Origin of the sequence: Bacillus sp. JJ675, from assembly GCF_036963165.1 — a bacterium.
Taxonomy (GTDB): Bacteria; Bacillota; Bacilli; order Bacillales; family Bacillaceae; genus Bacillus; species Bacillus glycinifermentans.
Genome location: NZ_JBALMR010000021.1, coordinates 1 through 43,926 on the forward strand (window position 1 = coordinate 1; position 43,926 = coordinate 43,926).

Genomic DNA, 43,926 nt, shown 5'->3' on the forward strand with positions numbered 1-43,926 from the left:
TTCTTCACTTTTTTAAAGTACTCTTCAAGCGTCAGATTATGCTCTTTTATGACTTTGGCAGCCTTTTTGCCGACATAGCGGAGATGCCAAGGTTCATATTCATATTTCGTGATGCTTTCCTTCCCTTTAGGATAACGGATGATATAACCGTATTTATAGGCGTTTTCATCCACCCATTTGCCGTCTTTTGTGTTGATGAAATCTTGAGAGAGGGCATAGCCCATGCTCTTTGAGGAAATATCCATCGCAAGCCCGGTTTGGTGTTCGCTCTCTCCCGGATACGCCACGGCTTCTTTCGCCTTCTTCTCGCCCTTTAAGCTCACTTCGTTGTCATAGATCGTTTTTTGTCTGTCGTATGACCTGTATCCGGAAACGGCCGCAAGCTCATAGCCTTGTTTTTTTGCAGCGTTAAACAAATCTTCCAGCGCATCTGCCGCTTCTTTCCTAATATAGCGTTTTTCGATATCCTCCTTAAAGGAGAACTGAACGTTCGGCACCGTTAAATCCGCAGGTTTGTAATCTCCCGGGAGCGCGTATTCTTTATTGACAAGCGCCAGTATGTTTTCCGGATTTTGAATGGTCGGCAGACCGTTGACTTCTTTGAGTTGATTGAAATATTTGCTTTCAAGCACAAATTCCTGATCGCTGAGATCGCTTTTCGGGCTGTCCGTCTTTTGCTCTTTGTTCACGTTAGATACGTTTTTCGTATTCGTTGTATCCGGCTGCTTCTGTTCTGTCATCGAGCATCCTGTGCCCAGCAAAACCGCTGCGCTTAATAGAGATGCAATCGATGCGTATTTGTACTTTCTGTTCATTTCATATCCTTCCTTTTTCTCGCTGAAAATTATAAGGCGGTGTCCAATGCAAGCAGAATCATGTCATTAAATGTCGTCTGCCTTTCTTCAGCCGTCGTTTCTTCTCCTGTAATGACATGGTCGCTGACCGTTAAAATCGACAGGGCTTTCCGGCCGAATTTTGCCGCCAATGTGTAAAGCGCCGTCGTTTCCATTTCGACCGCCAGCACCCCGTGTCTGGCAAGCTTTTCGATTTGGCTGTCCTCATTATAAAATTGATCAGCCGTAAAAACGCTTCCCGCCGTCACCGGAATGTTCCGTTTTGTCGCAGCATCATAGGCCGCTTTTAAAAGTCCGAAATCAGCGCACGGAGCAAAGTCGATTTGTCCGAACGCCACCCTGTTGATTTGCGAATCAGTGGAAGAAGTCATCGCAAGGATCACGTCTCTTACATTGACATCTTTTCTGATTGCGCCGCATGATCCGACGCGAATTAAGTTTTTCACATCATAGCTGTTGATCAATTCATTTACATAAATCGAGATGGACGGAACACCCATGCCCGTTCCCTGTACGGAAACGCGCTTTCCTTTATAAGTTCCCGTAAAGCCGTACATGCCGCGCACTTCATTGTAGCACTCGACATTCTCTAAGTATGTATCTGCAATGTATTTTGCACGAAGCGGATCTCCGGGCAGCAGCACCGTTTCCGCGATTTGCCCTTTTTCCGCGCCAATATGTACGCTCATGATTATTCCTCCTGCCTTTTAAAGCTGACTGATAACTTATGGTGGAGCATCTGCTCGCATTATGTATTATAAACCAATACAACGGAAAAAGAAAATAAAGGCATGTGTCATGCTCTCTCCAATAACTGTCATGTTTAAAAAAGACAAGCATATCTTAAACAAGAATCATTCCGATTAAATTAAAGGGTGGGGAAAACCATGTTTCGTACAATCAACGGTTATATCATCGATTTTACCGGGATACTGGCAATCGGGGTATTCGTATGTCTTGCGGCAATCGGAGAATCGCTGGCGGAGAACCTTCCTTTTGAAGTGCCTTCGTCCATCGTGCAGCTGAACACGATCTTTATCAGCGTTTTAATTGAGGCGCTTCCTTTTGTTTTAATCGGGGTATTCATTGCCGGCTTTATTCAGATTTTTGTAACGGAAGACCACCTACGCGCCCTTATGCCGAAAAACAGGTTTTCAGCCGTCTTTGTCAGCTGTTTGTTAGGGGCGTGCTTTCCGGCTTGTGAATGCGGCATCGTACCGATCGTCCGGAGGCTTGTCGCCAAAGGCGTACCGATTTATGCCGGGGTCGGCTTTCTGTTGACAGGGCCGCTGATCAATCCGATCGTTATTTTATCGACCTATATGGCGTTTGGCAATGATGTACGAATGGCGGTCTTAAGAGTTGCCGCCGGTTTCGCCGCTGCGGTCTTGATCGCTCTTGTCATCAGTCTGATATTTCGATCCAGCCAGTTAAAGGAGAAAAGCAGCAAAGATGATCATGAACATGCCCTTCATCCCTCTCCTTTTTTGGAACGGCTTTATCATGTGCTGACACATGCGATTGACGAATTTTTTGATATGGGCAGATATTTGGTTGCCGGTGCTCTAGTCGCCGCTCTCGTTCAAACGTATCTGCCTTTAAAATCGCTGTTCATACACGGAGGCGGGGTGCTTGATGCGAGCCTCATCATGATGGCGCTGGCATACTTTTTGTCTCTCTGTTCGGAAGCTGACGCCTTTATCGGCGCATCTTTCAGGAGCCTGTTCCCCGAAACGGCCATCCTCGGGTTTTTGGTATACGGACCGATGCTTGATTTAAAAAACACGATCATGATGCTCAGCGTATTTAAACCAAAATTTGTATTGTGCTTAGCGGCGCTGATCACCCTGATTGTCTATATTTGTGTGAAGATCGCTGTCTTTTTATAGAAAAAGGGGGGGTTTGACATGGTTTTTCAAGCGCAGCAATTTTTGCGCGCCGTCATTTTGGCGGCCTTTTCAGGATATATTTTTAAAATCCATCATACAGGAGAGATCAGAAGGTTCATCAATCCGAAATACGAATATATGAGCCTGATTGCAGCCGGTGTATTTACTTTGCTGTTTCTCTTTCAACTGACACGGGTTTGGACGGTTCACAAGGAAAAGTGCGGGCTGTCCTCATGCGGGCATGACCACGGCAGATCGAAGCCTTTTTTGGTCAAAATGGTTCACTTCGGAGTGATTTCCCTGCCGCTCATCACCGGTTTTGCGTTTGCTCCTGCAGTTTTGAACTCATCTGTCGCAGCAAATAAAGGAACGATGCTCGCCAAAACAGATGCCTCAAACAGCGGGCATGTGACAACGCCCGGAATCGAAAAAGGCCTGGAGGAATCCGCCATTTCACAAACGGCATATGACCGGAAAATGACCAGGTTCAAGCACTCGAATCCGCTTGTGATGAAAGGCGATATGTTCGCCGAATATTACGGCGACATCAGTGAAAACCTTGATGATTACGAGGGAAAAGAGATCATCATCCAAGGCTTTGTCCATAAAGAAGGCTCCTTGAAAAAACAGCAGATCGTCTTATCCCGCTTTCTGATTACCCACTGTATCGCTGATGCAAGCCTGATCGGCTTTCTTGCCGAATGGGACGGAGCGCATCTTGCAGCACCGGATACATGGCTTGAAATAAAAGGAACGATCGGCAAGGCTTCGTTTAAAGGAAGCACCGTCCCGGTCATCAAGGTTCAAACACAGACCGCCATAAAAGAACCGGCACATCCGTACGTATATCCCGCGACAATTCAGATGACAGAATAACCCGGGATAAAACCGGCGCTGTTTAGTCATCCTATTGGTTAGGAAGGAGGTAATCGAGCAATGGGCAAAAAACAGCGCAACAGAGTAACCGGCCAGAAAAAAAACAACCACATCCCGACCAAGGATGTGATTGCAGCGGAGGAAGCGCACGAAAAAGACTTCAGCGCCAGAAAGCGAAAAAATACTACGTAAAAAAACTGCGGTTAACGCTTCCGCAGTTTTTGCTTTTTCAGGATGATTGCAGCAGAATGCGGTTGATTTTGCTCCAACCCGTTGGCAGCAGTTTATAATAGGTTTTTCCCTTTCTTCCCTCATCAATTAAAACGATATCGCCCGTTGCGAGAAACCTTGCCTTATAATCGTTCGGCACCGTGTCATATACATTAAAGGTCGAAAACGTACGCTCCAATACATCCTCATGGGTTCTGCCGTTTATTTCAGTCCTGTACACCATCTCATATCCCTTCTCTTCACCAAAGCGGGGTGTCTGAAAAATCGTCACATCGTAAGCTGTCAGCTTCTTTTTAAACAGTTGGAAATTTAACGGCAACACGATCCCTCCCTTTTTTTATTATATTGGCGTTTCGCTTTTCGATCCCTTTGACTACTTTTGTCGAACGAGCGGGAAGTTTTCGGCAATTTTCCCGAAGATGACAAACAGCGCAAAACCGAGGGAAACCCCGCCTATTACATCGGTTGTATAGTGGACGCCGAGATACATGCGGCTGAATCCGACCAGTGCGATCAGCACCCCTGTCCACACCATGACAGACGTCCGTCGCTTTTTGAAAAACGGCACATGCGTCAACAGGAGATAGGCGATGAATGGATACATGGCCGCTGCATTCATTGAATGACCGCTCGGAAAGCTGAAGGATGTCTCGGAAATCAGCGGGCTGAGTGACGGGCGCTCTCTTGAAATCCAATCTTTCAAGCCTTCATTGGCCATTCTTTCCGCAAAAAATAAAAGATACACATACAATGAAGCCCCCGCTTTCTTATAAACGGCAAGAATGGCCGTCAAAAGCAAAAGCAGGGGCAGGATGATCTTGCCTGATCCCAAATGGGTCACCATGTTGAACAGCTGTGTAAGAAACGGCTGCCTGATGCTTTCGACAGCCTGAAGAATGTTGACATCGACTGATTGAACGGCAGGAAAGCGGATGATGACGGCCGCTATGATAAATAGAACAGCCGAGATGATTGCTTTGTACATAAAACAGCTGCTGCCTCCTTGACCATTTTGTTAACATTGTACATCGGGCCTTGGTCAGCGGGCAACAAAGAAAGACCGCAGCCTGCGAGGCTGCGGTCTTTTCGTCTTAATCCTCTATATACTCATCTATCATGCATTTTTCAAGCAAATAATCAAAAGTGATATCGGCAATTTCGAACAGTTCGTCCTCGCTCGGTATGTAGCCTCTTCTCGTCAGCTCAAGATAAAAAAAATCAGCGATTTCTTCTGTATCTATCATAAGCTCAATTTCTTTCACTTTGATCGCCTCCTTATTCTGATGTATGAGCTGTCTTCCGGTTTTATAACCGGTTTGTCATAATGTTTGTCCCCTGTCATATACATGTTGTAACAAAAACAAAGCCAAGAGGGGGAAAGAAAAATGATACGGAAAGCCGTTGAAGCGCTTGACGGAGAGCATTTTGATCAAATCCTGGGGAAAGTCTTGCGCGTAATGTCCGGATTGATTTTGTTCGGCTGTTTTCCTTATTTTTTATTTTTGGTGTTTTTTAGCTGAAATATTCCTTCAGGCTTCCCAACACAAAATCCATCATATCTTTATATTCCTCATCCTGAAACATTTCATACAATACTTTATAGTCGTTGTAGATATCGAGCAGCTCATCCACTACAACAGAGGCTATTTTCCGCTCTTTTTCCTGCTCCTCGCTATCGCCCGCAAAAGGCAGGAACACCTTTTCTGTCAGCGGTTCATCGAGTTCCTGTCCCACTTCCCCCACATAATGGACAAAAAGAAGCTGATGAACAAACTGATCCATTTCGTATGTTCTGAGAACAAGGGTCAAATCCTCTTCCTCCGTCTCAAGCCATTCGCCGTCTTTCAGACGGATCAGTTCATATATAATGTCTTCCCAGCCGTCCTCTACATATCTCCATATTTCGGTTCTGTGGCCGGTGATCTTAAACAATTCTTTGCCGTAGTTTTTCACATACACGACATCCCCGATTAAAAATTCATATTCGATATCAAGCTTTTCCGTCTCGACGATGACTCCGTCGTAGTCTTTATAAAGCTGTAAAGAAGTCTCAAAATAAAGAACTTCATTATGATTAACTTCATACAGAAAGTGTTTGTCGATTTTATGAACCTTTGTAATCGTGCCGACGGTACCGTACATAACCACCACTACAACATCCCCGATTTTATATTTAGGCGCGTTTGACTTCATGCTGATTCCCCCCTGCCTGAAAGCTTCCGTCTTACGCTTATCGTATGCGCCAGGCTGTCAATTCGCATGGGCAGGGATACAGAGCGGCGACGAGTTTTCCAAAAAGCCCTCGCGGCGGCCTGAAACGACAAAAATGCCGCATGACTCTTGTCTGCGGCATTTTTATTGCTTTGTTTCCGTTATATATTTTTCCCAAGCTTCATCAAAGATCGTCATTGATGATAAATAATCCGCATTGAGCTCAAGATACGAACTGATTTCATCGTACCGATTTGATGTCTTGGGAAACCCGTGATCAAGGTAGGCGTGATTGGCGAAATCGCTGATATCGTCTTTCGGCTTTGGATGGCGGTATTTCATTAAATAATGGTAAAAAGATTTCACGGTTTCCCCTCCTGTCTCTTCTGTTGTTGTTCTATTATACAGCTCAAATGAAAAAATACAAACGATAAACCGTTCTCCGATATGTAAAAACCGGCTCAGAAAGCCGGCTTTACGAAGAAAAATCAAAGTAGTTCCGCTTTAAAATGCGCTCGGTTTTCATAAGCCCTTCAAACGACACCGTTGAAGGCAAAGTTTTTGTATCGATGAGAAACAGCTGGTTTTCGATATCTTTTATAATATCATCTTCCTGATACACCATCCCGCAGCTTTGGCATTTGACCGCGGGCGTCTCCGTAATTTCAACCGCTTTAGTTCCGTCAGGAAGTTCCCAGTAAACGGTCGTTTGACCATGTTCGGCCTTCGGTTCGCCGCACCAGTCGCAGCGCTTCATTGGGCATGCCCCTCAGCTTCCGCTTCTTTCTTTTGCTGGGCGAGAAATTTCTTTTCTTTTAATTCGTCCCGTTTCGCTCTGCGGCTTTTCAATGTTTCGTGGTCAGGCCTTTCCGCATAGCTTTCCCTTCTTTTTAAACGGTTCAATCCTTCAGGTGTATAGGAAAGGGTGCGATCCTCAAATATGGCGGAAATTCCGATGCGTTCTTTTTCCTTCAGCACTTCAGGATAAATTTCGCCGAAATATTCGTCCGCTCTTCCCGGCACATAGTTTTCAGGCTCCGGATATGAAGTAATGACCCCTTCAAAATTGCGGAGCACCACTTTATCAGGGCTTTGCGAAATGAGGTAGTTCGGCTGGATGGAGATCTTTCCGCCCCCGCCGGGTGCATCAATCACAAAGGTTGGAACGGCGTAGCCGCTCGTGTGTCCCCGCAGGCCTTCGATGATCTCAAGCCCTTTTGAGACCGGCGCCCTGAAGTGGCCGATTCCTTCAGACAAATCGCACTGATAAATATAATACGGACGGACCCTGATTTTCACCAGATCATGCATCAGTTTTTTCATAATGGAAACGCTGTCATTTATGCCCGCCAAAATAACGGCCTGGTTGCCGACCGGCACGCCGGAATTGACAAGCTTTTCGCATGCTTCCTTTGCTTCCTCCGTAATTTCGATGCTGGTATTAAAATGCGTATTCAGCCACACGGGATGATACTTTTTTAAAATGTCGCATAGCTTGTCGGTTATCCGCTGGGGAAACACGACAGGCGCCCGCGTCCCGATCCGGATAATTTCAACGTGCGGTATGGCGCGAAGGTTTTTCAAAATGTATTCCAGAATCTGATCGTTGATCAGCAGTCCGTCGCCGCCTGAAATGAGAACGTCCCTGACTTCAGGCGTGTCGCGGATATATCCGATCGCCTGGTCAAGCTGCTTTTTTGGCACGCCCATTCCGATTTGGCCCGAAAACCGCCGCCTTGTACAGTATCTGCAATACATCGAGCATTGATTTGTGACGAGAAACAGGACACGGTCGGGGTAGCGGTGGGTTAAACCGGGGACTGGCGAATCTTCGTCCTCCTCAAGGGGATCTTCAAGGTCATATTTTGTTTTATGCATTTCTTCGGAAAGCGGAACGGACTGCATCCTGATCGGACAGCGGGGGTCATCCGGATTCATGAGCGAGGCGTAATAAGGCGTAATGTTTAAGGGAATCGTTTTCGTGGACAGCCGCACCCCCTCCTCTTCTTCTTTTGTCAGGTTGACGACTTTTTTTAAATTGTCGAGGGTTCTGACCGTATTTGTCAGCTGCCATATCCAATCATTCCACTTTTCCTCCGGCACATCCTTCCAAAGTTCAATCTCCTTCCAGTGCCTTTTCGGCTTGAACAGACCGTTTGTCATCTTTCATCCCCCTATCAGCATTTTCCCTTTTACTTTCCAAGTTATGTGAGCGGCAGGGAAAGTGACTCTTCATTTTGAAAAACAATCCCGGCCGAATCTGAGCTTTCCGCCCGGATTTGTCATTTCAGGCGGACGGCTTAAATTTTTGCACCAGATGTTCATGTTCTCCAAGCTTTTATAAATGAAGCAATTGTTCGCCAGCCGGCCTCTGTATCGGTAGGATAAATGGCAAAGCGTGGCGTTCATACCCAAAGAAGCGGCTCTTGCAATCGAAAAAACATAAAAGACGCCCGCCTGCTTCAATTCGGCTTCAAGCGCTGTAATCAGGCGCTTTGTCAAAGAAAAACCGCGGTGTGAAGGAAGAACGGCACAGTCAGTCATTTCCGCATTCCTGAGCGTTTGGTTGACGTCAGCACAGGCCGCTGCGACAAGCTTCGTCTGATCAAAGGCGAGGTAGTATACGGCTCCTTGCGCCATCGTCTTTTTGACATATGCAGGGTCTGTAACCGGCGCCGGATAGACGGGGAATACGTCTTGATAAAGCTTTGCCAAAAGGGGTGCATCGCCGCTTTCGGCAGGCCGGATGAAAAACGGCGTCTGCTCTTTTTCCTGCGGAGCCGGGGAAAGAAACAGCTTCCTGAGCATATCATCCTGAGCGAGCCAATCGGCTGTGTTTCGCCTGTTTTGATTCAAATATTGGACAAGCACGGCTGCATCATGGCCGTTATAATATCCGTCAATCTGTCCTTCCGGCTCAAACAAATGCTCCAGCAAACCGGCCGTGTCGTTTTTTTTCGCAAAAATGATGATTTTCTCAATATCATGTTCTGTTGCCGTCTCCATCATATCGAGGAAAAAAGAACAGACATCCCCCTCATAATTGATGATTCTGATTCTTTTATTGAAAAGATCGAGATCAAGCTCAAGCCGGCAGGTTTCATTTTCCCATTTTTTGATCATGCTTTTCCCTCCGAAACAGCCGGTCTATATTCTTTCGATGCCGCACCACTTCATAATAAAAAGACTGATAATCTTCGCCGCTTTGATAAGGGCGCCTTTTTCGATATATTCATTGGCTTGGTGAGCCAGTTTCGTTTCACCGGGGCCGAATACGATGACGGGGGTGTTCCCCGCATGCGACAATATGCCGCCGTCTGTCGCCCATGGGGACGCTTCGACGACGGGCTGTTCGCCGGTGATTGTTTCATAGGCTGATTTGAGCGTCTTGGCCAGTTCGTCATCCTCGGTCAAATCGTTTGGAAGCCACATTGCGCCAAACCATTCAAGTTCGGCCGGATAATGTTTAAACCATTCGTCTTGATATTCCAGATCCTTCAGCCAGCTCTCCAGTTCAGATTGAACATCTTCGGGGGATTCGTTCGGGGCGATGCCGCACCTTCCCTCTATCATTACGGTGTCGGCTACCGATGAAGGCCATGTGCCTCCTTTGATCGTTCCGATGTTGATCGGAACCGGAATCGGAATATTTTCATATAATGGATCTGTTATTCTTTTATTCCTCACCTTTTCAAGCTGGCGGATGGATTCGATGACAATCATGCTCTTTTCGATTGCGCTGACCCCTTCATACCTTGTACCTCCGTGTGCTGAAAGCCCCTTTACCGCGATTCTGAACCACATCGATCCCTGCTGTTTGATAAACAATTTCATGTTCGTCGGCTCCGGAATCAGCGCACCGTCCGCGCGATAGCCCCTCGTGACGGCGGCCAGCGTTCCCGCTCCTCCGCATTCTTCGTCAACGACGCTTTGGAAGATGAGGTCTCCCTTCAGCCTGATGCCGCACTTTTCGAGTGCTTCCATCGCCATTAACAGAGCGGTGGTCCCCCCTTTCATATCTGTTGTTCCTCTGCCGTAGATCCTTCCTTGTTTGACAACAGGCTGAAACGGCTCGGTATCCCAATCCTTCTTGCTTCCTTCAGGCACAACATCGATGTGGCCGTTTAAAATGAGAGATTTTCCGCCTCCTGTGCCCCGTTTTCTGGCCGCGATGTTCGGGCTTTCTTTAAAGCTCGTTCTGTCGGACTTAAAAAGCGGATGCTGGCGCAACTGCTTAATGCTCGGTTCCCAGACGTCGATTTCGGCGTCAAACTGCCTCAGTTTTTCCAAAACGACCGCTTGCGCGTGAAATTCCTGCCCCATCGTGCTTTTTTCCCCGACGAGCTTTTTTAACAGACGAACCGCTTTGATTTCATGCGTATCAATCCAGTCGCACACTTTTTTCTCTATGTTCTCCATCCAATTCCTCCTCCCTGCGAAAACGGCAGATCGGTCTGGACGCGTCCATCCGTCAGCCGCAGCACGTCATCAAGAGACGCTTCATTCATCAGTTCCTTCAATACAAAGTGATTGTTTTCAATCGCAAATACCGCTTTATCAGTGATCACCATGTCAACGCAAGCCTTCGCCGTGAGCGGAAGGGTGCAGGCTTCGAGAAGCTTGGGCTCCCCGTTTTTATCCGTATGGCTCATGACGACGATCACTTTTTTTGCTTTTTGCGCAAGCTCCATCGCCCCTCCCATCCCCGGAACTTTTTTTCCCGGCACAATCCAGTTGGCAAGATCTCCGGATTGGCTGACCTGAAGGGAGCCAAGGATCGTCAAATCAATACAGCCCTTTCTGATCATTCCGAACGACACGGCGGAGTCAAAATAAGAGGCGCCTTTTACGACAGTGACCGGGTAGCCCGCCGCATTGCAAAGATTCTCATCCTCCATCCCTTTTTCAGGTGTCTCTCCGATGCCGAGCACACCGTTTTCGGATTGAATCATGACGGAAATCCCCGGACGCAGGAAGTTCGGGACGAGCGACGGGATGCCGATTCCCAAGTTGACGATCATTCCGTTTTTCACTTCTTGAGCCGCTCTTCTAGCGATCTCTTCCCTCTCTAATGCTCCCAAACCCATTTCCACATCACCCCCTTTGATTCGGCCACCCCATCGACGAAAATGCCGGGTGTCACGATTTCCTCTTCATGCAGTCCGCCTGCCGGGACGATTTGTTCAACCTCTGCATACGTTTTGTCTGCAGCCATCGCCATGAGCGGATTCATGTTGCGGGCTGTTTTGTCATAGGTGAGGTTGCCGAATTCATCAGCCGTTTTTCCGTAAATAAAGGCAATTTCCGCAGTCAGCGCTGTTTCTGCGATGAGCGTGCGGCCGTTTAGGGAGACGGTTTTCTTTTCTTCCAGCACCATCTCATTGTCGATTCCGACGTCTGTTAAAATGCCGCCAAGTCCGACGCCGCCCGCACGGATCCGTTCGGCCAGCGTTCCCTGAGGCGAAAATTTGACTTCGAGAAGGCCGTCGGTCATTTGTTTGCCGGCGACGGGGTTGGAGCCGATATGGGAGGCGATCAGCGTTTTGACGCGGTTGTTGACGATCAGAGGTCCGATGCCGATCCCGGGAAATCCTGCATCGTTACAAATTACGGTTAAGTTTTTTACGCCTTTTTCCAAAATCGCCCTGATGAGCGACGGCGGTGAGCCGACGCCGCCAAACCCTCCAAACATCAGGGTCGATCCATCCTTTACATCTGCTACCGCATCCTCGATTGACATCCGTTTATTCAAAAGGGCCATCTGCCTGTATCCCCTTTTCTACTTGTTTTTCAACTTCATGGACAGACTCTCTGAATATGTGAACGAGCTCCTCCATCTCCGCTTCTGATACCGTAAGCGGCGGCGCGACGATGACGGCGTCGCCTCCCCCTCCGTCGATGCCGGCTTGCGCCGGGTACAGGAGGAGTCCCCTCTTTTTCGCTTCCGCAATGATCCGCCCTGATACCGATAAGGAGTCGGGAAACGTCTTTTTGCTTTTTTGATCGGAGACGAACTCGACGCCCAAGAGCAGCCCTTTGCCGCGGATTTCGCCGATGATACCGGTTTGTTCCATAACGCTTATTAATTTCTCCTTCAGCATATCACCCTTTACCGCGGCTTTTCGGGGGAGATCGTTCTTGATGATATAGCGGAGAACCGCAAGTGCCGCAGCGGCTGAAAAAGGATTGGCGCTGTAGGTATGTCCGCTCATGATGACTCCTGATCCATTTTTGATCGTCTCCATCATGTCATCGGTTATAACGGCAGCAGCAATCGGAGAATAGCCTGCGCTCATTCCCTTGCCGAGAACGGCGATGTCCGGTGTGACGCCCCAATGTTCGATGGCAAGCATCCTTCCCGTCCTTCCCAAGCCGCTCATCACTTCATCCGCAATAAACAGAATATCGTTCGCTTCACAAATGTCCTTTATTTTTTTGTAATAGTCGCCGGGAGCCGTAATCGCGGCACCGGCCGCTCCGATCACAGGCTCCGCTACAAAGCCGGCGATAAACCGTTTGCCGATTCGTTTGATCGAAAGCTCCACTTCATTCGCGCATGCCGCACCGCAAGCTGAAGAATCAAGCTCATACGGACATCTGTAGCAGTTCGGTGCGGATGCGGCTGGGTATCTGTGAAGAAGATGGGTAAAACGGTAACGTCGCTCATAGAATCCCGACAGCGAAAGGGCTCCGTTCGTAATGCCGTGATAGCTGTTCCACCTGGAAAGAAACACCGTTTTATCGTGTTGTCCTTTCTCTTGCCAATATTGAACGGCAATCTTCATCGCGGTTTCCACCGCCTCAGACCCGCTGTTTACAAAAAAAGACCAATTCAAATCGCCCGGAAGCGCGTCTGCCAATAGCTCGGCAAGCTGTTCGGCCGGCTCGCTGGTAAACTGCGAACGATAGACAAAAGAAACTGCATCAAGCTGTTCTTTGAGCCGGGCGATAACCTCTGCTGCGCCATGGCCGAGATTGCAGGTAACGGCACCTGAGCAGCCATCGAGATATCGTTTTCCCGACTGGTCATAAATATAGCTTCCTTTTGCATGGTGAACGACCGGATAACTTCCGTGAAGATCCGGTTTAATCAAAAATGACATGCGGCATATCCCCCCTCCCAAGGAACAGGACTTTCTTTACATTGTATGAAACGGGAAATGGCCGCATTCTTTTTTCGAAAGCGTAAATGAAGACAGACATGCGGGCTGCATTTCGGATGCGAGAAACAGGCGACACACTGGCGCCTGCGGAAACCGAAACTTTCCGCGAGAAGCGGATGCCGGGAATCTACATGGGGATAAAAAAGAAACGGCAGACAAAAACGTTCCAGACCATCATTCCGGAAAGACCTCCTTTTACGTCCAAATCATGCTTCAATATGATTCTTCCTGTTGTGAAACTCACAACAGGTGCCCAAAACGCAGGATAAAAGCAATATCTTGTGCAGGTTGATGTTACATATTAAGGGGATATTTGACGATTCATTTTTGCAAAACAAAAACCTCCCGACGGATGGAAGGTTTTGTGAAGATGTTATAAACCGGTTTGATTCTATATTTTTTTAGTGGATAAAAGCAGCTCCGACGATAATCAGCAAAATAAAGAGTACGACGATTAATACGAACGTGCTTCTTCCGTAAAATCCATGGCCGTATCCATAGCCGCCGTAATCACAGCAATGATGGGGGTAATACACGGGACATTCATCCTTTCCTAAAAATTCGTTACACCCCAGCCTATGCGGGCCAAGTCACCATTGGTTTGTGCTTCTGCCTACATCGAGGAAAACAAATATTTAAAAATGGTTGTCAGACGATGCTCTCTCCGAAATCCGAGCTTTTCATAAAACCGTTTCGCCTGATCGCTTCCAGACGTGACCAGATAGCTCAGCTCCAGCCCTGACCGTTTCGATTCGGCAAGCATTTCATGGAGCAGTTCTGTTCCATAGCCTTTGCGCTGATACGGCTCTAAAATGGCGACTTCCTCGATTTTGGACACGTTTTCCCGGTAATCTGCGTAAAGCTCCGCACAGCCGATCGGCGTCCCATCGTCAGAGTAGCAGACAAACAGCTGAATAATGCCTTTTTCATAAAATGGATACTTGCGGCGCAGCTTCTCTTTGGCAAATGTCTCATTCACGCTCAGCGCATCATAGGTCTGCATCACATCACAGCCGTCCTGAAGCGATGTTGCCGTTCCCCATCTGATCCGGCCTGACGCGGAATTCCCCTGCCATTCCGCCAGGTCGATGCTGTAAAAAAGCTCCTCATCAAGAACATACCCGAGATCAAACAATGCTTTTTTCATAGAAAGCGGAACACTCTTGCCAAATGAACTTTTCACATGAATGTAATTTCGTTTTAAAATCCCCGGAACGCGAACGAGCAGCGAATATAAATCTTCCATCGGAAAATCGTCCCGCAGCTGTATAAAATGGTTGGCAAACATTTGCGGAATCTGATCATCTATAAAAACGTCATAAGACGCTTCGCTTTTTTTGCTGCATGTCAGCAGTAAATAGTTTTCTTCAGCTTGTGCAATTGATTTCATGACGGAAGCCTCTTTTCGGTTCGTATAAATGATATAAAAAAATGACCCTTTCATAAAAAGGATCATCTTTTGACGGGAGAATGTCAATTCTTTTCAGAGTCTTTTTTTCCTTTCTCAAATAAGCCGGCATACTTTCCGTAGCCATCCTTCTCAAGATCGCCCTTCGGAATAAAACGGAGCGCGGCTGAATTGATACAGTAGCGTAGACCGTTTGGACCCGGGCCGTCGGGAAACACGTGACCGAGATGCGAGTCAGCGGTCTTGCTTCTGACTTCCGTCCTGATCATGCCGTGGGACGTATCAAGGTTTTCCTCTATCTCACCTTCATCAATCGGCTTCGTAAAGCTCGGCCAGCCGCAGTGGGCATCAAATTTGTCGAGCGAGGAAAACAGCGGCTTCCCGGAAACGATATCAACATAGATTCCCTCTTCCCGGTGGTCCCAATATTCGTTTTGGAAAGGGGGTTCTGTCCCGTTGTTCTGCGTCACCTCGTACTGCATCCGATTGAGCTGTTTCAGCCGTTCTTCTTTATTATTGACGCCCATGTCCCAAGCCTCCCCAATGCTCTTTTAAAAATCCCTCTCGCCCGCTTCCAACACGGTACCTTTTATAGCGCTCAGGATGTTTTTTATAGTAATCCTGATGGTATTCCTCAGCAGGATAAAACGGGCCGGCTTCAAGAATCTCGGTTGCGATCGGATCTTTGAAGACGCCGCTTTCTTCTAGTTTTTTCTTTGATTCCAGAGCGAGCTTCCGCTGTCGGTCATGATGATAAAAAATCGCCGTCCGGTAGGATTCGCCGCGATCCGCAAACTGTCCCCCGCTGTCTGTGGGATCGATCTGCTGCCAATAAAGTTCAAGCAATTTTTCATATGGAAAGATATCGGGATCAAACGTGATCTGCACCGCTTCTCGATGTCCGGTCGTATCGCTGCAGACCTCTTCATATGTCGGGTTTTCTTTATGACCGCCCGTATAGCCTGAGACGACTTTCATAATGCCGGGCTGTTCGTCAAAAGGTTTGACCATGCACCAAAAACAGCCTCCCGCAAACGTAGCGAGTTCCCGTTTTTCAGCCATATGCGCTGCCTCCTTATCATAAAACGTGATGTGAACTATTATATCATAGCCTTTTGCTTTTCCATCTTCTTCTGCTCACGCTCATACATTATTCTAAAAAAACCCCAGGCATCCGACTTTCTCCTCTTGCAGAGAGATTTGTGACAATTATTTGTCTTTTCCATCACTCGCTTACTGCATAAACGGTCAATCCTCCCGCTGTTGCCGCTTTTGCCTTTGTCAATTGGCGGTCACATGAACTAAAAATCTGCTTAAACATTTACTTATCAGTCAAAAATTATGGTATCATAGTGATATCATGTTCATGAAAAGGAAAATTCATGCTGATTCGGTTATTCCTTTCTAAAGAAAGCGGAAATTTGCTAATTGTATGGAGGGGCGAAATTTGAAAGCTAGAGAACAAATGATGTACGATATGGAAGCCTTGCTTCGCACAGTATTTAAACAAATGCGCGATGAAATAAATGAGCTGCTCGAAAAAGAGATGTCTCGGAATGAATTTATGATCCTGCGCCTGCTGAGCGAGCAGGGGCCGAAAAAGGTGACGGAGTTCGCAACGATTTTGGGCGTTTCCGCCAGCCATATTACCGCGGTAACCGATGCATTGGTCGAAAAAGGATGGATCACGAGAGTCCGTTCAAAAGAAGACAGAAGGATCATCAAAATCCACCTGACAGATGCCGGCAAAGAAATTATCAGATATTTCGAAGAAAAGAAAACGGAATATTATTTTAAACGATTCAGCTGCTACACCGATGATGAGCTGAAAACGCTGATCGAACTGTTCAGCAAGCTTGACAAAAAAGGACAGCACTAAACCGGTGAACTTACATATATCTGCACGCTCATGAGCACATTAAGATCAAAAAGAGGTGCACACATATGGCAGCTCCCTACCTATGTCCAAACTGCAAAACGAACCGGACACGCTTCAATTTGATTGAACAGTCGCCGATCTCCGTCAAGCTTGACCCTTCAACAGGGGAAATTTTAGAAACGTATTCAACGGACGAACGCTCCCTTTTTCATCTTCCATACAACGGCCCCGTAATGAAAGTACAGTGCGGCGTCTGCGGGTTAATCGAAGATGAAAAAACGTTTATCAAGCTCGCCGAATATGATAAACGCTGAAAACGAACGACTTATAAAGCACACCCCTCTAAGAAGAAGGTGTGCTTTTTTCTTTCCCGAAAAGTACGAGATGCTTCCATTTTCCATAGCGGTAATACAGAAACGCGGTCAGGCTGCTTAACATAAAGCTCGTGCCGATGCCGTTTTCGCCGGTCCATTCAGAAAACATATATGAAAACGGGAAACGCAATACCCAAAAGGAGACCGCGTTCAGCACCAAAATCTGAAACATCGCGCCAGAAGCCCTTACCACACCGTTTAACACAAAATTAATACCGATAAACGGATAAAAGAAGGCAATCGTTTTCAAATATTGTTCTCCAAAGCCGGCCGCCTCAGGCTCTGAAATGAACAGCTTCACCGCATGGTATCCGGCGAAGAAAACGGCGGCGCTGATCGACAGCATGAACATGACCACGTAAAAAACGCCATAGTTTGCGATTTTCTTCGTTCGCTCCATGTCCCCGCCTCCGATCGTCTGACCGGCCATACTGTTGACGGCCGTTCCGATGGCCATCGCCGGCAGGATGAGAAGGCTGTCAATTCTCTGGACGGCTCCAAATCCGGAAACAACGCTTTCTCCAAATGAGTTGACAACGCTCATAATCGCCATCGAACCGCCTGAAATCACGACCATTTGCAAGCCGGCGGGAATCCCGAGCTTTAAAATAACAGAAGTCTCTTCAAGCGAAGGCAGCTTTGGAAGCGTAAAAGGCACGAGCCCTTTTTTCACCGTATGGACGATGCCGTAAATAAACGCGATCCCCTGGGAAAGAACGGTGGCGTAAGCCGCTCCTGAAATCCCCAAATCAAACCCCGATATAAACAGCGGATCCAAAAAGAGATTTAACATAACAGCAATCAGCACAAACTTGAGCGGTGTTTGACTGTCGCCGACAGCCCTCAATACGGTGCTGATAAAATTGTAGCCGACAAAAATATAATTCCGATAAAATGAATTCTTAAATAGCCGGATGCTAAATCCATCATTTGATTCGGCGTTTGCAGAAGGGAAAGCAAAGGATTTGTAAACATATAGCCGATTATGCCGAGCAAAAGGCTCATCACCGTCATGATCACAATAAATGCATTGACGTACGATGCAAGTCCCTCTTTGTCGCCCTTCCCTTTTTGCTGGGATAAAATCGTAAGCGCAGCATTATTGATCCCCAATACAAACGACAGGACCGTAAAGAAAACCGTTCCGGAGACAGCCGTCGCTCCAAGCGCTTTGGCGCCGAGCAAATTTCCGACCCACAAGCTGTCGATGAACTGGAAGGAAATCTGCAAAAGGTTGGCGAGAATAATGGGCCCGGAGAAAAAAATCAGCTGTGTCAAAACATTTCCGTATGTAAAATCCGTATTCATTTCCTTCTCCTTTTTTGCTTTGTCCCCGGCTGTGGCAGATGCCGGGAAAACCTCATATCATGAAAGAAAAACTAGAAAGGGGCGTGTGCAGATGGACAGCACAATATATGACGGCCGGCGGACTGAGTCGGTCTTTTATGCTCCGTATACAGAGAAGCAGGCGCTCGCTGCTTTTCGGGCCGGCAACGCCCAGGCGATGCTCAGGCTGCTTCACGCCGCTCCCGGCACGGACGATATCAACGTGCTCGTCAACGGATTTCCGCTGTTTCAAAACGCACCTTATAGAGAACTGTCCTCTTATGTGCCGATTATCGCCGGCATCTGCCGAATCGACGTTTTAAAGGCAGGGGCACTGCGCCCTCTGCTTCTTACCGTATATTATGACATCATGCCGGCTACCCATTATACAATCGCCATTACCGGCACCCTGTCAAAGCCGTTTCCTTTCGCGATGTCAGACCGGGTATCTATTCAAGATAGCAAACGCAGTATGAGGTTCGTTCATCTCTCCCCCGACGCCCCGGCTCTTGATCTTGCCGTCAGAAAGGGGCCCGTTCTTTTTGCAAACGTGTCCTTTGCAAACGCAAGCCACTATATCGCATGTCCCTTTGAAAAAACCGACTTGGAAATACGTGCAGCAGGAACAGAAACCGTCTTGCTGAATGTTCCGAAGGCCGAGCTTTCAAACGGCCAGCCGGTCACCTTCTATTGCCTCGGGTTTGTCAATGGATATCCGTCTCTTGAAATGAAAAAACATACTGACGGTGCCGATTGAAAAAAAGAGACGTGATGTCTCTTTTTTTACCGGTCCGTTTTTTTTCGTTTTTTCACATCAAGCGTAAATACCATAATGCTCAAAAATAAGGCGCAATAGCCGATGTTTAAATACATTTTGTCCATATCATCGTCGAAAAAGCTGAGGGCTGCGAGCGCCGCAAAATACAGTCCAAATAATGACGCCAATAAGCTGAAATATTTATTGATACGCTCCATACGGTCACCTCTACTATTCAAAAAGAAAATTCTTCCTTACCTATTAATATTTTATATTGTCCTGTATTTTAAACGTTTCGTCAACTTTCGGTTATGATGCCGGCTGATAATAGACAAATTCGATTTGGTCTTTTTTCAAATCGATGGTTTTCGCTTTTACGTACATTCCGTTTTTAAGCGGCATTTCCGATAAGCGGATTTGAATTTCTTTCGCATGTGCGCGGACATGGACAAAATCCGGGAGATCATAAAACTGATCCATGTAGTTTAAAACAAACGATATCGGGATGTTCAGCCTTCCTAAAGAAAATTTTGTTACATGAAGAACGACATCCCCGCTTTTTTCGACTGACGGCCGGAAGGACACCGCGCAATCGACCGTCGATGAAAAGGCGCGGATGGCGCCGATGACGTGAACTTCATCATCGATCTCAACCTTGTAGTCAAGGTCTGACGATGTTTCTTTTTGCAAATACGAATTGATGAATGCCGACAATGATTCCTTCGTGGCGGTCACATTCAGTTCATACTCGCTCGCTGGAGGCCCGGCCTGTTCCCTTTCGCCGCCGGGAAGGATCAGGAGATTCAAAACGCCGGCCAAAATGATGATATTCACTGCTAATAACGTTAAAAATAAACTTTTCCATTTCTTCATGTTTTTCACCTTATTCTTGCGGAAAGTCTTCTTTTGTCATTTGATCGTAAACACGCTCTGCTATTAGTGAATACCCGTAATGATTGGGATGAAACTCATCATCTGCAATCTTTTTTTCATCGCTGTATTCTTCAAAGATGTCAGCGATATCGGCCATTTTTGCATTGGGGATGTTTTTGAGCTCCCCCTTCGCTCCTTCATTCCATTCGCCGACAACCTGACCGACTTCCCTCAGTTCTGAAAGCGTAAATGTAAACGGGTTGTACATGCCGACATAAACGATCTCCGCACTGCCGTTTTGCTCTCTGATGTCCGTTAAAATGTCCCCAAGCCTTTCTTCAAATGCCTTTTGCCCGACTCTAAACGGCTGAAGCGTCAAATGTGCAAAGTTTTGGCGGACCACCTTCATCAGATCGTTCCCGCCGATTGTCAGCAAGATATAGTCGGCGTCCCTCAGCCCCTCCTGCACCTGTCGTTCTTCCAGCTTTTTCTTCAGCTGATCAGTCCGGTAGCCTTTCACCGCATAATTTTTGACCGTAACCGATTTTACATCGCTGCGGCTCTTCAGTTTTTCGGCCACCATTCCGACATAACCTTTTCCTTCCTGGTCGCCAACTCCCTTTGTCAGAGAGTCTCCTACTGCGGCGATGACGATGTTCCGCTTAGGAGTAACCGCCGTTTTTTCGGCTCCCGCATTGCCAATTGTACATGCTGAGAGCAGACAGACAAGAACGATCATGACTGGAAAAAACCGTTTGCTCAAATAGCGATGCCCCTTCCTTCTTTATCACCTAAAAGAAAGTGTAACACGTTTTGTTTCTTTTGAAAATCGCACGGCAAAAAGCCCGTTTTCCGGCGGGGAAAAACAGGCTTTAGCATACTATGTTCAGCGTTTTTCAAGAGTTTTAATATCTGCGATGATATCTTCATACGGCGTATCTTTAACACCGTCATAATCTTTGACGACTTTCCCTTCCTGGTCGATTAAATAAAATGAGGTTTGATGAATGACCTGATCATCGTCTTCCGGCTTTTTGACGATTGCCTTAAAGCTTTTCAGCGCAAACTTTTCGATGTCAGCCTGCGAGTATCCAGTCAAAAAATCCCAATTGTCCAAAGACAGCGGATAGTTCGCCGCGAATTTTTTCAGCTTTTCCGGCGTATCGTTTTCGGGATCGACGCTGAACGAGACGATCCGGGCTTGTACGTTTTCTTCTTTCATTTGCTTTTGCAGTTCTGTCATGTGCGCGGTCATCGGCGGACAAACGGTCTCACAGTTCGTAAAAATAAAGTCCGCGACCCACACTTTTCCTTTTAAGCTGTCGAGCGATACCGTTTTATGATCTTGATTTTGAAAAGAAAAAGACTGTACATCATAATTCAGCGGGTCTTCAATTTTACTGGTGCCACAGGCGGATAACAAAGCGATGACAATACCGGCAAACAGTGCGCCGAAAACGTTTTTCAATCCTTCCCCATCCCCTTTGTCAGTCGGTATAAAAGGTGAAACCGATCGCTCCTTTTCCTGTATGAACCGATATGATCGGTGTGGTGCATAAAATGTCGATGTCCATCCCCGGAACATGCTCAAGCAATGAAGCTTTCAGTCTATGCGCCAGCTCCAGCGCATCTGCATGGGCGATGCCGATCGCCTGAACGGTTTTTCCTTTTACGGCCGAAAGGAATTGGCCTGTTAAATATTTAATGAGCTGAGCGCTGCTGCGGACGTTTTTTTCAGGCGTGTAAATCCCGTCTTCAAGCCTCGCGATCGGCTTTACTTTCAGCAAGGAACCGATCAGCGCTTTCCCTCTGCCTGTGCGCCCCCCTTTGATCAAATTTTCAAGAGTGTCGATCGTCACATACAGAGAAGTGCGGTGTCTGAGCCGTTCAAGGTCCTCCGCTATGGCTGCAGCCGTCAATCCCTGCCCGGCAAGGACCGCTGCCCTCACTACCTGAAAACCTAAGCCTTTTGAAATATACATCGAGTCGATTACCGTAATCGATGCGTCAACCATTTTTGAAGCGCATACAGCCGTCTGATACGTTCCGCTTAGTTCACTTGAAAGGTGAATGCTGATCACTTCGCTCCCGTCTTCGGTCAGTTTTTCGTATAAGTCGATAAAAGCCCCCAAAGGCGGCTGGGAGCTTTTCGGAAGCTCAGCTGCTTTTCCCATCTTCTCAATAAATTCATCAGATTGTATATCAAGCTGATCCCTGTAAATCTTTCCGTCAATTGCTATGGAAAGCGGCAGTACGGAAATACCGTATTTGCGAAGCGTTTCCCTGCTCAGATCCGCAGTCGAATCCGTTACGATCTTAATGTTTGCCAATCCTTTTCACATCCTGTCGATTCCATGTGGCGCAAAAACCGCATGAAAAATTCTTTGCCGGCCATTGGCTTAGGCTGGCAAAGAATGTTTGCATGCTATGCATTATGTTTTAGTTCTTCCTGCTGATAAATCGCGAGGTAATCCCGCCATTTTAATGCCCGTTTTAAATATTCCCTGAAGGAGTAGACGCTTTTTGTCCGCCTCGAATCATACAGCTCTTTTAAATACGCTTCAAGCCTCAGCTTCGCCATAAAAAAGTGCGGGTCGTCCTCCTTTAACAATGGTATTTCCGTCACCTTCACCTGCTGTCCATCCGATCGTTTGAACTCTAGGCTTTTGAGTAACAAGGTATCAATCCTCTTTTATTGGATATTTTCTTTATTATATTATACATAATACCGGGAAGCTTTGTCCGGAAATGATGCGATGTATTCAAAAAAATGTCTTAAATCAGCAGGTTGAAGAGCCCTTCATCCTTGTTGACTTCAACGTAGCGGAATCCTTTTCGGTTCATTCTGTCGATGAGCGGTTCATAATCTTCGCGCTGTTTCAGCTCGATGCCGACGAGAGCCGGCCCGCTGCTTTTGTTGTTTTTCTTTGTATATTCAAACCGTGTAATGTCGTCGTTCGGCCCGAGTACTTCGTCCAAAAATTCGCGCAGCGCCCCGGCCCGCTGCGGAAAATTGACGATAAAATAATGCTGGAGGCCCTCGTACATCATCGACCTGTCCTTGATTTCCTGCATTCTGCCGATATCGTTATTTCCGCCGCTGACAATGCAGACGACATTTTTCCCTCTGATTTCATCCTTGTAAAGATCTAAAGCGGCAATCGGCAAAGCCCCGGCCGGTTCCGCGACAATCGCGCATTGGTTATACAAGTCGAGAATGGATGTGCAGACCTTGCCTTCCGGAACGAGCAAAATGTCATCGACGACGGCTTCGAGCGTTTTAAAGGTTTGGTCGCCGATTTTTTGTACGGCGGCTCCGTCTACGAATTTGTCGATTTTGGCGAGCATGACAACTTCGCCTTTTTTATTGGACTCAAACAGAGCAGGCGCTCCTTTCGGCTCGACCGCGATCAGCTTCGTCTCAGGGGACACATTTTTCATATAGGTTCCCACCCCTGAAAGAAGGCCACCTCCTCCGACGCTGGCAAACAAATAATGCGGCTCTGCTTCAATATCATTTAAGATTTCAACGGCAACCGTTCCCTGTCCGGCCATCACGTCAAGGTCGTCAAACGGATGGATGAATGCGCGTCCTTCTTCTTCACAGCATGATACAGCGCTTTGATAAGCATCATCGAACGTATCACCGGTCAGAATAATTTCGACATAATCTTTTCCAAAGAGCTCAACCTGGGATATTTTTTGTCTCGGCGTTGTAGACGGCATAAAAATTTTCCCGTGGATGCCGAGGTGCTTGCACGAAAATGCAACGCCCTGGGCATGGTTGCCGGCGCTTGCGCAGACGACGCCGTTTTTCGTCGTTTCTTTTGACAGCTGCTTCATTTTGTTATATGCGCCTCTCAGTTTGAATGAGCGGACAACCTGCAAATCCTCTCTTTTTAAATAAACGTTGCAATCGTACCTCTCAGACAGCCTCTCGTTTTTTTGAAGAGGGGTATGAATGACAACATCTTTTACGTTTTGGTGTGCTTTTAAAATGTCTTTGACTTGGATGAGAGAGTCTTCTTTAAGCAACGGTTTCATTTATAGGATCCTTTCTTTATAAAGCTTTATTTAATACGCCATTATATCATGAATATTCAAAATTTAAAGAGCAATTCTATTTTATTTGCAGACTTTTTTAACGATTCACCGCTTTATCCATATATACGACTGCAAGAACCGTTTCATTCAAAAAGATTGTTTTTGCAAAAAAAGCTTTATTTGTTTCAATTGGGTGTTATAATAGAACCAATTGAAACCAAAAGGAGTTTAACAATGATCCAATACACTTGTCCTTCGATCACTTTCGCTGACTTGATCGGTGAAGACGATTCTTTTGTACAGACAAAAAACAGAGCCAAACGATTTGCCGAATCCGTTCACCCGGTCTACATATCAGGGGAAACAGGGACGGGAAAAGGGCTGTTTGCAAAAGCCATCCACTATGAATCACCTTTTGCCGGCGGTCCGTTTCTGCAAGTGAACTGCAGCGCAGCATGTGAAGAAGAATTGGAAGACAAACTTTTTCACGATTCCGGGCTGGATCCCGGAACCCTGTTTCTCGATGAGGTGTGGGGCCTCTCTTTATCCCTTCAGGGAAAGCTTTTGGCCGCCATTGAACAAGGGACCGGCCCGAGGATTATTTCATCCTCGAGCGTCCCGCTCAGAGAACGCGTTGAAAACGATGAGTTCCGCATGGATCTGTATTACAGACTAAACGTGCTGGACCTGCCGCTGCCTCCTCTTCGTGAGCGTAAAAGCGACATTCCCCTTCTCGTTCATCATTTCCTGAAGAGCGGAGACCATGACATCTATGTCGAACCTGTCGTTTGGAAGGCTTTGGAGCAATACGAGTTTCAAGGAAACGTAAGAGAGCTGAAAAATATGGCCGATTATATGAAAACCGTCTCAGACCAAACAACCGTTCAGCTTTATGACATTCCGCCCGCCTTGCGGGAGCAGGTTGATAAGAAGAAAACAAAAGACAAAAAAAACGCGCCGGCATCCTTGACGATGATGGAAAAAGAGGAATTTGCGTTTTTGCTCGAAACGATCAAACAACTGAATGAAAAAGGAGAGCCTGCAAGCAGGAGAATCCTTTCAGAAAAAAGCAAAAACGGAAAGTCTGAGCTTACTCCGCAGCAGGTCCGCAATAGACTCGACTACCTCGAAAAACGGGAATACGTCACAAAAGGCCGCGGAAGAGCCGGAACGAAAATAACGCTTGAGGGGCTGCGTTTTTTAAGCTCATTAAAAAATCATATCATTCAGGATTAGAAAGGGTGTATGTTGATGTACACAATTAAAGAAGAAATCGCCAATGCCGTAACACACGGACTCGGCGTCCTGCTGTCCATCCCTGCGATCGTATTTTTGGTGATTTTCGCGGTGCGCTACGGCAATCCGCTTGATGTCGTCAGCTTTTCGATTTTCGGAGCCTCCATGCTGTTTCTGTATCTAAGTTCAACCCTCTTGCACAGCATACAGCATCCGAAAACGAAAGATATATTGGAAATTATCGACCACTCAGCCATTTATGTATTGATCGCGGGCACTTACACACCGTTGGTTCTCGGCCCTCTAAAAGGCCCTCTCGGCTATACGATGCTTGCGGTCGTCTGGAGCCTTGCCGTATGCGGGATCGTTTTTAAAATCTTTTTCGTCAAGCGCTTTATCGTCGTAAGCACCTTGATGTATCTTTTGATGGGCTGGATGGCGATCATTGCGATCAAACCGCTTTATGAGGCATTAACCGGCAAAGGCTTTGCGCTCCTCCTTTTAGGAGGAATCCTGTACTCCGTCGGAACGATCTTTTATTTATGGCAGAAAATTCCTTACCACCATGCCATTTGGCATACGTTTGTCCTCGGGGGAAGCGCGTCTATGTTTTTCTGCGTGCTCTTCTACGTTGCAAATGTACCTTTTGTATAACATAAAAAAACACCGGGCTTATAATGTGCCCGGTGTTTTTGCGCTTCCTAAGCGTTATGCCCGAAGCTGCTTTTTTTCAGAAATAGCGTAAGCCTGATGAATCGTCAGATCGATATCCGCAGGTCTCAGCCGTTTAAAAAACGACCCTTTTTGCATGTCCCCGACACCTGCCGTCTCAACCGGTACAACAAGGATGCCGAGCCTGCCTGCCAAAGCTTCATAATCAATCCCGTCATCCTCGGAAAGGATGAAGCTTTGACCTTTGCGAACGATGTCTTCTATTTTTTCAGCGGCTTCGTTTGGGTCTCCGGTTTTTTTAATAGCGGCCATTTTGTTCAGCCATTGCCCGATAAGCGGGTATCGAAATGCACGAGGTTCCGCGAAAAAAGAAGGCGTTTTATCCAGGTGGCCGAGCAGAATAGCCAGATCTGCAAGCGTAAGCTTCGGATGAACATACAGCACAGGACCTGCCGGAGTCTTGCCGGACTGGTGAATGGAGACGGTTGATCCAGTTAACCCGACACACCCGCGCATGAAAGATTTCGGCTTGTCATACACAGCCCGCATCTGATTGGCATAAGAAATCCGCGGATCGAGCGTCTGAAGCTCATACAGCAATCTGATGTGCTTTAACAGCATATAGGTTACATAGATCGCCAAAAAACAAGAGCGAAACACCAAATTCCCTCCTCTCTATCCTTTTCTCTGATAAACGAGGAATTCGTAGTTATAAGGGTTTTCTTCATCTTTTACACCCTTTTGTCTCGAAACGATTTCCCACTCGTCTTCGCTGAATTCCGGGAAATAACGGTCTCCCTCAAACGCTTCATCAATTTTCGTCATATACAGCTTATCGGCATAAGGAAGCAGTTCTGTATACAGCGTTGAACCGCCGATCACAAAACATTCTTCTCCGCTTTCTTTGGCAAAACGCACAGCTTCGTCTGCCGAATGCAGCATTTCGCAGCCCGGCAGATCGAGCTCCCCATTTGTTGTCACGACAACGTTTCTTCGGTTCGGGAGCGGCTTTCCGATCGATTCAAACGTTTTTCTTCCCATGATGACGGTATGTCCGCTTGTTACGTCTTTAAAATATTTTAAGTCCCGCGGCAGATGCCAAGGTAGATCATTGTCTTTACCGATCAGACGGTTCCGGTCCATCGCAAAAATAAATGAAATCATGCGTATGACAGCCTCCTTTATGAATAATTCAGGTTTCTTTACGGATGATCAAGATTGCTATGTATAGCGGTTTTGGCGTAAAGAGGCATCTCTTTCCGGGGTTTAGCATCGTAGCAGGCGGCTGATGAAGCTTGTATTCCCCGTCCTTTCCGTTCCTAAACATATGACGGTATACATCTGATTTCGTTTCACTTTTTTCATCCTTTTGTAGTGTATCTTGTTTGGCCTTTGGCAACAAGACATTTTTCAGAAAAGGTGAACAAAATAAATAAACCGCCTTTCGGCGGTTTATCGACTCCCGTGCACGCTCGGATGTCCGGCTTTCTCTTCCTGCTCTTCGTCCTGGAGCTTTTGATGAGTGTGGGCGATCCGGCTTGCCGCCGCAGCCGCCAGCGCAGCCACGATATCGTCAAGAAATGTGTGGACCTCACCGTCCGGACAATCATCCAGCTCTTTAATGATCCCGAATTTTTCTTTGTCCAGATATCCAAAGTTGGTAAGTCCGATCGATCCGTAAACATTGACGATTGACAGAGGAATGATTTCGTCTATTCCGAAAAGCGGTTCATCCGTTTCCACTAAATATTGAAGCGGTTCTGGCAAAAGCTTCTTTTCCGCAAGCTGATCAAGCGCTATACCCGTTAAAACGGCATGGATGATTTCCCGTTTATTCAAAACCTTTTCGACATTTTCAATACAAACGCTCAAAGGCAGGTCAGGATGGTATTTTTCCTGCAGTTTTTGAACGATGAGCGCGATGTCTTCAATGGTGACGCCGCGTTCATTCAGCATGTTTTTTGTAAGGTGCACCATTTCATTCATCGTATATTTTTTCATCTGTCATGCATCTCCTTTAATGACTCATCCAATTTGGCGGCGTATTGCGGTCCCAGTAAATGCTTCCGAGGTCATGGTGTTTTTGAAAGCCGTCCTCTGCGCTGTGATAATGAAAATTAAACCAGTAGCCTTGCTGGGGCGGCTGATCCCTTCTGACGTGAAACCTTAAAACATCCTCCCCTGTTTTGCGGTTATACACGTGAAAGATTTTTTCCGATTTTCCCGGTGTCGGCTTTTTTGAAATCACAAGATCCTGGTATGCCTCATCGTCTTTCAGCGTCATCAGATGGCTGACGATCACTTCTTCGATCTTTGGAAGGACTTCTTCTCTGTACTCATCTTCAATCTTTTGCGATATCTTGTCCCCGAACTTCGCAAAAGATTGATCTTCGGCATCATTCAGCAGCCCAGTCATATAGGAGTCAAACGGAGGCTTTTGTTCCTGCTCCCCGTCAGACAGGGAACCTTCCCTGTTTTCATATACGGCCGTATATCCCGTCTGCTGCTTGATGTTCTGATGCTCTGACGGCTTGTCCGCCATCAGAGCGGCAGGAGGTGATACAAGGCCGAACGTCGCAATTGTAAATAAGGCTACAAGAGCTTTTCTCATCCACATCTTCATCGCCGATTAGTTCCCTTCTGACCACATTCGTTTTCTCTTATTCTATCATATGTTGAATTTTCAGTCAGCTAAAACGGTTATCCCGAAAGACCGTTTACCCGTACAATTTCTCCTTCCGCGAGCTTCAAAAACTCATCCGGCGTCAGGCTGAAGCAGGGCCTTCGATTGTCCAGATCTCCCCATATTAAAGGAGGTTTTCACCTGAAACACACAAGCCAAACGGCCGCTACACCTCCGGTTGGCCTGCGTGTTTCTCGACTGCTCCTGCGTCTTTTCGGCCTTTTCCCGGCGGATTTCTCTTTTTAGCTTTATCAATCCGGTTTGTCCGCTTCCAATCACAAGCACTGCTTTATCGGCTTCCGTCCCGTATCCGACCGTGCTTCATCTCATTTAAAAACCCCAGTTCTAACAATTGCGCTGTACTTTTTCGATAACCTTCCCGTTGATTCATTTCACCTGAAGCAAGCGATCGACCACGATATGATTGATTGCATGAATGTAAGCTAAAGCGCTCGCTTTCATAATATCGGTATCCGTTGCTTTGGCTGAGTAAGTTTCCCCTTTATATTCAGCTTGAATGCTGACTTTCCCCAAGGCATCTTTTCCCCTTGATACGCTCGTGATCTTGTATTCAATCAATTTAATATCGAAATCCGCGATTTCTGTGATAGCGGCGTACAATGCCTCGATCGGGCCTGAACCGACAGCGCTCGATTGGAAGATTTGCTCATTCTGTTTTATTTTCACACTGGCAGACGGAAAATGAAAATTGCTGATGACCTGCAAATCGATAAGCTCATAAAAATGCCTGCTGTGCCCTGTTTTGTCTTGATCATGGGAATGATGTTTTGCGAAATAGTTCTCTGCGATGACATATAAATCGTGTTGGTAGACTTCTTTTTTTGTATCGGCCAGTTTGAGAAACGCTTCAAATATTTCTTCAAATTGCTGATCGGTTAACTGATGCAACCCCATTTTCCCGAGCGCGTTTTTCACCGCGTGGCGGCCGGAGCGGGCTGTTAATACGAGTTCCATATCATCGAGGCCGACCTCAACCGGGTTCATAATTTCATATGCATCCCTGGATTTCAGCAAACCGTCCTGGTGGATGCCTGACGAGTGAGCGAAAGCATTTTCCCCGGTTATGGCTTTATTCACTTGTACATCAAGCCCCATCAAGCTGCTGACAAGCCTGGATGTATTCATAATTTCTTTTGTGTTGATATTCGTGAACGCCTGATACAATGTCCGACGTATGTTCACCGCCATCACAACTTCTTCCAAAGCAGCGTTTCCGGCCCGTTCGCCAATTCCATTGATCGTGCACTCCACTTTATCTGCACCGTTTTTAATGGCAGCTAACGTATTGGCAGTTGCCATGCCAAGATCATTGTGGCAATGGACGCTGAGAAGCACCCGGTCATTTACGTTTTTCAAGCGGTCGTTTATTTTGAAAATCAATTCGCCAAACTCTTCCGGATCTGCATAGCCGACCGTATCAGGGATATTGATCATCGTTGCTCCCGCCTTTACAACAGCCTCAATTGTCGACCATAAATATTCAAAGTCGGAGCGTGAAGCGTCTTCTGTCGAGTACTGCACATCCGGCATAAGCGTTTTGGCGTATTTTACTGCATCTACACCGATATTCATGATTTCGCTTTTTGATTTTCCGAATTTCTTTTCAATATGAATGTCAGAAGTGCCCAGCACGATGTGGATCAACGGATGTTCGGCGTATTTCACACTGTGATAAACCGCATCTATATCAGCTTTTACTGCCCTCGCCAGCCCTGTGATGATCACATCGTCAGCCTTCCCTACCTTTTTCGCGATTTCTTTCACAGCATTGAAATCGCCGGCCGATGATGAAGGAAAACCTGCTTCGATGATATCGACCCGGAGCTTTTTTAATTGATTGGCAACTTCCAGCTTTTCATAAAGGTTGAGCTTCGCACCAGGAACCTGCTCTCCGTCTCTAAGCGTTGTATCGAACACCCAAATTTTTCTTGTCATCTCAAAACCACTCCTTTGTCATATTGGTGTATAAAAAAAGCCCCGTCTCTATTTATAGAGACGAGGCTTTGCTCGCGGTACCACTCTAATTGATTAATCAATCCGTCATTAATCCACTCTGTTTCGGCGGCTATCACCGCCTATCTGTATAACGGCAGAATTCCGGCTCCCCCTACTTAGCCAATCGGTGTTCAGGGTGCAGCTCTTGGATGAGTTCAAAGGAAATAAGTGCCGATTCTCACCACCCATCAGCTCTCTGAAAGCTTATTGTCCTTCTACTATTTCCAATCTTCGCTTGTTATGATTGAATTTATATGCAATCATAAGCCAGCACATCTGCATTGTCAACATTAAAATCAGAATGTTTTATCAATTCTGTCGTTTAATAAGAGAAAAAGCACCTTTTCTTTTATCAATAAAACGTTTACAATCAAAGAAGAACATTCCAAAATTGGGAGTGATCCTTAATGGTTGAAGGACTTTTCATTACAGCTTCGCTTATTACCCTCGCTTATTTTATCGTCATGGAAATCGCGGACTAACAAACCCAAGGGCTTTTACCCTTGGGTTTGTTCAAGTTCCAAAACGCCGTAATGAAAAAGCGCGGTTTTCCGCCTTTTTACGTCAAAGCCGCAAGCCTCAAAACGCGGGCTCTTCCAATGGTCTTTTAGGACAACTCTTTTTCTGGCAACGCGAAGAGCCTCCTCTACACATCCCGAAAGATTAAAATCGGCGTGTGCCAGCTTCCTTAAGGGAGCAATGCCGTCAGATGCCGCTATACCTTCATCGAACATGGGATCAAAGTAAACGACATCTGCTGAATCATCAGCGAGCCGGCGAAGGTATTCCAGGTTGTCGCCCGATGTAACGCGGATTCTTTTCATCGCCTGATTCAAAACGGAAAGGTCGGTCTCCCATGTCTGAAGTCCGCTCTCTACAAGAAATGCAAGAAGCGGGCTTTTTTCCACTCCGAAAACCGTACCTTCTTTCCCGACGGCCAAGCTTGCGATGATCGCGTCAGAAGCAAGGCCGAGCGTGCAATCGATCACCTTGTCACCGGGCGTAAGTTGAGCGGCTTCGACAAACGGATCCGTCTCCCCTTTCAAAAGCCGCTTGGCGCGAAACATGGCCGAGTTTGGATGGAAGAAAAACTTTTCACCGTCTGAGTGATAAAGCTCAAAGCGCTCTTTTCCAACCACAAGGACGTCATCCTGCTCCGTTTCCCTGATTTGATAGATCGGCCGTTTTCTCCGCTCGGAAAATCGGGCATTGAGCGTTCCGCTGATTTTTTTTGCCGTTAATATCGTGTCTTCTGCCGGTCTGTAGCTTGTCGTAACAATCATCTTTTTCTCCGTAAAAAATGCCCTTGAAAAAAGGGCATTCTAGCAATGTTTTTCAAAAGCATCTGTAATGTTTTTCATAATCTCTGTCATCTCGCGGCCTTCGATTTCTTCACGCGGAATAAAGTGAACGACCTCTTTTCCTTTTAAAAGCGCCATGGAAGGGGAAGAAGGCTCAAACCCTTTAAAATACTCCCTCATTTTTGCAGTTGCTTCACGATCCTGACCGGCAAACACGGTTACGGTCTGATCGGGCCCGCGGTCGCTTCCGGAAACGGCTTGAACGGCTGCTGGTCTTGCCAGTCCGGCGGCGCATCCGCAAACCGAATTGACGACGACAAACGTTGTGCCCTCGGCAGCTTCCATGAAATTCTCGACTTCCTCTTCGTTCGTTAACTCTTTAAAGCCGGCCTGCACCAGTTCCTGACGCATCGGAGCAACGAGCTGGCGCATGTATTCTTCGTATGCTGTTGACATATAAAAGCCCCCTCTATTTACCTTACACTACTGATGTAAAGGATACTACAGAGGTGGATGAATTTCAAACTTCCGAACGAAAAACCGCTAGATCTTCATGATGCCGCCCGTATTTGCAGACGTCACAAGCTTCGAATAACGGGCCAGGTAGCCTGTTTTGACCTTCGGCTCAAAGCCCGGCCAATTCGCTTTTCTTCTCTCCCATTCTTCATCGGAAATCTCGATGTTCAATATCCGTTTTTCGATATCAACGACAATATGGTCGCCGTTTTCTACAAATGCAAGCGGTCCGCCCTCGGCAGCTTCCGGTGACACATGGCCGATTGAAAGCCCGCGCGACGCTCCGGAAAAACGGCCGTCTGTGATCAGCGCGACCTTCGGGCCGAGACCCATTCCGACGATCTGGGAAGTCGGCGCAAGCATTTCAGGCATTCCAGGTCCGCCTTTAGGACCTTCATAGCGGATGATGACGACGTCTCCCGCTTTTACTTTTCTGTTTATGATGCCGTCAAGCGCTTCTTCCTGCGAATCAAAGACGACCGCCGGGCCTTCGTGGCGGGTAATGCCGTTCTGAACGCCTCCGGTTTTGATAATTGCCCCGTCAGGCGCCAGGTTGCCGAACAGCACGGCAAGCCCGCCCTGTTCTGAAAACGGCTGATCGATCGGATGAATGACTTCGTAGTCCTTGACCTCGCATCCTTCAATATTATCGCCGAGCGTTTCTCCCGTTACCGTCATCGTATCCAGGTGAAGGGCGCCTTCTTTTTTGGACAGCTCGTTTAAGACCGCGGAGACGCCTCCTGCTTCATGCAAATCTTCAATGAACACATCAGATGCGGGAGCAAGCTTTGATAAATGAGGAACTCTTGCTGCAACCTCATTAATCCGTTCAAGCGAATATTCAATGCCTGCTTCGTTTGCGATCGCCAGCGTATGAAGGATCGTATTGGTCGACCCGCCGAGCGCCATGTCTAAGGCAAACGCATTGTCGATCGCTTTTTCGGTGACGATGTCACGCGGTTTTAAATCTTTTTTGATCAGCTCCATCAGCTGGCGCGCTGATTGCTTCGCAAATTCTTTCCTTTCCGGTGCCGTTGCCAAAATGGTGCCGTTTCCTGGCAGCGCGAGTCCAAGGGCTTCCGACAGGCAGTTCATCGAGTTGGCCGTGAACATGCCTGAACACGATCCGCAAGTCGGACAGCCGAACTGTTCGAGCTCCTCCAGGCCCTTTTCGTCTATTTTGCCGGATTGATAAGCCCCTACGCCTTCAAATACAGAAGAAAGCGAGATTTTCCGTCCGTCGCTCGTTCTTCCGGCAGCCATCGGCCCTCCGCTGACAAAAACGGTCGGAATATTGATCCGCATCGCCGCCATAAGCATGCCCGGCGTAATTTTGTCACAGTTCGGAATACAAATCATCCCGTCAAACCAGTGGGCCGAAACGACCGTTTCGACGGAGTCGGCGATGATTTCGCGGCTAGGAAGGGAATACCTCCCTCATTCCGATATGCCCCATCGCGATGCCGTCATCGACGCCGATCGTATTAAATTCAAACGGAACACCGCCCGCTTCCCTGATCGCCTCTTTGACGATTTTTCCAAACTCCTGCAAATGGACATGACCGGGCACGATGTCAATATATGAGTTGCAAACGGCAATAAACGGTTTGCCGAAGTCCTCTTCCTTTACCCCGGCCGCTCTCAGCAGACTGCGATGCGGCGCTCTGTCGATCCCTTTTTTAATCATGTCACTGCGTAAACCTGTCATGATGATCCTCCTAAACTTTCTTTGTATATTCCGAATATTCAGTTTTATCAGTCTGTCTAAAGCTTCTTTTTATGGATTTTCAAGCTGATGGCTGATTTTGTTTTTCAATCTGATAACCGCTCCCCATTTATCAGACCTCAAACATTCGGATATGATTGCTACCTACTATATATATTTTCAGAGTTTTTTTCAACAATATTCGAAATATTTTTATAGAAAAAGTGATATTTTCTAACAGGACGCTTGTCTTTATCATAGTTCTGCACCGGCCGGAATAAGCGCCTTTTTTCGGTCAAAATAAAAAGACGCTGCTCTCAGCGCCTTTTTACCGGTTTTCTTTTTTGCGGCTTTCCGTCATTTGCTTCCAGACGGAACCTTTTGCCTCTTCTCCGTGCTCGATCCGTTCGATCGCCATTTTAATTTGCAGGCTGACTTCGAATTCCGGATCGTTTTCAGCCTCTTTGAGCGCAGCAAGCGCGCTTTCGTCGCCGACCTCGTACAAAAACATCGCTGCCCTCCAGCGGACGAGCTTGCTCGGGTCTTTCAGCGCCTTTACCATCGCCGGAATGGCATCCGGGTTTCCGATATCTGAGAGGCAGTCGCCGGCAGTTCTTCTCACCGTGATCGTTTTATCCTCAAGCGCTTGATATAACAGCGGGAGAACGTCCGGCGTTTCGATCATGCCTAAATACACGACGGCAAGCCTTCTGATGGATGTTTTCGGGTCATTGAGCGCTTTCTCAAGCACCGGGATGTCCTCTTCCTTCGGATCCATCTGCTCCAGATGCGCATAGCGCTTTTGCCAATCTTCATCATCCAGCATGTCAAGCGTCACCTTGTACGATTTTCTTTGCACGGCTTGCTTTTCGGTTTCTTTATTGTGTGATGCGGCCGCTTCCGTTAATTTCTGAAGACGCTCTTCATCATAAGCCGCTTGAAGCTCTTCCGTCACGTCACGGCCGATTTCTGAAAAATCTCCGAACCTGACGCCCTGCTCCTTCCACGACCGCTCAAGGACGACATTGGAAGACGCGGTTTTCAGCTTAAAGATCGCTTCCTGAAACCGTTCAGGAAGGCCAAACCGTTCTTCGCGTTCACCGTCCGTCAGTTTGACCTGCATCGGGATGCCGCTGAACATCTGCACAAATACTTTGACCTCGCCAAACGACTCTTTTTCCTCCGAAGCTCCGCCGTTTTCATCCGTTTCAGCCATTCCAAAGGCTGAACGGACAGCCGGGAGAATATCTTTCCAGTCAAACCTGGCATTCCGTTCAACCGCTAAAAAGTCTGCCACATGGTAGACTCCCTTTACCCCGTCTATGTTTAAAACCTTCTGAATAACAGGCGGAGCGCCTTCTGCCTGGCCTTTTTTATAATTGTTGCTTTTCCCGCCCGGCAGCTCTTCGGTTAATATAACCTTCATTGTATTCGGACTCGGTGTCGGTTCTATCGATTTAATCTTCATGGTTGTCCCCCTCTGTATCAAGATCCGGGTCTTATTCTACCATAACCGTGATTCCTGATCTATCAAGGCGGTTTCTTCGCCGTATCCTCACTCGTTTTTAAGTTCATGAAGGAAACCGGCCATCACCTCATGCCGATGCTCGGCCAGCTTTCTTCCTGTTTCGGTGTTCATCAGATCCTTCAGAAGAAGAAGCTTTTCATAAAAATGCCCCACAGCCGACGGAACGCCTTTGTCCCGGGCGCCTTCCCTGTACATCGCATGCCCCTTTGCACCGGCATACATGAAGGTTCGGGCGATTCCGACGGCGCCTATTGCATCAAGGCGGTCGGCATCCTGTACGGCCATCCCTTCTGCCGAAAGCTTTTCACCTTTATATGTTTCCCTGTCTCTGAAAGACATTTTCGTAATAATACCGATGATTTCTTCTGCTGTTTTATTGTCGATTCCCCAGCCTGAAAATTGGCGGCGCAGTTCCCGAAGCGGTATTTTGTACTGCGGGGATAATTTTTCGTCGATCAGGTCGTGCACAAGGGCGGCCGCTTCTGTGATAAACAGGTCAGCGCCTTCTGCTTCCGCGATCAAAAGGCTCAGGCGCCGCACCCTTGTGATATGCAGCCAGTCATGGCCTGTCCCTTCATCTTCGAGCTTTTCTTTCACCCAATCGGCAATCATTTTGAGCTGCTCTTTTTTTCGCTGTTTCATCCGAGCCATTTTTGAATCGTCTCTTCTATTTCTTTTGGGTTTGTCTGCGGCGAAAACCGCTGGACGGTTTCACCTGTTTGATCGACGAGAAATTTTGTGAAATTCCACTTGACCGCTTTTGTGCCGAGCATCCCTTTTGCCTGGCTCGTCAGGTGCATATACAGCGGATGGATATGCTCACCCTTCACGTCCACTTTGGCAAACATCGGGAACGTCACCCCGTAATTCAGACTGCAGAATTCCTCGATGCTTTTTTCATCGCCGGGTTCCTGATTCATGAACTGATTGCACGGAAACCCAAGAACGACAAACCCCTTGTCCTTATATGCATCATAAAGCTCCTGAAGCTGTTTATACTGCGGGGTAAATCCGCATTTGCTGGCTGTATTGACGATGAGAAACACCTTTCCTTCATACGGCTTCAATGTCGTTTCCTCGCCCTTAATCGTTTTTACGCTGATATCATAAATGGACATGTTCATCGCTCCTTTTAGAATAGCCCTTTTGCCCGGCCGTTCTCATCAACGTCCATGGAAAGCGCGGCTGGACGCTTCGGCAAGCCCGGCATCGTTAAAATGCTGCCGGTCAGAGCGACGAGGAAGCCGGCGCCTGCTGACGGCTTCAGTTCGCGGACTGTAATGAAAAATCCTTCCGGCCTTCCGCTCTTCTCCGGATCGTCTGAAAGGGAATACTGGGTTTTCGCTACGCAAACGGGCAAATGACCTAAACCGTTCTTTTCCAATTCGGCAAGCTGTTTTTTCGCCTTATCCGTGAATTTTACGCCTTTTGCTCCGTAGACGACCCGCGAGATTTTTGACAGCTTTTCCTCAATCGAATCAGATAATTCGTACAGATAAGAAAATCGGTTTTCTTTTTCATGCAGCACACTGACGACCTTACGGGCCAGCTCAATACCGCCTTTGCCCCCCTCTTCCCACACATTGCACACCGAAGCAGGATGGCCCTCTTCCCGGCACCAGTCAAGCACCGTTTCGAGCTCGGCTTCCGAATCCTGAACAAACCGGTTCACGCCAACGACATACGGAAGGCCGAAGGCCCTGATCGTTTCAATGTGTTTGGCAAGGTTTGCAATTCCCCTTTTGACGGCTCCTGGATCGCTGGTCTTCAAGTCTTGTAGCGCGACGCCTCCGTGCATCTTCAGCGCCCTTACCGTGGCGACGATTACGACTGCGCCAGGAGTAAACCGGCCCGCTCTCGTTTTAATATGCAGAAACTTTTCGGCCCCTAAATCAGCGCCGAATCCTGCTTCTGTCACGACGTAATCAGCAAGCTTCATTGCCATCTTAGTCGCAATCAGACTGTTTGAGCCATGGGCGATGTTGGCGAACGGCCCCCCGTGGACAAGCGCAGGCGTCCCCTCGACGGTTTGCACGAGGTTCGGCTTCAATGCGTCTTTCAGGAGAAGGGTGAGCGCTCCTTCCACTCCGAGCATTTTGACTGTCACCGGTTTTTGGTCAGCGGTGTAGGCGACGATCATTGATGCAAGCCTTCTCTTCAAATCTTGCAAATCTGTTGCAAGGCATAAAACGGCCATGATTTCAGATGCGACCGTAATGTCAAAACCGTCTTCCCGCGGAAAACCGTTCGCTTTGCCTCCCAGCCCGACCACGGTTTCCCTCAGGGCTCTGTCATTGAGATCGAGCGCCCGTTTCCAAACCACTCTTCTGATATCAATGTTTAATTCATTTCCATGATGAATATGATTGTCTATAAAGGCTGCCAATGCATTATTTGCGCTTGTTATCGCATGCATGTCCCCGGTAAAATGCAGATTAATGTCTTCCATCGGGAGAACCTGCGAGTATCCGCCTCCTGCGGCGCCGCCTTTTAAGCCCATTGTCGGTCCGAGAGACGGCTCTCTGAGCGCAACGATCGAACGTTTCCCATCCTGCCAGAGCGCCTGGCTCAAGCCCACGGTGACCGTTGACTTGCCTTCGCCGGCCGGCGTCGGGTTGATGGAAGTTACCAAAATCACCTTTCCGTCGGGTTTATCCGCTAATCGATCAAAAATATTTAAGGAAATTTTCGCTTTAGTGAAACCAAAGCACTCTATTTCTTCGTCATCTATACTGAGTTTCCGTGCAATTTCCGTTATCGGTTTTAATTTGGTGCTTTGAGCGATTTCAATGTCTGTTAAATGGGTTTTCATAAGCGAGAGGAGCCTCCTTCTGGTTCATCAGATGATGGTTTCCATATTTTTCACACACTTCTTTCATTGTAACACAATTCACGCATTGAAATATCGCCAAAAAGTTCCTATAATGAAGAAAAATCAGCGGAGAAAACCGGAGGTGGCGTGTTGCCTATCAACATTCCTATCGATTTACCAGCAAAGCAGATTCTTGAAAGTGAAAATATTTTCGTCATGGATGAAAAGCGGGCGTTCCATCAGGATATCCGGCCTTTAAACATTGTGATTCTCAATTTGATGCCGCAGAAAATCAAAACGGAGACACAGCTGCTGAGGATGCTCGGAAATTCTCCTTTACAGGTATATTTCACTTTTTTAATACCGTCTACCCATACACCAAAAAATACAGCAAGGCAGCATTTAGAGCAATTTTATACAACCTTTTCTTCGATAAGGGACAGAAAATTTGACGGCATGATCATTACGGGGGCGCCGATCGAACATCTGGCATTTGAAGATGTCTCGTATTGGAACGAGCTCCGGGAGATATTCGACTGGAGCAGAACGAACGTCACGTCAACGCTCCACATCTGCTGGGGGGCTCAAGCCGGGCTGTATCACCATTACGGCATACGCAAAATAATGCTGCCGAAAAAGACGTTCGGCGTGTTTGAACACAGAATATTAGAGAAAACTGAAAGATTGGTCAGGGGATTTGAAGAATTCTACTATGTCCCGCATTCCAGGCATACAGATATAAACATGGACGATCTAAAATCGGTCCCAGATTTAAAGGTGCTCAGCGTATCGGATGAAGCAGGCGTCTGTTTAATTGCTTCAAAAGATGAAAAACAGGTTTTTTTAACTGGACATCCTGAGTATGATACCGATACTCTTAAAGAGGAGTATGAAAGAGATTTGGCCAAAAATATGGAAATTGATCCCCCGGTGAACTATTTTAAAGATGGACCGGACGGCTCGGTTCCTGTAAACCGCTGGAAAGCCCATGCCACTCTATTGTTTATGAATTGGCTGAATTATTACGTTTACCAGGAAACGCCATATGAATGGAAATGAAATTCTCATGCTCTGGTCTGATGCAAGACGCGTAAAATATGATAAAATACAGTTGGGTTTGTCTTCCATAAAAAAAGAAGTTTGGTCCGGTGTTTTCAGCTGTCAGGAAAGCGCAGGAAACCAACGCTTTCCTGCGAATCCAAACTTTAAAAATACCTTAATTTTTGTTCTTCATTTATAATTAAACTAATATTTTATGGTATGGTATGTGTGGACATTAACTCCTGTTTTTATTATCATTTAGCTCTTGTTGTTTGAATTAATTGAGGTGAATATGTTTGAATACCAACAAAAATATATTAATTTTGACTGCAAATTATGGAAATGGCCATGTTCAAGTAGCCAAAACGCTTCATCAAGAATGTGAAAGACTAGGCTTTAAGAATGTAACTGTTTCGAATTTGTATCAAGAATCGAATCCGATTGTATCTGAAATCACGCAATATCTTTATCTGAAAAGCTTTTCAATCGGCAAACAGTTTTATCGCCTTTTTTACTATGGGGTCGATAAAATTTACAATAAAAGAAAGTTTAATATTTATTTTAAGATGGGAAACAAACGGCTTGATCAGCTTGTTAAAAAGCATGAGCCTGATATTATCATCAACACGTTTCCGATGATCGTCGTTCCTGAATACAGGCGGAGAATGGGAAAAGTGATCCCGACATTTAACGTGATGACGGATTTCTGCCTTCACAAAATCTGGGTTCACGAACACATTGATAAATATTATGTAGCGACCGATTATGTGAAGGAAAAGCTGCTCGAAATCGGCACTCATCCAAACAATGTCAAAATTACAGGCATTCCGATCCGCCGTCAATTTGAAGAAGAAATGGACAAAGATCAAATTTACGCCAAGTATCAGCTGTCTCCCGATAAAAAGATTCTGCTGATCATGGCCGGCGCCCACGGGGTTCTCAAAAACGTGAAAGAGCTGTGCGAATCCCTGATGGTGAAAGAAGACGTCCAAGTTGTCGTCGTTTGCGGGAAAAACACGTTATTGAAAAGCTCGCTCGAAGAAATTGAAGCACTGTATCCGGATAAGCTGAAAACGTTCGGCTATATCGAAAGAATTGACGAGCTGTTCCGCGTGGCTGACTGCATGATCACGAAACCGGGCGGGATCACCCTCACGGAAGCCACCGCCATCGGCGTTCCGGTTATCCTCTACAAACCGGTGCCTGGACAGGAAAAAGAGAATGCTCTGTTCTTCGAAGACAAAGGCGCTGCCATCGTCGTAAACCGGCATGAGGAAATTCTCGAATCCGTGTCTTCCCTTTTGGCGGATGAACAAAAATTAAACGAAATGAAACGCAACATCAAAGCTTTGCACTTATCCAATTCTTCAGAAGTCATTCTGACCGACATCGTGAAACAGTCAGAGATCATCATGAATAAACAGCAAGCTGTCAGAGCCCTGTCATAGCAGGACACAGGCAGCCCTAAAAAAACACTTGTGAAAACAAGTGTTTTTTTCTTATGATTCGGTATAGTATGCTTCTTCAAACGGCTGAACGACGACAAACCCGTGTCCGGCAAATTTCATTTGAATGGATTCCCCGCTCCCTCTGCCGATAAACGTTTTAAAAGAGACGTCTGTGACAAATTCAGGCTCAAGATTCCCTGACCAGGCTACGGTCGCATTCGGATCGGTGTATACGGGGCTTTCCGGAGAAACGAGCAGGGTAAGCGGTTCATAGTGACTCGTGATCGCCGCCATTCCGGTCCCTTCGAGCTTTACGTTGAAAAGCCCGCCTGCAAGCATCCCCGAAATTCTTTTCATGAGCTTAATATCCCACTTCATGCCGGACTCAAACGCCAGCAGGTCATTTCCGTTTACAAAAATGGAATCATCGTCCAAATTTAAAATCGATATCTTTTTCCCCTGATCGGCAAGATACAGCTTTCCCTTTCCTTCGGCTTTCATGAGTGAAGTGCCTTCACCGCTCAATACCTTTTTCATCATCCGCCCGAGTCCGTGTTCAAACACGCCTTCCCGCTCAAACTTGATTTGTCCTCTGTAAGAAATCATCGAGCCGGCCTTTGCCCATACTTTCCCGTCCAGATTCACTTCAAGGAGACGCGAAGTCTCAAGCTCAAACATCCCCTCCCCTTTATCCTCCTGCTGCGTTTTTTCCACAAATTCATCAATCGAATAACGATTCATCTTAGCAACACTCCTCATCTATGTATGGTTTCCTTATATACGTAGCTCCCGGTGAAACGTTTCATTTTCTTTGCTCCGTCAACGCTTAAAAAACCATATTTTGAAAGCGATTGCAATAAAATTCCTTAAAAAAGCATAAAAGTTCATTTTTTTCTCTTGACAGCTTGACGAAGCCTCTAGAGATGGTGTATAGTGAAACCATCATTTAGCAGAACATCGTTAGATGATGAAAATTTTTTTTAGCACACTGTGCTACAGTACTAGGAGGATTAAGCAATATGCAAAACGGTAAAGTAAAATGGTTTAACAATGAAAAAGGCTTCGGCTTCATCGAAGTTGAAGGCGGAGACGATGTATTCGTTCATTTCACTGCAATCGAAGGTGAAGGATACAAGTCTCTAGAAGAAGGACAAGAAGTTTCTTTCGAAATCGTTGAAGGTAATCGTGGACCTCAAGCATCTAACGTTGTGAAGCTGTAACTTTAACAGAATGAAGAACAAATGAAACTTCAAATAGAGGAGAGGCATCTTAGCCTCTCCTATTTAATTTTCAGCTGAATTTCGATGGCTAAAATGTTTTGTTTCAGCCTTTGTTCGATTTCCTCAATATTTTTCTCCAAGGACGGCCGTCCTTTTTTTGCGATATCCACCAGCTGTTCCAAATCTTTATATACCTCGACAAATGTCTTGTGCAGAACGGTTTGCAATTCATTGCTTTCCACTGTCACAGGCCCCTTTTCTATAAGATACCCAAATTAGTAATATAGACTTATATTTTTTAGGTTCAATAGTTATATCGGATTAATTTTATTATATTTTTTCTTTTTTTGCACATAAATATCATTGTTTTAAGGAAAAAATAAATCGCGGAGGTGTTGATCATGAATCAGGAACATCATGATGCGATCGAAACAGGGTACAATCAGCGGAAGCAGCTTGAATTAGCCGTAGAAACCGCTCAAAAAACGACAGGGATGGCCACGAGGCAAAAAAGTTCAACATTAATGAAATCGGCGTACCGGTCGATCGAAGATGCGAGACAGCTGTCGCAAACCGAAGAATTATCCGTTTTGGACGGAGATTTTTTAAGGCAGCAGCTCGACATCTTGAACGAATGCGAACATCAGCTTGATGAGGCACAGCGCTAACAAAAAAACCGCTTCATGCGGTTTTTTCAATGATGCCCGACACCCGGGGCGGCGCGGGCGTCAGTTTTTGTTTGTGAGCACTTCTCCATAGGCGCGGAGCTTTTCCCCGACCGTGCATTTTGTAATGCAAAATGCATGGGCATACGTTTTTCCGTATTCCTTTCTGAAATGTTTTTTGATAAAACACCCTTCGCAGTAGGTGTCCTGCAGATCTGTCAGTTCTTTTAAGATCTCCTTCTTATCCAAGGCTTTCATCTCCGTTATTTGTCTAGTTTCGTGCGGCTTTCCACAATGGTATGCTCAAGCATTTTTTTCGCAAGCTGATCCGCTTCTTTATTGTCTTTGCGGCTGATTTGAACGTAGGTCGGCGAGAGCTTTAATTTTTTAAGCTGCTTTTCGATTTTATCGAGCCATTTCGAATGGACCGGATCATAGCACGGCCAGTTTCCATCAAGCTGGTTTAGCACGACAAGCGAGTCTCCTTTAATGACGACGGAATTCCGGCTTGCCCCGAGATCCCTGAGCTCGTTTACGGCTTCATAGAGGGCGGCATATTCCGCTTCATTATTCGTCGTCAGCCGGAAGCTTTTGTTTTTTCTCAACCGGTATCTTTCCCCTCCGAGGGAATAATAAATCACGATTCCGAGGCCTGCCAGCTGGCTGACCTTGTCATAGCTTCCGTCAAAAAACACCGTGATTTCATCCGGTTCATGCGCCAGTTCTTCCTTTAATTTTTCAAGCTCCTTCAGCGTCCAAAAAGCTCCCTTTTCATCCTCAAATTCAAGGCTGCCTACATACGGATTCTGCGCGAGCCGGCGGCCGATTGCCACCGCATCTTTGACTTCAATCCAGTCGTCGGCGGTAAACGGGACGGAAAAAGATCCGTTCAGTTGAATGTCCATGCTTGCTCTTAGTTTCACAAAATCACCTTTATTCAAATGATGTCTTGTTATGCTATAATCAAAACGGTCTTATTACAGCTTATTTAGAAAGGAAGTACCTGTTCTTGTTTAACGAGATTTTGTGGATCGGTTTTGCGATCATTAGCTTTATCATTGTTCTTTTCTTTTACAAACGGTTTGGCAAAACCGGCTTGTTTGTCTGGATCGGATTTGCCACAGTCGCCGCCAATATCGAGGTCGCCAAAACAGTCGAGCTTTTCGGGCTGACCTCGACGCTCGGCAATATCATGTAC

At 46.7% G+C, this 43,926-nt stretch carries 53 protein-coding genes, 4 pseudogenes and 1 other annotated feature; of the genes and pseudogenes, 15 read left to right on the top strand and 42 right to left on the bottom strand.

Going from position 1 to position 43,926, the window contains the following annotated elements; genetic code table 11:
* Positions 1-815, bottom strand: an 815-nt coding sequence (locus V7126_RS05855; RefSeq protein ID WP_335497205.1) for a M15 family metallopeptidase, incomplete at its 3' end; no start/stop codon positions are given.
* A gap of 29 nt (positions 816-844) precedes the next feature.
* On the bottom strand, positions 845-1,543 hold the full coding sequence (gene deoD / locus V7126_RS05860) for a purine-nucleoside phosphorylase (RefSeq protein ID WP_046129579.1): 699 nt from the start codon (positions 1,541-1,543) through the stop codon (positions 845-847).
* Between the two features lie 198 nt (positions 1,544-1,741).
* Between deoD and V7126_RS05865 the strand changes: the two genes are divergently transcribed.
* Genes V7126_RS05865 through V7126_RS05875 form a run of 3 tightly spaced genes read left to right on the top strand, consistent with a single transcriptional unit; the run spans position 1,742 to position 3,811 of the window.
* The gene (locus V7126_RS05865) at positions 1,742-2,743 is read left to right on the top strand and encodes a permease (protein WP_335497207.1); all 1,002 of its coding nucleotides are present in this window, start codon (positions 1,742-1,744) and stop codon (positions 2,741-2,743) included.
* A gap of 18 nt (positions 2,744-2,761) precedes the next feature.
* Positions 2,762-3,619, top strand: a complete 858-nt coding sequence (locus tag V7126_RS05870; RefSeq protein WP_335497210.1) for a TIGR03943 family putative permease subunit — start codon at positions 2,762-2,764, stop codon at positions 3,617-3,619.
* Positions 3,620-3,679: 60 nt separating this feature from the next.
* Positions 3,680-3,811: a hypothetical protein gene (locus V7126_RS05875; RefSeq protein ID WP_096891842.1), complete on the top strand. Its 132-nt coding sequence runs from the start codon at positions 3,680-3,682 to the stop codon at positions 3,809-3,811.
* A gap of 37 nt (positions 3,812-3,848) precedes the next feature.
* Here the strand turns inward: V7126_RS05875 and V7126_RS05880 are convergent, their stop codons facing one another.
* The 3 genes from V7126_RS05880 to V7126_RS05890 all read right to left on the bottom strand — a co-directional run bounded on the left by V7126_RS05880 (position 3,849) and on the right by V7126_RS05890 (position 5,112).
* A complete protein-coding gene (locus tag V7126_RS05880) occupies positions 3,849-4,169 on the bottom strand; it encodes a YodL domain-containing protein (protein WP_046129582.1) in 321 nt (106 codons plus the stop codon).
* Between the two features lie 54 nt (positions 4,170-4,223).
* On the bottom strand, positions 4,224-4,835 hold the full coding sequence (locus tag V7126_RS05885; protein WP_335497213.1) for a phosphatase PAP2 family protein: 612 nt from the start codon (positions 4,833-4,835) through the stop codon (positions 4,224-4,226).
* A gap of 106 nt (positions 4,836-4,941) precedes the next feature.
* Positions 4,942-5,112: a YozD family protein gene (locus V7126_RS05890; RefSeq protein ID WP_082142419.1), complete on the bottom strand. Its 171-nt coding sequence runs from the start codon at positions 5,110-5,112 to the stop codon at positions 4,942-4,944.
* A gap of 123 nt (positions 5,113-5,235) precedes the next feature.
* On the opposite strand from V7126_RS05890, the gene V7126_RS05895 reads away from it, so the two are divergent.
* The gene (locus V7126_RS05895) at positions 5,236-5,370 is read left to right on the top strand and encodes a hypothetical protein (RefSeq protein ID WP_046129584.1); all 135 of its coding nucleotides are present in this window, start codon (positions 5,236-5,238) and stop codon (positions 5,368-5,370) included.
* On the opposite strand, the gene V7126_RS05900 is transcribed toward V7126_RS05895, so the two are convergent.
* The 13 genes from V7126_RS05900 to msrA all read right to left on the bottom strand — a co-directional run bounded on the left by V7126_RS05900 (position 5,363) and on the right by msrA (position 15,694).
* The gene (locus V7126_RS05900) at positions 5,363-6,043 is read right to left on the bottom strand and encodes a hypothetical protein (protein ID WP_046129585.1); all 681 of its coding nucleotides are present in this window, start codon (positions 6,041-6,043) and stop codon (positions 5,363-5,365) included. The two genes, V7126_RS05895 and V7126_RS05900, sit on opposite strands and share 8 nt — an antisense overlap.
* Before the next feature lie 162 nt (positions 6,044-6,205).
* Positions 6,206-6,427: a YozE family protein gene (locus V7126_RS05905; protein WP_335497216.1), complete on the bottom strand. Its 222-nt coding sequence runs from the start codon at positions 6,425-6,427 to the stop codon at positions 6,206-6,208.
* Between the two features lie 109 nt (positions 6,428-6,536).
* The gene (locus V7126_RS05910; protein WP_046129586.1) at positions 6,537-6,818 is read right to left on the bottom strand and encodes a YokU family protein; all 282 of its coding nucleotides are present in this window, start codon (positions 6,816-6,818) and stop codon (positions 6,537-6,539) included.
* The gene (gene ablA, locus V7126_RS05915) at positions 6,815-8,224 is read right to left on the bottom strand and encodes a lysine 2,3-aminomutase (protein WP_335497220.1); all 1,410 of its coding nucleotides are present in this window, start codon (positions 8,222-8,224) and stop codon (positions 6,815-6,817) included. The genes V7126_RS05910 and ablA overlap by 4 nt, the downstream gene beginning before the upstream one ends.
* 69 nt (positions 8,225-8,293) lie before the next feature.
* Positions 8,294-9,184 carry a putative beta-lysine N-acetyltransferase gene (gene ablB, locus V7126_RS05920; protein ID WP_335497223.1) on the bottom strand — a complete coding sequence of 297 codons (891 nt, stop codon included), beginning with the start codon at positions 9,182-9,184 and terminating at the stop codon, positions 8,294-8,296.
* Between the two features lie 24 nt (positions 9,185-9,208).
* Positions 9,209-10,480, bottom strand: coding sequence for a peptidase (locus V7126_RS05925; protein WP_335497226.1), 1,272 nt, complete (start codon positions 10,478-10,480; stop codon positions 9,209-9,211).
* Entirely contained in the window at positions 10,468-11,148 is a 681-nt protein-coding gene (locus V7126_RS05930; protein ID WP_175075050.1) for a 3-oxoacid CoA-transferase subunit B, read from the bottom strand. Before V7126_RS05930 ends, V7126_RS05925 begins: the two co-directional genes overlap by 13 nt.
* Positions 11,130-11,822 (bottom strand): CoA transferase subunit A, encoded by a 693-nt coding sequence (locus V7126_RS05935; RefSeq protein WP_046129590.1) that lies wholly within the window; start codon positions 11,820-11,822, stop codon positions 11,130-11,132. Before V7126_RS05935 ends, V7126_RS05930 begins: the two co-directional genes overlap by 19 nt.
* Complete coding sequence (locus V7126_RS05940; protein ID WP_335497230.1) at positions 11,806-13,164, bottom strand: aspartate aminotransferase family protein; 1,359 nt, start codon at positions 13,162-13,164, stop codon at positions 11,806-11,808. Before V7126_RS05940 ends, V7126_RS05935 begins: the two co-directional genes overlap by 17 nt.
* 461 nt (positions 13,165-13,625) lie before the next feature.
* A complete protein-coding gene (locus tag V7126_RS05945; protein ID WP_046129593.1) occupies positions 13,626-13,760 on the bottom strand; it encodes a YjcZ family sporulation protein in 135 nt (44 codons plus the stop codon).
* Between the two features lie 77 nt (positions 13,761-13,837).
* On the bottom strand, positions 13,838-14,614 hold the full coding sequence (locus V7126_RS05950) for a GNAT family N-acetyltransferase (RefSeq protein ID WP_046129639.1): 777 nt from the start codon (positions 14,612-14,614) through the stop codon (positions 13,838-13,840).
* An 83-nt stretch (positions 14,615-14,697) separates the two neighbouring features.
* On the bottom strand, positions 14,698-15,159 hold the full coding sequence (msrB, locus tag V7126_RS05955) for a peptide-methionine (R)-S-oxide reductase MsrB (RefSeq protein WP_046129594.1): 462 nt from the start codon (positions 15,157-15,159) through the stop codon (positions 14,698-14,700).
* Positions 15,146-15,694, bottom strand: coding sequence for a peptide-methionine (S)-S-oxide reductase MsrA (msrA, locus tag V7126_RS05960; RefSeq protein WP_046129595.1), 549 nt, complete (start codon positions 15,692-15,694; stop codon positions 15,146-15,148). The genes msrB and msrA overlap by 14 nt, the downstream gene beginning before the upstream one ends.
* Positions 15,695-16,079: 385 nt before the next feature.
* Here msrA and V7126_RS05965 point away from each other — a divergent pair, with 385 nt between their 5' ends.
* Both V7126_RS05965 and V7126_RS05970 read left to right on the top strand, forming a co-directional pair.
* Entirely contained in the window at positions 16,080-16,511 is a 432-nt protein-coding gene (locus tag V7126_RS05965) for a MarR family transcriptional regulator (RefSeq protein ID WP_046129596.1), read from the top strand.
* A 65-nt stretch (positions 16,512-16,576) separates the two neighbouring features.
* Positions 16,577-16,825, top strand: coding sequence for a hypothetical protein (locus V7126_RS05970; protein ID WP_046129597.1), 249 nt, complete (start codon positions 16,577-16,579; stop codon positions 16,823-16,825).
* Between the two features lie 28 nt (positions 16,826-16,853).
* On the opposite strand, the pseudogene V7126_RS05975 reads toward V7126_RS05970, so the two are convergent.
* Positions 16,854-18,193 (bottom strand): annotated as a pseudogene (locus tag V7126_RS05975) (MATE family efflux transporter).
* A gap of 91 nt (positions 18,194-18,284) precedes the next feature.
* Here V7126_RS05975 and V7126_RS05980 point away from each other — a divergent pair.
* Positions 18,285-18,968 carry a DUF4397 domain-containing protein gene (locus V7126_RS05980; protein WP_175075048.1) on the top strand — a complete coding sequence of 228 codons (684 nt, stop codon included), beginning with the start codon at positions 18,285-18,287 and terminating at the stop codon, positions 18,966-18,968.
* A 26-nt stretch (positions 18,969-18,994) separates the two neighbouring features.
* On the opposite strand, the gene ypmT is transcribed toward V7126_RS05980, so the two are convergent.
* The 7 genes from ypmT to ilvA all read right to left on the bottom strand — a co-directional run bounded on the left by ypmT (position 18,995) and on the right by ilvA (position 23,885).
* Entirely contained in the window at positions 18,995-19,186 is a 192-nt protein-coding gene (ypmT, locus tag V7126_RS05985) for a protein YpmT (RefSeq protein WP_046129599.1), read from the bottom strand.
* A 91-nt stretch (positions 19,187-19,277) separates the two neighbouring features.
* Positions 19,278-19,841, bottom strand: coding sequence for a YpmS family protein (locus V7126_RS05990; protein WP_175075047.1), 564 nt, complete (start codon positions 19,839-19,841; stop codon positions 19,278-19,280).
* 10 nt (positions 19,842-19,851) lie between these two features.
* Entirely contained in the window at positions 19,852-20,604 is a 753-nt protein-coding gene (locus V7126_RS05995) for an SGNH/GDSL hydrolase family protein (protein WP_065894557.1), read from the bottom strand.
* Positions 20,605-20,727: 123 nt separating this feature from the next.
* Entirely contained in the window at positions 20,728-21,309 is a 582-nt protein-coding gene (locus tag V7126_RS06000; RefSeq protein ID WP_236809474.1) for an SCO family protein, read from the bottom strand.
* 19 nt (positions 21,310-21,328) lie between these two features.
* Entirely contained in the window at positions 21,329-22,171 is an 843-nt protein-coding gene (locus tag V7126_RS06005) for a DegV family protein (protein WP_335497240.1), read from the bottom strand.
* A gap of 95 nt (positions 22,172-22,266) precedes the next feature.
* Positions 22,267-22,518 carry a YpmP family protein gene (locus tag V7126_RS06010; protein WP_046129604.1) on the bottom strand — a complete coding sequence of 84 codons (252 nt, stop codon included), beginning with the start codon at positions 22,516-22,518 and terminating at the stop codon, positions 22,267-22,269.
* A 98-nt stretch (positions 22,519-22,616) separates the two neighbouring features.
* Complete coding sequence (ilvA, locus tag V7126_RS06015) at positions 22,617-23,885, bottom strand: threonine ammonia-lyase IlvA (RefSeq protein ID WP_175075046.1); 1,269 nt, start codon at positions 23,883-23,885, stop codon at positions 22,617-22,619.
* A 234-nt stretch (positions 23,886-24,119) separates the two neighbouring features.
* On the opposite strand from ilvA, the gene V7126_RS06020 reads away from it, so the two are divergent.
* Positions 24,120-25,121 (top strand): sigma 54-interacting transcriptional regulator, encoded by a 1,002-nt coding sequence (locus tag V7126_RS06020; RefSeq protein WP_046129606.1) that lies wholly within the window; start codon positions 24,120-24,122, stop codon positions 25,119-25,121.
* A 15-nt stretch (positions 25,122-25,136) separates the two neighbouring features.
* Entirely contained in the window at positions 25,137-25,775 is a 639-nt protein-coding gene (gene trhA, locus V7126_RS06025; RefSeq protein ID WP_335497244.1) for a PAQR family membrane homeostasis protein TrhA, read from the top strand.
* Between the two features lie 54 nt (positions 25,776-25,829).
* On the opposite strand, the gene V7126_RS06030 is transcribed toward trhA, so the two are convergent.
* The 12 genes and pseudogenes from V7126_RS06030 to V7126_RS06085 form a co-directional block, all read right to left on the bottom strand.
* Positions 25,830-26,453, bottom strand: a complete 624-nt coding sequence (locus V7126_RS06030; protein ID WP_046129608.1) for a hypothetical protein — start codon at positions 26,451-26,453, stop codon at positions 25,830-25,832.
* 15 nt (positions 26,454-26,468) lie between these two features.
* Positions 26,469-26,957, bottom strand: a complete 489-nt coding sequence (locus V7126_RS06035) for a dihydrofolate reductase (RefSeq protein ID WP_046129609.1) — start codon at positions 26,955-26,957, stop codon at positions 26,469-26,471.
* A 288-nt stretch (positions 26,958-27,245) separates the two neighbouring features.
* Complete coding sequence (locus V7126_RS06040) at positions 27,246-27,794, bottom strand: phosphatidylglycerophosphatase A family protein (RefSeq protein WP_046129610.1); 549 nt, start codon at positions 27,792-27,794, stop codon at positions 27,246-27,248.
* Positions 27,795-27,810: 16 nt separating this feature from the next.
* A complete protein-coding gene (locus V7126_RS06045) occupies positions 27,811-28,416 on the bottom strand; it encodes a YpjP family protein (RefSeq protein ID WP_046129611.1) in 606 nt (201 codons plus the stop codon).
* Positions 28,417-28,863: 447 nt separating this feature from the next.
* Positions 28,864-30,432: a 2-isopropylmalate synthase gene (locus V7126_RS06050; protein WP_046129613.1), complete on the bottom strand. Its 1,569-nt coding sequence runs from the start codon at positions 30,430-30,432 to the stop codon at positions 28,864-28,866.
* Between the two features lie 53 nt (positions 30,433-30,485).
* Positions 30,486-30,733 (bottom strand) — a binding site (T-box leader).
* 256 nt (positions 30,734-30,989) lie between these two features.
* Positions 30,990-31,772, bottom strand: coding sequence for a class I SAM-dependent methyltransferase (locus V7126_RS06055; protein WP_309245898.1), 783 nt, complete (start codon positions 31,770-31,772; stop codon positions 30,990-30,992).
* 42 nt (positions 31,773-31,814) lie between these two features.
* Positions 31,815-32,249 (bottom strand): BrxA/BrxB family bacilliredoxin, encoded by a 435-nt coding sequence (locus V7126_RS06060; RefSeq protein WP_046129615.1) that lies wholly within the window; start codon positions 32,247-32,249, stop codon positions 31,815-31,817.
* Between the two features lie 87 nt (positions 32,250-32,336).
* Positions 32,337-34,017, bottom strand: a pseudogene (gene ilvD, locus V7126_RS06065) (dihydroxy-acid dehydratase).
* 325 nt (positions 34,018-34,342) lie between these two features.
* A complete protein-coding gene (locus tag V7126_RS06070; protein ID WP_046129617.1) occupies positions 34,343-35,482 on the bottom strand; it encodes a conserved virulence factor C family protein in 1,140 nt (379 codons plus the stop codon).
* An 87-nt stretch (positions 35,483-35,569) separates the two neighbouring features.
* The gene (locus V7126_RS06075; protein WP_335497248.1) at positions 35,570-36,193 is read right to left on the bottom strand and encodes an HD domain-containing protein; all 624 of its coding nucleotides are present in this window, start codon (positions 36,191-36,193) and stop codon (positions 35,570-35,572) included.
* Positions 36,181-36,660 carry a glutathione peroxidase gene (locus V7126_RS06080; RefSeq protein WP_175075044.1) on the bottom strand — a complete coding sequence of 160 codons (480 nt, stop codon included), beginning with the start codon at positions 36,658-36,660 and terminating at the stop codon, positions 36,181-36,183. Before V7126_RS06080 ends, V7126_RS06075 begins: the two co-directional genes overlap by 13 nt.
* A 14-nt stretch (positions 36,661-36,674) precedes the next feature.
* Positions 36,675-38,354: a formate--tetrahydrofolate ligase gene (locus V7126_RS06085; protein WP_046129619.1), complete on the bottom strand. Its 1,680-nt coding sequence runs from the start codon at positions 38,352-38,354 to the stop codon at positions 36,675-36,677.
* Between the two features lie 150 nt (positions 38,355-38,504).
* On the opposite strand from V7126_RS06085, the gene metA reads away from it, so the two are divergent.
* The 3 genes from metA (at position 38,505) to V7126_RS06100 (ending at position 40,843) form a co-directional block, all read left to right on the top strand.
* On the top strand, positions 38,505-39,413 hold the full coding sequence (gene metA / locus V7126_RS06090) for a homoserine O-acetyltransferase MetA (RefSeq protein WP_175075043.1): 909 nt from the start codon (positions 38,505-38,507) through the stop codon (positions 39,411-39,413).
* Positions 39,400-39,594: a hypothetical protein gene (locus tag V7126_RS06095; protein ID WP_046129621.1), complete on the top strand. Its 195-nt coding sequence runs from the start codon at positions 39,400-39,402 to the stop codon at positions 39,592-39,594. The genes metA and V7126_RS06095 overlap by 14 nt, the downstream gene beginning before the upstream one ends.
* Before the next feature lie 97 nt (positions 39,595-39,691).
* Positions 39,692-40,843 carry a diglucosyl diacylglycerol synthase gene (locus V7126_RS06100; RefSeq protein ID WP_046129622.1) on the top strand — a complete coding sequence of 384 codons (1,152 nt, stop codon included), beginning with the start codon at positions 39,692-39,694 and terminating at the stop codon, positions 40,841-40,843.
* A gap of 51 nt (positions 40,844-40,894) precedes the next feature.
* Here the strand turns inward: V7126_RS06100 and V7126_RS06105 are convergent, their stop codons facing one another.
* The gene (locus V7126_RS06105; protein ID WP_046129623.1) at positions 40,895-41,584 is read right to left on the bottom strand and encodes an AIM24 family protein; all 690 of its coding nucleotides are present in this window, start codon (positions 41,582-41,584) and stop codon (positions 40,895-40,897) included.
* Positions 41,585-41,862: 278 nt separating this feature from the next.
* Between V7126_RS06105 and cspD the strand changes: the two genes are divergently transcribed.
* A complete protein-coding gene (gene cspD / locus V7126_RS06110) occupies positions 41,863-42,063 on the top strand; it encodes a cold-shock protein CspD (RefSeq protein WP_003153604.1) in 201 nt (66 codons plus the stop codon).
* Between the two features lie 59 nt (positions 42,064-42,122).
* On the opposite strand, the gene V7126_RS06115 is transcribed toward cspD, so the two are convergent.
* The gene (locus V7126_RS06115) at positions 42,123-42,305 is read right to left on the bottom strand and encodes a hypothetical protein (protein WP_003182837.1); all 183 of its coding nucleotides are present in this window, start codon (positions 42,303-42,305) and stop codon (positions 42,123-42,125) included.
* Positions 42,306-42,464: 159 nt separating this feature from the next.
* Between V7126_RS06115 and V7126_RS06120 the strand changes: the two genes are divergently transcribed.
* On the top strand, positions 42,465-42,731 hold the full coding sequence (locus V7126_RS06120; RefSeq protein ID WP_046129624.1) for a DUF2564 family protein: 267 nt from the start codon (positions 42,465-42,467) through the stop codon (positions 42,729-42,731).
* 60 nt (positions 42,732-42,791) lie between these two features.
* Here the strand turns inward: V7126_RS06120 and V7126_RS06125 are convergent, their stop codons facing one another.
* Both V7126_RS06125 and V7126_RS06130 read right to left on the bottom strand, forming a co-directional pair.
* A complete protein-coding gene (locus tag V7126_RS06125; protein ID WP_046129625.1) occupies positions 42,792-42,977 on the bottom strand; it encodes a zinc-finger domain-containing protein in 186 nt (61 codons plus the stop codon).
* Positions 42,970-43,651, bottom strand: a pseudogene (locus V7126_RS06130) (reverse transcriptase-like protein). Before V7126_RS06130 ends, V7126_RS06125 begins: the two are co-directional and overlap by 8 nt.
* Before the next feature lie 86 nt (positions 43,652-43,737).
* Between V7126_RS06130 and V7126_RS06135 the strand changes: the two are divergent.
* Positions 43,738-43,926, top strand: a pseudogene (locus tag V7126_RS06135) (queuosine precursor transporter); the annotation flags it as partial.

Excerpts from the sequence above, each read along its gene's own strand:
- deoD (WP_046129579.1), bottom strand. The coding sequence starts at position 1,543 with ATGAGCGTACATATTGGCGCGGAAAAAGGGCAAATCGCGGAAACGGTG.
- V7126_RS05865 (WP_335497207.1), top strand. The coding sequence starts at position 1,742 with ATGTTTCGTACAATCAACGGTTATATCATCGATTTTACCGGGATACTG.
- V7126_RS05870 (WP_335497210.1), top strand. The coding sequence starts at position 2,762 with ATGGTTTTTCAAGCGCAGCAATTTTTGCGCGCCGTCATTTTGGCGGCC.
- V7126_RS05875 (WP_096891842.1), top strand. The coding sequence starts at position 3,680 with ATGGGCAAAAAACAGCGCAACAGAGTAACCGGCCAGAAAAAAAACAAC.
- V7126_RS05885 (WP_335497213.1), bottom strand. The coding sequence starts at position 4,835 with ATGTACAAAGCAATCATCTCGGCTGTTCTATTTATCATAGCGGCCGTC.
- V7126_RS05895 (WP_046129584.1), top strand. The coding sequence starts at position 5,236 with ATGATACGGAAAGCCGTTGAAGCGCTTGACGGAGAGCATTTTGATCAA.
- V7126_RS05900 (WP_046129585.1), bottom strand. The coding sequence starts at position 6,043 with ATGAAGTCAAACGCGCCTAAATATAAAATCGGGGATGTTGTAGTGGTG.
- V7126_RS05910 (WP_046129586.1), bottom strand. The coding sequence starts at position 6,818 with ATGAAGCGCTGCGACTGGTGCGGCGAACCGAAGGCCGAACATGGTCAA.
- ablA (WP_335497220.1), bottom strand. The coding sequence starts at position 8,224 with ATGACAAACGGTCTGTTCAAGCCGAAAAGGCACTGGAAGGAGATTGAA.
- ablB (WP_335497223.1), bottom strand. The coding sequence starts at position 9,184 with ATGATCAAAAAATGGGAAAATGAAACCTGCCGGCTTGAGCTTGATCTC.
- V7126_RS05925 (WP_335497226.1), bottom strand. The coding sequence starts at position 10,480 with ATGGAGAACATAGAGAAAAAAGTGTGCGACTGGATTGATACGCATGAA.
- V7126_RS05930 (WP_175075050.1), bottom strand. The coding sequence starts at position 11,148 with ATGGGTTTGGGAGCATTAGAGAGGGAAGAGATCGCTAGAAGAGCGGCT.
- V7126_RS05935 (WP_046129590.1), bottom strand. The coding sequence starts at position 11,822 with ATGGCCCTTTTGAATAAACGGATGTCAATCGAGGATGCGGTAGCAGAT.
- V7126_RS05940 (WP_335497230.1), bottom strand. The coding sequence starts at position 13,164 with ATGTCATTTTTGATTAAACCGGATCTTCACGGAAGTTATCCGGTCGTT.
- V7126_RS05950 (WP_046129639.1), bottom strand. The coding sequence starts at position 14,614 with ATGAAATCAATTGCACAAGCTGAAGAAAACTATTTACTGCTGACATGC.
- msrB (WP_046129594.1), bottom strand. The coding sequence starts at position 15,159 with ATGGGCGTCAATAATAAAGAAGAACGGCTGAAACAGCTCAATCGGATG.
- msrA (WP_046129595.1), bottom strand. The coding sequence starts at position 15,694 with ATGGCTGAAAAACGGGAACTCGCTACGTTTGCGGGAGGCTGTTTTTGG.
- V7126_RS05970 (WP_046129597.1), top strand. The coding sequence starts at position 16,577 with ATGGCAGCTCCCTACCTATGTCCAAACTGCAAAACGAACCGGACACGC.
- V7126_RS05980 (WP_175075048.1), top strand. The coding sequence starts at position 18,285 with ATGGACAGCACAATATATGACGGCCGGCGGACTGAGTCGGTCTTTTAT.
- ypmT (WP_046129599.1), bottom strand. The coding sequence starts at position 19,186 with ATGGAGCGTATCAATAAATATTTCAGCTTATTGGCGTCATTATTTGGA.
- V7126_RS05990 (WP_175075047.1), bottom strand. The coding sequence starts at position 19,841 with ATGAAGAAATGGAAAAGTTTATTTTTAACGTTATTAGCAGTGAATATC.
- ilvA (WP_175075046.1), bottom strand. The coding sequence starts at position 23,885 with ATGAAACCGTTGCTTAAAGAAGACTCTCTCATCCAAGTCAAAGACATT.
- V7126_RS06020 (WP_046129606.1), top strand. The coding sequence starts at position 24,120 with ATGATCCAATACACTTGTCCTTCGATCACTTTCGCTGACTTGATCGGT.
- trhA (WP_335497244.1), top strand. The coding sequence starts at position 25,137 with ATGTACACAATTAAAGAAGAAATCGCCAATGCCGTAACACACGGACTC.
- V7126_RS06035 (WP_046129609.1), bottom strand. The coding sequence starts at position 26,957 with ATGATTTCATTTATTTTTGCGATGGACCGGAACCGTCTGATCGGTAAA.
- V7126_RS06040 (WP_046129610.1), bottom strand. The coding sequence starts at position 27,794 with ATGAAAAAATATACGATGAATGAAATGGTGCACCTTACAAAAAACATG.
- V7126_RS06045 (WP_046129611.1), bottom strand. The coding sequence starts at position 28,416 with ATGAAGATGTGGATGAGAAAAGCTCTTGTAGCCTTATTTACAATTGCG.
- V7126_RS06050 (WP_046129613.1), bottom strand. The coding sequence starts at position 30,432 with ATGACAAGAAAAATTTGGGTGTTCGATACAACGCTTAGAGACGGAGAG.
- V7126_RS06060 (WP_046129615.1), bottom strand. The coding sequence starts at position 32,249 with ATGTCAACAGCATACGAAGAATACATGCGCCAGCTCGTTGCTCCGATG.
- V7126_RS06070 (WP_046129617.1), bottom strand. The coding sequence starts at position 35,482 with ATGAAGATTAAATCGATAGAACCGACACCGAGTCCGAATACAATGAAG.
- V7126_RS06075 (WP_335497248.1), bottom strand. The coding sequence starts at position 36,193 with ATGGCTCGGATGAAACAGCGAAAAAAAGAGCAGCTCAAAATGATTGCC.
- V7126_RS06080 (WP_175075044.1), bottom strand. The coding sequence starts at position 36,660 with ATGTCCATTTATGATATCAGCGTAAAAACGATTAAGGGCGAGGAAACG.
- V7126_RS06085 (WP_046129619.1), bottom strand. The coding sequence starts at position 38,354 with ATGAAAACCCATTTAACAGACATTGAAATCGCTCAAAGCACCAAATTA.
- V7126_RS06095 (WP_046129621.1), top strand. The coding sequence starts at position 39,400 with ATGAATGGAAATGAAATTCTCATGCTCTGGTCTGATGCAAGACGCGTA.
- V7126_RS06105 (WP_046129623.1), bottom strand. The coding sequence starts at position 41,584 with ATGAATCGTTATTCGATTGATGAATTTGTGGAAAAAACGCAGCAGGAG.
- cspD (WP_003153604.1), top strand. The coding sequence starts at position 41,863 with ATGCAAAACGGTAAAGTAAAATGGTTTAACAATGAAAAAGGCTTCGGC.
- V7126_RS06120 (WP_046129624.1), top strand. The coding sequence starts at position 42,465 with ATGAATCAGGAACATCATGATGCGATCGAAACAGGGTACAATCAGCGG.